The following is a 57,671-nucleotide window of genomic DNA, read 5'->3' on the forward strand; positions in this document are numbered from 1 at the left end:
AATTCCCCCGCTCCGTCCATTTTCGCCGACTCGTTAATCTCCTCGGGAATCGAATTCATGAAGTTGCGGATCAGAAACATATTAAACGCGTTGGCGAGCATCGGTAGAATCAGTGCCCAGAGCGTGTCTTTCAGATTCAGATAATGTACGCAGATGATATACCAAGGTACCAGACCGCCGTTGAACAGCATCGTAATGATGACGTAGACGGATAAAATATTCCGGTACTTGAAGGAACGTCTTGCCATAACGTAAGCGCCCATGCTGGTAACGAATACGGACAGGATCGTTCCGGCTACCGTAACGAGAATACTGATGCCGTAAGCATCGATAATCCGGTTGGAGCCGAGGAGCAGGATCCGGTAGGAGTCAAACGTAACGTGCTTCGGCCATATCGTGTAACCGTAATTGATAATGTCGTTTTCTGTGCTTAGCGAGCCCGATATAACCATGATGAACGGGAAGAGGCAGGACAAGCTGAACAAGGAAATGACGAGAACGATGAGTGATTGCGAGATTGAGAATCTTTTTGCGGGCATATCGTGTTTCCTCCTTTCTAGAAGATGGCCGAATCTTTATCGATTTTGCGTGCTGCATAGTTGCTCGCGATAACCAGGACAAACGCGATCATCGACTGCAGGAACCCTGCCGCGGAAGCCATGCCGATATCGCCGGATTTGCGCAAGCTGCGATACACGAACGTATCGATAACGTCTGTTGTCGGGAACAGCAGGGAAGCATCGCCAACCATCGCGTAAAACATCCCGAAGTCCGCATTCATAATTCTTCCCACGGCGAGCAGCGTTAATATTATGATCGTTGGACGCAGCATCGGAAGGCTGATGTAACGGATCTGCTGCCACCTTGTCGCTCCGTCGATCGAAGCCGCTTCATAATAAGAGTTATCGACGGAGGTCAGTGCCGCCAGGTAGATGATCGTGCCGTAACCCGTTGCCTTCCACCTGATTGCGATGGTGAGAATGATCGGCCATAAGCCCGCCTCGCTGTAAAAATCGATTGGCTTGAGGCCAATGGTCGTAAGGAAATGATTAATTGCGCCGCTCTCGAAGTCGAGCAGGTTGTAGGCGAATACGCCAACGACGATCCAGGAGATAAAGAACGGCAGGAACGTCAAGGACTGCGATACCCGTTTGAAATATTTGTTCCTGACCTCGTTCAGCAGAAGCGCGAATCCAACCTCGAAAATGAGGCCCACGGTGATAAACAGCGCATTCAGCAGAATCGTGTTTCTCACGGCCCGAAACGCGGTGTCCGAGGAGAACAGGTAATCAAAGTTATCGAGCAGCGGATGCATCCAGTTGCTGCCGAAGATGCCTTTGGTAAAATCGAAATCCTTGAAGGCGATTACAAGTCCGGCCAGCGGCAGGTAGTTGAACAAAAATAGGAGTACCGCTACAGGGAGGAACATAAGCAGTAAGGTGCGATTTTTAAACAATTCCCGAATGACTCCATTTTTCATAGCGTTTTCCCTTCTCTCTTGTGATAGTTTTATTGTAGATTTGAGGGAAATCGAAAACCATGAGTGGATCTTATCCTTTATAGTTTGGGATTAAACAAAGCCGAACCGGAGGTGGTTTTTTGCGCTGAAGGTGAAGGGGGATAGCCAATCTGCGCTTGCGCTCTTCAGTGACATACCCTACCTCCCTACCTCCTTATCTGGCTTATCACAGGCCCTTTCAGACAGCAAAAAGCCGCCCGAAAGGACGGCTTTGTTTGTGTGGGTGGGGCCGGGGATTGTACATTATTTTTTCAGCTCGCTTAAACGAATAAAAATGACCCCGGGATTACTCACCAGGGTCATTCTTAACAGCTTATGAAAATGAATTAACACATTAAGGAATAGTCAGATTATAAGTGTTAGCTGAACCCTCTGGTGCTATATTAAAATAGGAGTTATTGCTTGCTGCTCCCGGAAACTTAATGCCGTAGGTAATGCCTCCCACACCATCTTTGACGCCCACAATCTCGACCTTGCTTGGTATCGGGATTTCCAGCGGTACCGGAGTATTCATAATGCCGATATTGCTTGCAACAACAACACCATTCACTTTTACCGTTACGACATCGCCATCCTCGCTTGCGAAATCCCAAATGAGAACGCGGCTGGAAGTTTTTCCTTGTTTTATTTTGATATCAAAATCTCTAGCAGTTAAATCTACGCCTTCATCCTTAGAAATCAAAGTTGTACCGGCAGGCATCCCTTTGCCGATACCATTAGAGACTACGTCTTGCATACTGTAGTTTTTTGTTGAACCTAAGAATAATGCACCCACAAAAGTGATTAATGCCGTAATGCCAATCCAGAAATAATGTTTTTTGGCCCAGTGTGGTTTCCGTGGTTCTATGGTTTCGTATTCAAGATCGGAATTGGATCGTTGCGAATCGCGTTGCTCCGTATCGGGCTGTCGAATATTATTTAAATTATTGCTGTTCTCCTGCCTATTGCGTCTATTAATTTCCATAAGTTCCCCCTAATAAGGCTATGTCTCTTCCCTCTGAACAATCGGTACTTTCCAATACAACAAGGACATCAGTAATCGTAAGACAACAAAGGTAGTAAGAGCCAAGGCGATAGCCATTCCTTTAGAGTAAAGCCCCTCATCCGCCCATTTGTTTAAGAAGACGATACCTGCATTAATGGCTATCCCGGTGTAAATACACATATGAAGCAGGGGCAGCAGAATCGTAATTTTACGATACGGTTTTCCCAAGAAACGGCTTCGTGTTGCTATAAAGGCTAGTAAAGATACAAAACTGATTATCATAAAATTCACTTGTATATCTGGTATTTCATATTTTAATATGTTCATCGCATCTTCATATGACATAATGGGCATTAGAAGCATATATAAAATCATTATTATCATGATGGGATGGAATACTATCGCTATCAACCATTTCAAGTTATTTTCGCCCCCTACTCTACAAAGTCTTTAGCTGTAATTGTAGATAATTCCTCAGCTGTCGCATCAACCTTGGTGCTTAATCGCAATGCATGATTTCTTATTGACTTCTCAACTAAATTCCGTACCAAACGTCCATTTCCGGCGCTTTGATTCCCCTGATATTCCTCCAGGATGTCGCGCAGCTTACTCTCAGCTTCCTCTTGCATGACGTAGCCTTGTGATCTAACCATGTTTTGAGAAATTTGAACGAGTTCGTCTAATGAATAGTCCGGGAACGTAATAATATTAGGAAACCTTGATCGTAGTCCGGCATTCTGGTCGAGAAATCTCTCCATGTCCTGATCGTATCCGGCCAGAATGACTAAGAGTCTATCCCGATAATCATCCATCGCCTTTACAAGCGTATCAATGGCTTCCTTGCCGAACTGATCCCCTTCCGCCAACGCGTACGCTTCATCCACGAAGAGCACCCCGCCAAGAGCGCTTTCGATGACTTCTTTCGTCTTAAGGGCTGTTTGGCCAACATATCCGGCGACTAATCCCGAGCGATCAGTCTCTATAAGAGTATCCGATTTAATTACTCCAAGTTCCCTTAATCGGCGGGCCAGGATGCGGGCAATCGTCGTCTTGCCTGTACCCGGATTGCCTTTGAATATCATGTGAAGCGTTTGGGCGGCTGCCTTCTGAAGCCCGAGCTCTTGTCTTCGCTTGGCTACTTCAATTTGTGCGGACAGGCTGCGGACAAACTCTTTAACCGATGCTAATCCTACCACTTCATCCAACGTGCTTAGAGCATTCGTTGAATTGCCAGCAGGATTAGTTTCCACTAATATGCCAAAATCTTCTGCAAGAAGTTCATTAAGCTTATCCGATGCAATTTCCGGATGCTCCGCCAGCCGTTCTGCCTGTTGACGAATTGCCGCTTCCAATGTATTGCGGACAAGACGGCCGTTGCCTCCATCCTTCTTTCCGGGAATTTGCTTCCTATCGTAATAATGACGTAATAACTGGCTCACATTGGGATCCATTACAAAGCCTCGGGATTTTATCATTATTGAAGCGATGCGCTCCATCTCGTCGGCTGTATAATCGGGAAATTCTATTTGCAGCGGAAAACGAGAGGAAATCCCGGGATTAACCCGAACGAAATCTTGCATATCTTCTGTATAACCCGCTAATATTACGACAAGATTATCCTTATGCAGTTCAATCAGACGAACAAGAGTATCGATGGCTTCTTTCCCAAACCCCCCGCCTTGAACACCGTCTTGCGCTAGGGCATAAGCCTCATCAATAAACAAAACGCCGCCAAGCGCTGATTCTACCACAATCTTGGTTTTGTTTGCCGTTTGGCCCACATACTCCGCTACTAAATCTGAGCGATCGACCTCAACAAGATGGCCTTTCTTTAAATATCCCATTGATTGAAGCATGCGGGCGAGCAATCTGGCCATTGTTGTCTTGCCTGTACCCGGATTACCGGAAAAAATCATATTAATCGTTTGCCCCGTGTCGACATGAATGCCTGCTTCTTTGCGTCTCCGGTCAACAACCAGCTGTTTCTCCAACGCCCGGATGAACGCCTTGACCTTTTCCATGCCAACAATGGCCGCAAGTTCATTCTCAATATTAAATGATTCCTTCTCGCCGATTCCAAAATCATCCCCGATAAGAAGCTGCAGATTAGCTTCGCCTGTTTTGCTTATACGAGTAGACTGCTTGCGAACGGCCTCCTCGAAAAGATTGCGGACCAAGCGGCCATTGCCGCTGTCGTTGCGGCCGGGAATTTGTCTTTGCCCGAACAGCTCCAAGAGTCCCTCATTTGCGTTCTGATCAATCTCGAAGCCGTTCGACTTAGCTATGCGAAGGAGAATATCCAGCATATCATCCGGCTTATAATCCGGGAACTCAACGATAAACGGAAATCTTGAACGCAGCCCCGGGTTTGCTCGCAAGAAGGTTTCCATTTCTTGCGTATAGCCGGCAATGACAACAACGAGATTATCGCGGTGATCTTCCATCGCTTTAACTATCGTATCAATGGCTTCAAGGCCAAATGAATCACTGTCGTTACGTGCCAGAGTGTAGGCTTCGTCAATAAACAAAACGCCGCCTATTGCTTCGTTAATTTTGGCCATTGTCTTTGGAGCGGTTGAACCCAAATATTGACCCACAAGATCCTGTCTTGCAACCTCTACCAGCTGACCGTGGGACAATAAGCCCATTGCTTTCAGAATACGCGCAACCAAGCGGGCGACCGTCGTTTTGCCTGTTCCCGGATTACCGGTGAATACCATATGCAGCGCCATGGCTACAGCATGATGGCCTTCCCGCGACCTGAGCCGGTTGACTTGCACAGTCTCCAGCAATTCCTTCACGAATTGCTTTACCGACTCCAATCCGGTTAACTGTTGAAGCTCTTGCAGGACTTCATCAACGGATTCCGAGCGGTCAAATGACTGTAACTTGATCGGAACCTCAATTTGACGCGTTTCTACCGAAAATACACCATTCTCAAACTTGATTCTGACTTTGTCGTTCCTGCGGATCTCATTTCTTGCACGCAAGCTTGTCACCACTGGCATAAGCTCATTGTCTATCCAATATTGAACAGCCTCGCCAAACGTTTTGTTCATCGCGGCCATCTCTGCTAACGCATCAATTACAGAAGAAGAAACGGAAACCGATACTTCTGCTTGCTCCGATAATTTCTCTACGGCTTTATTAATTAGAGATTCCGTAATTCGCTCTAGAGACTGATGATCTAGAGGCAGAGAAATGACGGCAGTCCTGATGCTGTGCAAAACGGGTACAGGTATTTGTCCGGCTATATCAGACGGAATCTGATTGCCATTCTCGCGTTTAGTAATTGGATAATCCATATAAAAGACCAGAAAAAAATTGGCTGCGTTAATACGCACCCCTTCTTTAATGCGAAAGCTTCCCTCAGATGCAAGCTGTGCAACTAAGTTAATAATAGAAGCATTTGCCTCATTGAAACCACGGAATATAACCGTACCTTCCCCTTCCGCAAAAGCACTGGACATATCGGTAATGAAATTACCCGAGATTTCGTCCTCTTCATACCGGCTTAGATCGATTTCCACCGCTTGCTGCTTAGGACTCAGCCTGTGCGGATGCATGGCTCTAACCAACTGGTCGAGTATCGTCTTTTTGCCAGTGCCTGCATTTCCCGCCAACAGAATCACATTACGGGCTTGTCCTTTGCGTTCATTGATATATCCTTGCTTATAAGCGGCGATCAACTCCGTGATTAAGGATTCTTGTCCAAATACCCTGCTGTTGATCTCCGACTCTATGGATTGGAAAATTTTCTCGATTTGACGAGTGCTCACTTCGAATGTTTCAACATTTGAAGTAGCTGCAGAATAACTATTCGCTGTTACGGAGTTATTGCCAGCTCCAATCGAAGGATTAAAATTTGCCGCCGCTCCTCTGTGATTAGATCTGGAATTACTTTGCTGATATTCATGAGAAAACTGCTGTTGGGTTTCTTTTTTTCGCTTAGGAGATGAAGGCTCCTTAGGGGCAAAGAAACCTTTCTCTTTAACCAATTGAATGAGCTGCATTTCTGGCAGAAGAAACCGTAACGCAGCATAAACTCTTCTAGGTAGAATCTTCATAGGTATGCTATCCTCTCTAAAGCCGCAGAGAGCTCTATTTTTCTACAGTATATCACAATATATGTCAGAGGAATCTAGCTATTAAGGCTTAGGAACTAGACAAAGAGTTAATAGTTTCTAAAATAAAACCCTGTCAATTGCCACTAGAAGGTTCTTCGTAGTACAAAAACAAAGACGTCCGTAATGGACGTCTCAGAGTGGGGCTGGAATTGCTGCAACTAACTCAACAGTTGCTCAAAAAGACTATGCCAAAAACAGCCGGTTGCAATAACCGGCTGTTTGCTCATTTTTACATATGTCCCGCTGCTGATGTTACCGGTATTTTTCCCGTCGTGGCTTTCACTCGGGACCAGTCGAGCGTCAGATAGCGCCATCCGTTGGCAACCGCCGAAAGTACGATTAGCAAGCATAGCGCGGACCAAGCGCCGGTCTGCCCCCAATCGAGCACCCTGGTTAATAGAATCGTTAGCGGGATGAATAACAGCCAGTTCAAGACAAGTGCCGTCCGGGATAAAAACGTCGTGTCTCCTATGCCTCGAAGTCCGCCGCCGAAAATAATGTTTGCCCCCGTGAACAACTGAACGCAAGCGGTTAGATGAATAAGCGATATCGCCGTTTCATACACCGCCGTCTCCGAGGTATACAGCTTGGCGATTGGCAAGGCGAACAAGAAGAAGACAACCGAAATCAACGCCATAAAGATAAGGCCTAGATAAACCGTCACGATACCGAATCTTCGGGCATAAGCACCATTGCCCTTGCCTACTTCCTGGCCAATCCCGATCGTAGCCGCAGCGCCGAAGCCATTCGAAGGCATAAACCCGAAGGATAAGATGTTAAGCGCAATCTCATTGGCGGCTATAGCGGTTGTGCCAAGCCTCGTAATGCATGCGGTAAACACGAGCATCCCCACGCTGTTGGACAGCTCCGTTATGCCCAGCTTAATGCTCTCGAACAACAGCAGGCGAACCTGTTGTACCTCGATGCGTATCCAGCCCCGCGTTGCGTACGGAATGCTCATGAAACCGTAATAAACGATTATACTTAACAGAAAGGTTACTCCTTCGGCAGCTACCATGCTCCACGCCGCACCTTGAAGCCCAAGCTCCGGGAAACCGAACTTTCCATAGGCAAGGACATAGGTTAAGCTTACGACCAACCCGCTATTGACGATCGAGAGAGCCATTGGCGTACGCGTATCCCCAACGGCCCGCATATAAGCAAAAAATACGGTATTAAACATCGTAAAGATCAGTGCAAGCATTCTCACCAGCAGGTAAGGCGAGCCAAGAGTGAGAATGGTCTCGTTCGAGCCCATCAAGTAGAGAATGCCGTAAGGAAGCAGGAAGCTGCCTATGAGCAGGGCAATCCCCTGTACGGCCGTAATGATCAGCGCAATCTGCATCCGTTGGTTTCCCTGCCGGATATTGCCGGAGCCATAGTTCTGGGCGACAAGGAAGTTAATCGCTCCTTGCACGCCGGAGAATAAGGCCCATAGATTGTAAATGATAATGTTCGTGATGCCGACTACCGCAATGGACGCTGCACCTAGATTTCCGACGATCATTAGCACCAGCAATCCGGTAAAAGTCATGGAGGAGAAGGTGGCGATAGACGGAATCGCTAATGTTAAAATTCGTTTGACCAACAGCAAGACTGCACCTCTTCGCAGGGAATTCGATTCTGCCGGTCTTTACTATAGGCAAAACCTGTTTTCATTATAGGAGGGAGTCTTCCTGCTGAAAAGAAGTGATATGAAGATCAGTTACTATCCTTGGGTATAGCATGAATGACGATGGCAATGCCTGCCTCCCCGTCAATCGGCAGCAAACCGCTCGTCTTTTCCGAATTAAAGGCTAATCCTTCTCCCGACAAACGTACGGGATGATCGCAACGCACATGGTATGTCCCTTTACGATCGGGCGTTAGGATCGCCTGATGGATCATCCCTTCTCTCCAAGCGATATCCACCGTCACGCCGCCTCGGGCCCTTAATCCCCGGACTTCTCCGTCCGGCCAAGCCTTCGGAAGAGCGGGCAGCAGATGGATGCAATCCTCGTGGCTCTGCAGAAGCATTTCCGCAATGCCTGCCGTGCCGCCGAAATTGCCGTCGATCTGAAACGGCGGATGGTTGTCCAGTAAATTCGGCAGGGTAGAGTGGGACAATAAAGCGGTTACGTTGGCATACGCCTCTTCCGCGTCTCGTAGTCTCGCCCAGAAATTGACGATCCAGGCCCGGCTCCAGCCGGTATGCCCTCCCCCGTTCGCTAGGCGGCGCTCCAGCGTTCGGCGAGCGGCATCGCTAAGTTCCGGCGTATGATCCGGCGTAATTTGGGTGCCGGGATGCAGGGCGAACAGATGCGAGATGTGGCGGTGACCAAGCTCCACCTCTTCGTAGTCCTCGTACCATTCCTGCAGCTGGCCGTGACGTCCGATGCGGGATGGGGGAAGCTTGCCTAGCGCCTTCTTCAGCTCCTCCAGAAAATCTTCGTCTTCGGTTTCGAGCCTTTCACCCGCTGCTAGGCATGCTTGAAACAACTCACGGGCAATTTGGCTGTCCATGGACGGCCCGTAGCATAGCACACCGGTCTCCCCGTTCGGCAGCCGATAGGTATTCTCGGGAGAAACCGACGGGCAGGTGACCCATTCCCCTCCGGGAAGCTCGACCAGGTAATCAAGCAGGAAGACCGCTGCCTCCTTCATCATCGGGTAAGCGCGCCCGAGGAACGTTTTGTCTTCCCCGTATCGGTAATGCTCCCAAAGGTGAAGGGACAGCCATGCGAGACCAAGCGGCCAATAGGTCGACGAGGGCCACAAATCCTGAGGAGCCGTATCCGCCCAAATGTCCGTGTTGTGATGGGCGGCGCTTCCGCGGCAGCCATACATGGCTCGGGCGGTATGCCGGCCGTTGGGAATCATGCGCTCGATCAGGTCGAAGAGCGGCAAGTGGCATTCCGCCAAATGGCAGCTCTCAGCCGGCCAATAATTCATCTGCGTATTGATATTGATGGTGAATTTGCTGTCCCAGGCGGGAAGCATATCTTTGTTCCAAATTCCTTGCAAATTCGCGGGCAGCGACCCGGGCCTGCTCGAGGCGATCAGAAGGTACCGGCCATAATGAAAATATAAGGCAGTAAGACCGTGATCCTCGAGGCCGGCCTTAACGTTCCCGAGACGTTCCGAGGTATCCTGCTGCGTCCTGGTCTTCAGGCCGGATTCGGCGCCTAACGAAAGACTTGTTCGAGCGTACAGTCCGCGGTAATCCGAAATATGCGAAGCCCGCAATTCCTCATAAGAGGCTGCGGCAACGCGTCCGGCGTCGCCAAGCGCCGCAGCCTCGGGGTCGGCCTCGCGGAAATCTGTCGACGCGGTCACGACCAGAACAACGGAATCCGCATTCGAGACGACCAGGTGCTCGCCAATCGTACGCATGCTGCCCCCCTCGGGCTTGCATGCAAGGACTCCGCAATACCGAACGCCTCCGCCGCTGTTCCCGCTCATGATGATCTTACCGTCCTCCGCCCGAATCTCGTCCACATAGCGGAACCGTTCGCGTCCCATTCGGGCGGTAAACGAAATCTGACCGGGAACATCCGCCTTAAGCCTCATCACGATTGCTCTGCCTGGATAGCTCGCGAAAATTTCGCGGTCGAAATGGGTTTCTCCCGCCCTATAGGAAACGCGAACAATAGCCTCGGATAAATCAAGCCGTCTTTCGTAATTCTCAATCTCGCCGACATGTTCGAATTGGAGGAACAGATCGCCGAGCGGAACATAATGACGCTGGGTTTCGGGAATGGCGGTCAGGGCCATCGAAGCCAGACGCTCGGCTTCCCGAAGCTTTCCCTCGAATATAAGCTTGCGAATTTCGGCTAAATTCGGCAGGGCATCCGGATTATGCCGATCTCTAGGGCCCCCGTACCACAAGGAATCCTCGTTTAATTGCATGCGTTCCGCGCGCGGATCGCCAAATATCATGGCTCCCAGGCGCCCATTGCCGATCGGCAGGGCTTCATCCCATTGCCTGGCAGGAGTATGATATAGCAGCGTATCCTCGTATTCGCGTTTGCTCTCCAGCATTTGCTTTCAATCCCTTCCGTTAATTGATTGAATCGATTCGTTTTCTTCCTGAATTTCGCGATAAGCGCCGGGAGTCGTGCCCGCGTACTTTTTGAACACCTTCGCAAAGTAATGCTTGGTGTCGAAGCCGACCTGCTGACTAATTGCGCATACCGTCAGATGCGGCTGCGTTTTCAATAGTTTCTGCGCCTCCCGGATCCGCAGCGAATTCAAGTAATTCACAAAGGTATCCCCCGTCTCCTTCTTGAACAGGCTGCTGATATAATTCGGGTGCAGGCTCATTCGTTCCGCGAGGTGATCGAGAGACAAATCTTTCATGTAATTCGACTGCAAATAGGCTAGAATCCGCTCGGCATGCCGGCTGTACTCCGAATCGGATGCGGCGGGCAGCTCTTCCTTGACGCGGCTCAGCAGGATTGCGATTTCCTTCTTGTCCAAGGGCTTCAGCAAATAATCCACAACGCCCGAGCGAAGAGCCTGGCGGACATAGTCGAACTCGTCATAGCCGGTTAAGATAATGAACCGGTCGCATAATCCCTCAAGCCTGGCGTCTTGAATCAATTCGAAACCGTTCTTCTCGGGCATGTTAATATCGGTTACGGTCACATCGGGCATAAAGCGCTTCATGGCATCCAGCGCCTCCAATGCGTTAAAGGCCGAGCAAATGTCGGAGCCGGCCGGCGCGACCTCTTCTACGATTTTAACCAACCCTTTCAGAATCAAAGGTTCGTCGTCTACGATCAAGATCTTCATCGTCCACCGCCGTCCTTTTCTCAATGATAATGCGCATGCAGGTTCCCTTGCCGGGCTCGCTGATGATTTCCAATCGGGAATTTCCGCCGAAAAAACCTTTGACTCTTTCGTTGACATTTTTCAAGCCGACGCCGGACGGTTCATCCGATTTTTTGAATTCATCGTGCCTGGTCAGACGTTCGCGCAGCTCGAGAAGCCTCTCGGGCGGAATCCCGTTTCCGTTGTCGGAGACTTCGATCGCGACCTCGGATTCCGTTTCCGTTGCTTGCAGCCGGATATGGACGGGACGCAGAACGGCGGAAGCCCCATGCACGATGCTGTTCTCAATAAGAGGCTGCAGGAGAAAGCGCGGACAGGACAGCTTGTCGGCCTCCAGCTGAACGTCAATCTCGTAGGTCAGCCTGCTTTGAAGCCTCATTTTGTGGATGTTCATGTAAAAGGCAACCATCTCGATTTCCTTCTCGAGAACCGTTTCCTGCTGCGCGGACGACAAGCTGTACCGCATCAGCTTCCCGAACCAGAAGGATATATCGGCAACTTCCTTGTCGTTGTTGGCCTCTGCGACCATTCGGATCGTTTCCAGCGTGTTGTAAAGAAAATGAGGCTTAATCTGTGCTTGCAGTACCTGGTATGCCGCTTCTTTGTGGCGAAGCTCGGCCCGGTGGACATTATTAATAAGCTCGTCCATCCTCCCGACCATGGAGTTGTAGGTAACGATTAGAAACCCGATCTCGTCCTTTTCATACCTGCCGCTTGGGATCGTCAGCTGCCTTAGGTTATTGTCGCTCAGAGTGCGCATATGCCGGGCCAACCGGAGAATTCGTTTCGTAATCGTAGAAGCCAACAAATAATAGGCGATGGATAAGGCGATGAGCAGCAGTACGATGATCGTCACCAAGACGACCTCTTTCTGCTTCACGGAACGGAATACGTCTCCCACCCGACCGGTGATGATAACGCGAACGTCCAGGGGCTCAAGCTTTAGCTGATTGACAATCATATTCCGGTTGATAAAAAAATTCCGTTCCTCCGCTTGAAGAAGATTCAGCGTCTTCTTGTCCAATCCTGCCGCTTCGTCCGTAAGCCACTGACCTTGTCCGGAGAGCAGAGCGGCTTTCCAATTCCCCTCCACGCCGGCAGCGGCATAAAAGTTGCGGATTAAGCTATTGCTGACCCGAATTTCAAGGAGACCGATCCGTTCCGTAATTTGCGTATTATAGATATATTGGTAATAAATCAAGTCCGGCTCCGATACGTTTGGATCGGCGCGCAGCCATATCCCCTGACCCGCTTTCAGAGAGGCGACGGTGGCCTCGGTTTGCGGATCCAGCATGGACCATTCCCGAAACAAATTGGTTATGGGCAGCACCCGATCCTTCATTTTATAGATAACGATAGATTCAATCTCCGGATTGGAGAACATCGATTGGGTGTATAGCGGGAGAATATACCGGGTCAGCGCGTAGACGCTGTCCGCGTCGGAATCATATACGCCATCCAGATAATCGGTCAGGTAAGGATTGTATTGCATCACCCGGTGAACCGATTGAATCCTGGCGAAATCCGTCTTCATATTGGCGTAAGCCTGTTCCAGAATCTTCTGCCTGCTCTCTACGAATTGCTGGGTCAGATTTCCGTAGATTTGCGTGTAATAGTGATAACCGAAAGCAATAACCGGGATAAAGATCATAATGACGTAGCCAAGCACGATCTTGCGCATGATGCTCACAGATGCTTTTCCCTCCATTAAGGAATCCATATATCGTAAACGTATCACGTACTCCATAATTCCGCTAGAGTCGCATTTCCCCGGAGCCATCCGTCGCAAGCCGATCGTTAACTTCCTCCGTAGGCTGCTCTACCGTCCGCCGCAAAGGAAAAGCCGCGTTCCGGCGCCGCAAGTCCCGACCAATCGATATAAACGGAATACGATTCCTCCTCGACTCTAAATAAAGGGATGAATCTGGCCCGAGTACCCCTATCGTCTTCGACGATAAACTCCAGCTTGCCATCCTTTATGCTGCCGGCCAGCTTCTCCTCTAGATTTCGATCGGATATTCCTGTCAATGGCATGTCATCATCAACCCTGGCGAGGAGCACGTTGCCGTATAGCAGCGCTGCCGATGCTTCCGATCCCGGAAGCGGAATCAACCTCAATGAAGCTTCGATTTCAATGTCGATCCGATCCCCATTACGGTAGAGGCGTTCAACTACGATATACCCTTCTTCCTTTTGGAGATGGATGACTTCGTCATTGAATCTTATGTTCTTGACAGATTTTTCCTTGAATATCATCCGAAGCTCCACCGGCTCATCCACTTCGAAATGCAGCGCGGAAATCAGACTATCGGGAAAATCCGTCCGCTGATGGATAACGATTCCGCGATCCTTCCATGCTGCCTTCGAGGAAACAAAAGCATTAAGAAGAATGGCGTTGCCGTTTCTGAACCAGATGTTTTTTTGCAGTTCGCTCATGGCTTCGATCCCTGACCCGGTGCAGCACCAGAAGGAATGATACGGTTCGCTGAATTTTTTCATCGCATTCGTTCCAAGCGGCTGATGATATTGGGAAAGACCCGTTTTAGCGCTAGCGCTATTCAAGACCGCGTTATACTTCAGGGATTCCAGATGGTCCAAATACCCGGTCTCCGGTGACCATTCCAGCAAGCGCTCGACTATTTTTTCCGTATTATGCGCGCAGCAGCTTTCGCTTTCTCCGCCGGTCAGCGCATCCGCCAATTGACCGTAACCGCCCCAATGCTCTGCTTTCTCCGATACTCCGCCCCGGATAAAGGCTGTCGCCTTGGAGCTGTTGTTACCGTTCGCGAAGGTTCTCCCCTTCAAGAAATCGTAGAAATGGAGAGCCGATTTCTTATAGGAATCTTCTTTTCCTATCTTGTAGCGGTGCATGGCTGCAAGAATCATCGGAAGGTGAGTGTTGGCATGCAGGTCCTCCAATACGTCCCGGCCTTCCGCAAGCGGCCCGAGCAAGTAGTCCCTGTCAAAAATACGAGCCAATTCGAGGAGCTTGGCATCTCCGGTCAACTCGTATAACGTATAAAGGGAGTCCCCCAAACCGCCAAACTCGTTTACGGGATTTACTTTCGTGCAGCGCAGAATGCCATCGATCTTCCAATGGGAGAGATGTTCGAATCTTCCTCGAATATAATGCGCAAGATTGACCGCAAGCTCCAGTGCTTGCGCATCGTGCAAATACGTATAGCAATCGATCAAGCCCTGCATGATTTTGTGCAGGGTATAGTAGGGAGCCCATACGTTGCGGTTCTCTTCGAGCTCCAGAACGTCAAGCTTGTCCTCTTCGAAGGCGCTCAAATAGCCGCTGGGCTGTGCGCATGCCTGCATGACGCCGACAATTTCACCTGCCATAGTCTTCAATGTCTCATCGTGATCGCCATAAGCGAACTTGGCGCACGCGGACAGAAAATGTCCGACGAAGTGTCCTCTTAAACCGCAATCCGGCGCCTCCCAGCCGCCTAGCGGTTCCGCCGTGGATGAAATTCCCGCGTTAATCTTAAACGTGTGCATCAGACGATCAAGATCAAACTCTCGGATGTATGCTTTTGCACGTTCTCTTCTGGGAGCAAAAACATCGTCGGTTAATCGGACTTCGTCCAGTTGAAACGAGATGAACATATCGTTGAGCTTCCTCCTTTCGCAAACGCAAATTCCGGCGGGAGCGGATGATAGCATACAAAGTCCGGCGGCAACGCATCGCGCTGCTGCCGGACTTTGCTCTTATTTTTTAAACAAATCCTTCTTTTTCTGATACGTTTCGTTTGCCCAATCCACCAAGCGGTTCAAACCAATCTTCTCCGCGTTCTTCACCATGGTCTCGTAGTTTGCCACAGCCTCTTCTTCCGATTTAGCCAAGTAAATCTTGACCTTTTCGTTCTTGATCATCTCGTCAATCTTCGTCTTGATCGTCTTCTCTTCGGAATCCGGCTGCAATTGAATCAGACCAAGCTCCGGCTTGTATACCGTGAACGCTTTTTTCTCCATCAAGGCTTTCGTTTTCTGAGCCCCCGGCACGTAACTCAGCATTCCTTCGGTAACGCCGTCGTTGTACAAATACCACCATTTAATTCCGTTCGTGTTGACGAAATCGGCATCGGACGGATCGTATTTCAAATTCGGATAACCTGCTTCATTCCAAGTCCAATGCTCGCCCTCAACGCCAAACATGGTCAATTTCTTGCCTTCGTCGCTTGCCAGATACTGAAGAAATTTAATCGAAGCTTCGGGATCCTTGTTATTCTTCGTGATAAACGTGCCTGCGAACCCTAGTCCCGAGCTGACCGCTTTCGTATTCTTTGAAATGGCGCTAGGCAGCATCTGGAACGTATACGAGCCGCCCGCGTTTTTGACCTTGATATTGTCCATGTCCGCTACGCTGACCGTATGGCTATGCGCGAAAGCCTTCCCGCTGGTCGCATACTGATCGTCGATTTGATCGTTCGTATAGGCAAAGTTCTCGGCCAGAATATCGCCTTCGCGGTAAAGACGGTTCATAAATTTGAAAAATTCCAGCATTTCGGGTTGTCTAATCGCATAGTCCACTTTTCCGTCCCGCTCGTACCAGCCGTCCAGAAGGCCTTCGACGCCGAACTGCTGCAGGAAGTACTGCTCGATCCAATCCTTGTCCATAATGAGCGGCACCATGTCCGGATATTTCTGTTTAACCATGCCCAATACCTTTACAAAATTATCGATGGTGTCAATCGGAGGATTCCCAAGCTCCTTCAGAATATCCTCTCGCACTGCGATCCCCGGGTTACCGTCGCTTCCGAGCGAGTATTTGTTCTGCGCCATTTCCTCCTGAGTCGCAAAGGAGTTGCGCACCGTGTAGAAATTGCCGTCATCCATGGTGTGTATCGCGATTCTTGTCGGGTCGATTTTAAAGTCCGGCGCGTATTTCTCGATGAGTTCATTCCATGGATAGGAAAGCTTCGAATCGGACATCCGGTCGATATTGGCATAAGTGAACACCAGGTCCGGAAGGTCTCCGGAAGCGATCATCAGCGGAAGCTGCTTATCGTCTGTCGCGACCGTTACGTTCAGCTTAATTCCCGTCTTTTTCGTAATTTCCTCGGCAACGGGTCCCTTCCATTCCTTTACCGGATACCAGGAGGCATCGATAAACAAGGACAGCTCCTTCACCTCGTTGCTTTTTGCGGGCGAATCGGGGGTTGTCCCCGGAGAGTTGGCGGCGGCTGCGTTGTTCTTCTTACCGTCGTTGTTGTTGTTTCCGCCGCATGCGGACATTAACGTTATCGTCATCATGAGGATGAGCGATAGGAGCAGAGCCTTCTTCCCTTTATTTCTGTTCAATGTAACCCCTCCAACAAGTGATGTTTATATTAAAGCAAACGCTTTAATATCATGCCAATTAAAAATCAGCCCTTCACGGAACCTAGCATAATGCCTTGAATAAAAAATCTTTGAAGAAACGGATATACGCATACGATAGGCGCGATAGAGATCACCATGGCCGCTACCTGAAGCGAATAGCTGGTTACGCCCGCCGAGGCACTGTTCGCAACGGCAATGGCGTCCATCGGAGCGTTGCTCTTGTTGATGACCTCCATCATCCGGAAGGCAAGCGTCCGCAGGCCCTCCGATTGCACGAAGTAAGCGGAATCAAGCCAAGAGTTCCACTGTCCAACTCCCAAGAATAACGACATGGTTGCAATGAGCGGCATCGACACGGGAAGAATGATCCGATAGAAAATAACAAGCTCGCTGGCACCGTCCATATGGGCCGATTCTTTTAACTCGCCCGGAATCTCTTGAAAAAACGAAATGGCTATCAAGAGGAAGAACGTACTCAGCATGGACGGAATCACATAGACCCCAAACGTGTTCAACAGTCCAACGGAGCGCAGAACGACGTAATACGGGATAAGGCCGCCGGAAAAGTACATCGCGAATATAATGACCGTGAAATAGCCTTTACGAAGCAGCAGGTCCCGGTGCGACAAGCCGTAAGCAACCAAGCAGGTAAAAAGGACGCCCAGGGTCGTTCCTGCAAGCGTTCTCATAATCGTGACCAAAAAAGCGCGGTACCAGTGGGGATCATCCAAAAACCTGACGTAATTCTCAACGGTAAAGGTTCTAGGCCACAGATAAACGCCGCCTAGAAGCGAATCGGTTCCTTTATTAAAGGAAAGAATCAGAACGTAATAAAACGGATAAAGCATCGATAACGCAAGTATGGTTAATAACGCATAAATCAAGGCATCCATGATGCGGTCTTTTTGTTTCTGGCTAAGCTGCATGTCCGCTCCCCTTTCCTAGAATAGACTTGAGCCCGAAGAACGTTTGGCGATGAAATTGCTGGAGAAGATCAGAATGACGGAAATGACGGATTGAATCAAATCAATGGCTGCCGCATAAGAAAATCTTCCGTCCCTTAAACCGACCTTAAACGCATAAGTTTGCACGATCTCCGAGGTCGGATTGTTGATGCTGTTGCCGAACAGGAACGCCTGCTCGAAGTTGGAGCCGACTAACCCTCCGCCCAGAATGCTTCCGATGGTCAGAATAAGCACGACAACAATCGTTCCTTTCATTCCGGGGAACGTAATATGGCGAATTCGGGCCAAACGGCCAGCTCCGTCGATCTGCGCCGCCTCGTACAACGACGGATTGATTCCCGCGATCGCGGCCAGGAAGATGATCGTCCACCAGCCCATTTCCTTCCACACGGCGCTTCCCGTCGCAAATCCCCAGAAGTAGCTGGGATTCGTTAATACGTCAAGGGGTTTGTCTATCAAACCCAGCCCTAGCAGTGCTTTGTTGATCATCCCGACATCGGTCGAGAGGAAGGCGAAAGCGATCCCCGCAACAACAACCCACGAGATGAAATGGGGCAAATAGCTGATCGTCTGGACAAACCGCTTAAATTTCAAATTTTTCACTTCGCTTAATAGAATAGCCAGCAATATGGGAGCCGGAAAAGCGAAGAAGACTTTTAGAAGACTTAATGCCAGCGTATTGCGGACAATCGTTCCGAACTGGTAGTCGTTGACGAATTCCTTGAAATGCTTCAATCCTACCCACTCGCTCGTGAAAATCCCCTTGATCCCCGTAGAGATGGAATATTGCTTAAAAGCCATTAGAATGCCGAACATCGGCGTATAAGCGAAAACCAATAAAAAAACCATGCCAAGCCCGACGAACAGGTGAAGCGTTTTTTGTTTTTTGAACCGCTTCCAAAATTGCGGTCGCAGCTCTGTGTTTCCCGTGTTTCCCGTTACCCGAGTACCCAACTCCATATCCGTTCCTCCTTTGTTCTCAGTGTACGCTTCCGAACAAAGCCGTCGAAAGCCAACATTCTTAAGAAAGCGTTGTCATTTTTAAAGATTGCCCCAATAAACAAATAAAAGCCGCCCTAAGTGGACGGCTACTCTGTTATTTGCTTGTCTGCTGCTTCCACTGCTCGCGAAGCTGCAGTGTCCTTTTGTTCCAGACTTCGGTCTCCGGAATCAGATGCTCGATATCGTAACCGTTGAACACGATCTCGTTGACCATGTTAACCCAATTGTATTCGGAGAAGCCGGGGATCGTCGCGCCTGGAAGGACAAGGCCGTTGTCTTTGGTCATCTTGACCGCTTCGATATTCCGTCCCTGCCAGATCGGAGCTTTGTCGATATAATCGGTCAGCTCCGGATCAATAATTGATGCGTTGGCGCCTTCGTCGATCTTCCATTTCTGCGCTTCCAGCTCGAACTGGAAGCTGATCCATTTGTAAGCTTCGTCCTTATGCTCCGATCCGCTGAGCAGAGCCAGCGGTCCGTAGATGTGGAAGGAATACTGGTTCAGCTTCCCGCGGGGGAAGGGCATAATGTCCCAGTTAAATTTCGCATCCCGCTTCAGGCGCGGCAGCAGCCAGTCGCCTCCGACTTCGAAGGCCGTCTTGCCATTCATGAAATTGCGCGCGACGTCATGCTGCTCCTTGGCCTTGGACCACGAGAGCATGGAGCCGTCTTCCGTCACAAAGTCGGCCAGCCAGCGCACATCGCCCAGAACGGCCGGCGTATCAAGCAGGCTTTGGGTCATGCCTTCGTTCAAATAAGCCAGATTTGCCGCGTGGCCGTCGGCCGCCGCCTTAAGCGGGAGCAAGCGCATGACGAATTCATTGCTGGTTGTAAGTCCGTATTCGCCTTGCGCAGGATCGGTCACCTGCTTCGCAATGGAGCGGAAGTCATCAAAGGTCCAGCTGTTTGGCGGCATTTCCACTCCATGCTTGGCCAGTAAATCCTTGTTTACGACAATCCACATCGGCACATCGACGAACGGCACGGCTAGTCTGCGCCCGCGGAAATCCATCGTATCGAAGTAACCGTCCGGGAGCACTTTATCCTGGAAGGAGAGGTCCTTATCCATATAAGGCTTCAAATTTTCCAACAGCCCTTTTTCCTCATAGGCGAGCAGGTCACCGTCAATCCAGGCCAGATCGGCAGGTGTTCCGGCCTTCTGCAGCTCTTTGATTTTCGCCGTAATGTCCTTCTCGTTCGCTTCTACCTTAACCGGCTCAATCGTAATCCAGGGATACTGCTCATGGAACATATCGTATAGCTGCTTGTAACGGTCATCCGCCCAAGTGAGCAGCCTGAGCGTAACGGGAGTTGGCCCCGGAGACTTGGCGGGAGACTCTGGTGAATAGCCGGAGCATGCGGCAAGAGCCAGTACGAGCGTCAGGAGTAAACTTCCAATAACGTAACGTCTGTTATTCAATTGATACTCCTCCTTTTATAGCAGCATGACATGGAACCGTACTCCCCTTTTACTCAAAGGTCGAATCCAGCTCCTGGCCTTCCTTCAGCACCGGATGCCTTAACGTAATTTTGGTTCCGATCTCCGGTCCCGTCACAATCTTAAGCTTATAAGCCTCGCCAAAATACAGCTGCAGCCGGTCATTCACGTTACGCAGTCCCACGCCTCTGCGCGATGGCGAGAACTTGCCGCCTGACGGTTCCTCCGCCTGCTCAAGCTGGTCGAGGACATGCTGCGGGATACCTTTTCCATTATCGGCGATATCAATAACCATATCATCCTCTTCTTGCCTTGCGGCAATCATGATTTTCCCTTTGTCGAAGTTATCCCTCACGCTATGCTGGATCGCGTTCTCCACAAGGGGCTGCAAGAGCAGTCGAAGGAACGGAAGCTCCAGCGTTTCCTCATCGCAAGCGTACAGGATCCGGACGGTCTTGCCCATCCGTGCCTGCTCAATCGCCACATAGGCTTTCACCTGATCGAATTCCCGCTTCAGCGTGGTAATCTCTTTCCCTTGGTTAAGACTGAGGCGAAGCAGATTGCCAAGCGCCGATACCATCTCGCTAATATCGCTCCGGCCGTGATTTTCCGCCTTCCACCGGATGGACTCCAGCGTGTTGTACAGGAAATGCGGATTGATCTGATGGCTGAGCACCTGGAATTCCAGCGCCTTCTTGTTGCGCTCCGAACGCGCAGCCTCCTTCACAAGCCCGTCTATCCGGTGCACCATATTGCCTACGCTCCGGTACAGCCAGCCAACCTCATCCTTGCGGGAGGACCATGGCGATAAATAATGGAGATTATCCGCTTCCAGCTTGCGCGTCAGGCGGACAAGATGGGCAATCGGCTGCGTATAGGTTACGGTCAGATAGATAACCACACTGAAGCAGCACAACAAATACACGATCAGAAAAATAATAAGGACACGGTTAATCTCTTCCATGGCACCGGTCAGCTCTTTCAGCGGCGTTAAGCTGACAATCGTCCACGGATGATTGGCCATCGTCACATAGGTTGCCAGATAGGTTTGTCCGCCGATAGCGATGGACTGCGAGCCGGCGTCGCTTTTTTTCATATAACTGACGAACGACTCCGAAGGGAACGGCTGACCGGTCCATTCATTGACGGCCGAATCGTAATGCACAATGCCTTTATCGTTCACGAGAAGCAGCTTCTGATCCTTGAGCTGATCCGACGGGGAGAAATACCGCTCCAGGAAATCGTCGGACAGATCCGTTGCAATAAGCCCCCGCACTTTGGAATCATACAATCCGGAGAATCGTTTCACGTAAGTGAGCAGCGGCTTTGCGTATTTTCCCTGCTTCGGCATGGTCAGATACCAGGTCGGCTCTACCGTTGCTTTGGAGCGCTGGAACCAGTACTGATCGCCAATCCGCATGGATTCATCGATAGACCGCATATAGGATGGATACTTCGTTGGATTAATCGGATATACCTTCACCCGAAAGGCATCAATAACCGGCGTGGCATGGTATAAGGCCGTCAGCATATTAACCGCAAACGACTCCTCATCCTGCTCGTCAACGGGCTCCTTGTACAGTAAGTCCTGGACGCTTTTATTGCCAATAACCTCGTTGACCTGTTCATTCAAATTATTTAAATAGATTTCGAAGTTCTTCTTCGCCTGAAGCAGATAGCTCATCGTCATCTTTGTATTCGTCTCGGATATCCCCTCAATCGACTTGATGTGGGAATAGTAGGCGAAGAGCAGGAACGGGACAATGATAATAAGCAAAAAGATAAATATCATACGATTGCGGAAGGACGACGCCAGCCGAAACGAAACTTTTCTCATAACGATAACATTCCCCCTTAAAGTTTGCGTTTCCCTCATTGTGACGGCATACCCGATTCTTTACACTAGTTGCGTAATGACTAACCTTCTATGAAAAAGAGAAAAGAGGAACCATCATGCCGTCTTCCAAGCGCATTGTTCATGTCATCTCTCATACCCACTGGGACCGGGAATGGTATATGCCGTACGAAGCCCATCACGTCAAGCTGATTGAGACGATGGATACGCTGCTTCAAACCTTCGAATCCGATCCGGAATTCCGCAGCTTTTATCTCGACGGACAGACGATTGTTCTCGACGATTATTTGCAGGTGTACCCGGAGAAAAGGGAGCAAATCCAGAAGCTATGCGATGAGGGCAAGCTCTCTCTTGGCCCTTGGTATATTCTGCAGGACGAATTTCTGACGAGCAGCGAAGCGAATGTGCGCAACCTGCAAATCGGCCACCGCGACGCGGCAAAATTCGGGCCGATCTCGAAGCTTGGCTATTTCCCCGATTCCTTCGGCAATATGGGTCAGGCGGCGCAGCTTCTGAAGCAGGCCGGCATTGATACGGCTGTCTTTGGCCGTGGCGTCAAAGCTACCGGATTTAATAACCGGGTAGATGATTCGGGACTGGAATCGCCGTTCTCCGAGCTTGTCTGGCAGTCGCCTGACGGCTCCAGCGTGCTGGGTATCCTGTTTGCCAACTGGTATAACAACGGCATGGAAATTCCGGTTGACCCGGATCAAGCTAAGCCTTATTGGGAGCATCGCCTGGCTCGTGCCGAGCAGTTCGCGTCCACCCGGCATTTGCTTCTGATGAACGGCTGCGACCATCAGCCTGTACAGACCAATCTGTCCGAAGCGCTTCGCGTGGCGCGGGAGCTGTTCCCGGATTATGAGTTTGTTCATTCGGACTTCGACGATTACGTGCAGGCGGTTGAGACCGAGCGGCCGGATACGCTTAGCGTCACGCGCGGAGAGCTGCGCGGCCAGCAGACCGACGGCTGGTACTCCCTCGTGAATACCGCTTCCGCCCGCGTCTATATTAAGCAGCTGAATCAGCAAAATCAGACGCTGCTCGAAAAAGTAGCGGAACCGCTTGCCGCGGCCGCGCATCAGCTCGGCAAGCCTTACCCGCATGGCCTGATGCAGTATGCCTGGAAAACCTTGATGCAGAACCATCCGCATGACAGCATTTGCGGCTGCAGCGTGGATGAGGTCTACGACGAGATGAAGACACGCTTCGCCAAAAGCATGGAGGTTGGCAAACGGCTGACGGAAGATAGCGTCCGGTTCATCAGCTCCAAGCTCAATACCTCCTCCTTCGCGGCGTACAGTGCGGAAGCCGTACCTTTTGCCGTCTTTCATACAAGCGGCTACGAAGGCTCATCCGTTGTTACGCTGGAGCTGGAATTCTCCCACCGGTTCTTCGACCAAAGCGAGGATCCCGTTGCGATTGCTGCTGAAGTAAAAGCACGTACGCATGGCGATGGTTATCTAATCAACGCAAAAGGCAAGGCGATTTCGCATTCCGTGAAAGATCTGGGCGTACGCTTTGGTTACGAGCTGCCAGGCGATAAATTCCGCCAGCCTTATATGGCTCACGCCATTCGTTTAACCTTTGAAGCAGAAAATCTCCCTCAGCTGGGGTATCAGACGTTCGCCTGGATTCCAAGCCTTGGCGGCGCCGTAGCCGGCAAAGCGGACTCGGATGAAGAGAAGACTCTCCTTATCGGCAGCCGCGTTATCGAGAACCGCCACCTGAAGCTGACCGTAGAAGATGACGGGAGCTATGCCGTTTATCATAAGACCAGCGGCCAGGCCTTCAGCGGACTTGGCGTTTACGAGAACGTAGGCGATATCGGCAACGAATATATTTTCAAACAGCCTATTGGCGATAAAGCTATTACAACCAAAGGTCTCAAAGCCGCTATTCGCGTCGTAGAAGACACTCCGTACCGCGCGTCGATCGAAATCATCCATTCGCTCGCCATCCCGGCAAGCGCTGACGAACGGCTGGCCCAAGAGATCGGCACGATGGTTGAATTCCGCAGCCGGAAGGCCGGACGCTCCGCCGAGCTGGTCCCGCTCGTTATCGTCACCAAGCTTAGTCTGGAACGCAACGGCAAAGGCGTACGCGTCCATGCCGCAATCAACAACGGATCCAAGGATCACCGGCTGCGGGTGCTTATGCCTTCCGATGCTGAAGGCTCTACGCATTTTGCCGATTCGATCTTTGAAGTTGCCGAGCGCCAGACGGTGCCGTCCGCGGCATGGGAGAATCCGAGCAACTGCCAGCATTTGCAGACGTTTATCGACGTTCACGATAAAGAGAGAGGGCTGACCGCTGCGGGCAAGGGCTTGAACGAATACGAAGTCCTGCAGGATGGCCGGAATACGATTGCGCTGACGCTGCTCCGCTGCGTTGGAGAACTGGGTGACTGGGGCGTGTTCCATACTCCGGATGCGCAATGCCTTGGCGTCAATATCGCCGAATGGATGATCATCCCTTACGGCGGCGAGAACGAGCGTTTTGACGCCTACCGCGAAGCTTACCGGTTCCCGGTACCGCTAACGACGGTTGGCGCACGCTTGCAGGAAGGCGAGCTTCCTCTCTCGGAGCAATTCCTTGCCTGGAACGGAGACGGCCTTGCTTTCTCCAATCTGAAGATCAACGAAGAGCGTGGCGACCTGATGGCCCGCTGGTACAATCTGTCGGGCGAGCCAGCAACGCTTGCGGTCCAGCCGAATACGGCTGCGGAAACTTACTTAAGCAACATTATGGAAGATGCCGCGAGCGAGACGGAGGCCGGCAGCATTCCGGTAGAAGGCTATAAAATCGTAACGGTTGGCATTAAGTCTTAAGTTGATTCGAATATAACAAAAGGCAGTTCCAAAGGGAAAGCGTTATTCACCTTGGATACTGCCTTTATGCGTTACTCGTCTATAATGCCGCGCTGTCTGCGGTATTCTTTGGGCGTGCAGCCAACCTGCTTTTTGAACAGCTTCGAGAAATGAACCGGGTCTTTATAGCCGACCTGATAAGAGATTTGGTACACCTTGTACTGGATGTCGCCAAGCATCTCCTTCGCCTTCTCGATCCGGATATCGGTCAAATATTCCAGGAACGTCTGCCGCTTCTCTTTCTTGAACAGCTTGCTTAACCAAACGGGAGTAACGTGCACGGCGCTTGCCACGCTTTGCAGCGTTAAGCTCTCCGCGTAATCCCGCTGCAATATTTTTTCCGCTTCGCATATGATCTGGCTTGGCGTAGCGGAGAGACTCCGGAAATCGGCCGCGATTTCCTTCAGGCACCGTTCGGCCTGCTCCCTGAGCGACTGCAGCGTATCGTATTGCTCCAGCTGCTCCCAAAGCGCAATGGGATTGCTGCCCCATTTTTTATTCGGAATACCGGCGGCGGCGGCTTTCCTGAAAATCTCGAACAGCCACTCGAAAATATTTTGCTGAATATCCCTCAGCTGCGTAAGCTGCCACGCCTGCACCATTAATTCGAACCGTTCCATTGCTGCCGCTATATCCTCATCCGATCCGAATTTGACCAGATCCAGTACTTCTTCCGGCTCTGCCAGCTTCAGATCGGCATGCTCGCTTTCTTCAAAACCGCCTTGCAGCGTAAATACGCGGTTGCCGCCATAGACAGCCTTTTGCTCGAGAACGCTAAGCGCTTCCGTATACATCTCGTGCAGATGCTCGAAGGTGCAAGGGTTCGTCCGGAGTCCAACGCTGGCCTTCACCTTCACAAAATCATTGATTCGCTTAATGCACAGATGCGCGATTCCGCTAGTGAGTTCCGCCTGCTCCGAACGCAGGCAGCTTAACAGAACAAGCCATCTGTTACAGCTGTCCATGCAGATCGCGTACGGATAAGGATAATCTTCCTCCAGCGTCTGATTCACGACATTGCCGATCCCGAACAGAATCAGGTCCTTCTCCTGCCCGCGCCGGTTCTCAATGGCTTTCAGATCATCGGCGACAATGACCATTACCGTCATATGCTCGACTGTAATCCATTCCATATTTAACGTCGTGAGCCGGTGGCGCCGTCTTGTTTCCTTATACGGGTCATGCTCCTGCTCAACCATCTCCCGAAGCAGCTCTTCGCGCATTTTCGGAATGGCGAACTTCACCTGGTTGATCAGCTGCTGCTCATTATGCTGCTCGAGCCGCTTCCGCTGAATATTTTCGACCGCTTTGCGAACAATTTGCTCCAGCTCGCTTATATTGATTGGTTTAAGAATATAATCAATCGCTCCGGTCTTCATCGCCTGCTTCACCAGATCAAAATCGTCATAGCCGCTCACCACAATGGCTTCGGGATGATAATCCTTAATCGGCTGCACGGCGTTCAGAAATTCCAGCCCGGACATGCGGTTCATTTTTATATCCGTTACAATGAGGTCCGGACGTACATCCTTCGCCAGCATAAGCGCCGTATCGCCGTCATCGGCGACCAGCACCTCTTCGATGCCAAACATGCTCCACGGAAAGCGGTTACGTAAACCTTCGCGAATCTCGAACTCGTCATCTACGATTAACACACGCAGCATCCGCTCACCCTTCCCCATGATCTATGTTGCAATGCGATCATTATATCCTGTACGGCTATAGAAGCCTACCTCCATACTAAACGACCCGATTTTGGATTGCACGGGGGTAAAAGCAAACTTTATGGGGTTGTATTAAATTGTTGAGGGATGCTGCTGCATGTACCGGTCCTTCTACCCAATGACGAGAAACGGCTCCAGCTCTTTGAAAAGCTTCTTGTAGTTCACGTCATCCGGGATGACAAGCGTTAACGGCTCGTTCAGCTTTAGTACAAACAGGCCAAGAATCGACTTGGCGTCGGCCATTCCGCTTTTGCCGTGAATCCAGATATCGAAGTCGTAACGGGATACGATATGGTTGATTTGTTCAATGTCCTTCACGTCTCTTACTTTAATCGGCGTAATCATCGGGCAATCTCCTTCCTTCATCCAATTTTTTCTTATTAGTTGTTTGCCGGCAGACATTGCTTTATGCGTACAGGCATAACATGTATTGGACAGGTAAAATTTGAAGGGAGGGGGCTGGCATGGCTTGGCGTGAACTCGTACCAAACGATGCAAGGAAAACATTCGAAACACTCATCGACCGTAAAAAAAAGTGGGAGAATTGCAAATCAAGAGCCGTTTTTTGTGCACTGCTATGCTTGTTTTGTTTCTTAATGTTCGGCATTGTCTACTTCCGCAATATCGGCACCATTCACGGCAGCTTTGCAAGTTTGTATGAGAGCGTCATGAACAGTTCCTTCCTTGTCTTCCTGTTAGCCGTCTTTATCGTCAGCTTTGTTTACCTGTACTGGCTGGCCAAGGAAATCGATAAAGCGAAGAAAAAGTATGAGACTCTTAGGATCGAGACCGTAGATAAATTCGATACAACCTGGCTAAAGAGCATTAACTTCGATACAAGAAGCGAAATTTCCATCGAGATGAACAGCTATGATATTAATATCGATTACAAGGGTTAAATAAAAGACGTATGGGAATCCCCATACGTCTTTTGTCCATTATTTCCCCGGTACCCCGAAGTTAGGCGTCCCGTCTTCCTTCCAAGTAAACGCCTGGATGCGGGCATGGCGGTTAGGATCGGAAAGCGGACTTCCGATAAGCTCTTTATAAGGTCTCGCATGATAAACCATAAGGTCGGTCGAGCCGTCCTCGCTTACGGTGAAGCTGTTATGCCCCGGTCCGTAATTCTCCGTCTCTTCATTGGTCTCGAACACAGGCTTGGGATGCTTGGTCCAGCTGCGCGGATCAAGCAAATCCGCATCCAGAGAAGCTTCCAAAAGGCCCATGCAATACCGGTGATCGGTCGCGCTTGCGGAAAAAGCCACGAAAATCCGCCCGTTGCGCAGCAATACTGCCGGTCCCTCATTCACCCGGTAGCCTTGAATCTCCCAGTCGTATTCCGGCGTGGAGATCAACACTTGCTGGCCCTTAATCGTCCACGGATTAGCCAGCTTGGCTATGTACAGATTGCTGTCGGATTCTTTATATTGCGCCCAGATCAGATACCGTTCCCCGTTATGCTGGAACGTTGTCGCATCCAGGGAGAAGCTTTCGAAGTCGAGTACGATTTTGCCTTTTTCCACCCATGTCCCCGTAATGGGATCTTCATCGCTGCACTCCAGCACATACGGTCGAATCGCCCATTGATCCTCCGCCGTGCCTGCCGCGAAATAGACGTACCACTTGCCATCGATAAAATGAAGCTCGGGTGCCCAAATATGGTTGCCCATCTCGCCTGTTTCATGCTTCCGCCAAATGACCGTTTCCTGCGCGTTAACAAGCCCGTCCAGCGTAGCGGCTTTGCGCAGCACAAGCCGGTCATACTCCGGTACGGAAGCGGTAAAGTAATAGAGACCATCCGTATGCTTGAGTACATAGGGATCCGCCCGGTTTACAATCCAAGGTTTAAGATAATTGCTAGTATCCAACATGAATTCGTCACCTCGAGGAATGAGTTTTTACTCCGTTTGCCTGGAAACTATTATAACGGAAAAGCCCCCGTTGTCCCTACCTTATTCCACAACAGCCAATACCATCCACTCATCAATCGTAATGCAGTAACACCGTTCACTTGATCCTCGCTTTTCACATCAATGGTCGAAAACACGCAAAAAGCCGGTTCCCTGGAGAGCGTCCGGCTTTTTGCGTTATTTTGAATGTCCCCCTGCTATCCTTACCCCCAAGCAGCCAGCTCCAGCTCGAATTCGTTAGCGAAATCCGGACTGATTGGAGTAACCCGCACGTTGACGTCTGCCTCCCAGATGTTGTCTGTCGGGATATCTGTAGAAGCCCCTTCAAAGACGTATAGTCCCTTCTCCTGCTGCTGTACCGGCTCCAGCTTCACCTTCCAGATACCGCGATGGCCATCGGAGCCAACCGCTTCCACACGAACGTCCCCGCGCCATATGGTGCCAAGTTGTATTTCGGCGCGGAATTTTTTTATCCCGTTCCTGCTGCCATTGTCTTCTTGAATATTCACGTTCCTGACCTGAACCGCCGACCAATTGCTGCGGATGAATTGCTTGTAGGCCGCAACCCTAGACGCAACCTCATAATTATCCGCGGCGTACCGCTTCCCTCTCGCGCTTGTTGGCACGTACATCTTGTTCCAGTAATCGGTTACCATTCTGTGTGTGTTGTAGACCGGCGCAAGCGAGCAGATCGATTCCTTCATCAGGCTGACCCATTCCTCGGGGACATTCCGTTCCCCCCGCTTGTAGTACAGCGGAATAATGTCTTCCTCGAGCAGCCGGTAAAGCGATTCGGTATCCTGCTTCGCCTGCAGCCAAGGATCGCCATCAATCGAGCTCTCGATCGCCCAGCCGTTTCGCCCGTTGTAGCCTTCCACCCACCAGCCGTCCAATACGCTGCAGTTAAGCACGCCATTCAGGGCAGCCTTTTGCCCGCTTGTACCGCTGGCTTCCATTGGCTTAAGCGGCGTATTGAGCCATACGTCCACGCCTTGAACAAGCAGCTTAGCCTTATCCATCGCGTAGTTCTCAATCATGTAAACACGGTTTTTGAACCTTTCATCCTGGGACAGCTCTACGATTTTACGGATCAAGTCCTGCCCCGGTCCATCCGAGGGATGTGCCTTGCCGGCGAACACAAGAACCACCGGACGATCCGAATTTCCCAGAATGCGCGCGATCCGCTCCGGGTCGTTAAAGATAAGCAATGCACGCTTATACGTGGCAAACCGTCTCGCGAAACCTATGATTAACGGTACTCCGTCCGAAGGGGAGATCGGCAGTCCAAAAGCTTGCAGCATCTTGGCTTTCGCCCGCTGATGCTCCTCCCAAAGCTCGATGTTCGGAATCTCCCGAACAGCAGCCCATGCTTCCGGCTCCGCTGCTTTCAGGGACCAGTCGGACGGGAGATGCCGGTCGAACAGTTCTTTTAGGCTGGAGGCCAGCCATGTCCCCGTGTGGATGCCATTCGTGACCGAATCGACGGGAATATCCTTTGCCGGAATATAAGGCATCCACCGATGGAACATTTCCCGGGTAACTTCACCGTGCAGCTTGCTTACTCCATTCACTTTCGAAGACGCGCTGACGGCAAGGCGCGTCATGTTAAACACGCCGTTCATGCTGCCAAGCGATAATACCCGATCCCTGTCCGTTCCGAGCTGCCAGTAAAAATCGCCAAAATAACGGTCCATCATCTCGATGGAGAATACATCGTGCCCCGCCGGAACAGGCGTATGCGTCGTAAAGACGGTACTTGCCTTTACGACTTCAAGCGCCGTCTCGAAAGGTACGCCTTCCGCGGACAGCATGCGGATTCGCTCCAGGGTCAGGAATGCGCAATGCCCTTCGTTCATATGCCAGACCTCCGGCTGAATGCCAAGCGCGGTAAGCAATCTCGTACCGCCAATGCCGAGAAGAATCTCCTGGCTTATGCGAATATCCTGTGCTCCAGGATACAGCGTGTCAGTCAAGCGTCGGTCCGCATCGCTGTTCGATTCAACGTCGGTATTCAACAGATACAGGGAGACAGAGCCCACTTGCACGGAAAACGCTTTTGCATAGACCCTTCTGCCCTCCAGCGGAACCTCGATAATGACAGGATGGCCATTGTCGTCCCGCACAAGCTCAACCGGGTAAACACTCGCCTCTAGATCGACTTCGGGATACCAATGATGCTGCGACCCGCCTTCGTCAATATGCTGCTGAAAATAACCTTTACCGTAAAATATGCCTACGCCCGTAAGCGGAATATTCAAGTCTGCTGCGGCCTTGATATGATCGCCAGCCAATATGCCAAGACCACCCGAATAAATCGGTAAGGATTCATCAAGTCCAAACTCCGCCGAGAAATACGCAATCCTGCTGTTTTGCATGTTTCCACCTCGTTTTTCGCCAATTTGCGCCATGAAAGCGCCTTAAAAACTTGATGCCTTACTACTATATGCCGATTTATGGTACTCGTGCCTATACATTTTGTTGAGGGCAACGCAACAAAAAAGCAGCTAATCATTCTGATTAGCCGCTCTCGTGAATAGAGGTTACGTCAACGTCTTGCTCATTATATAATCAATCTGCTCCTCGTCGCCCATATAAAACGAGTGGGCTCCCGTCCGAACGAATCCCGCCTTCTCATAAAAGGCTATGGCGTTTTCGTTCTTCTCCCAAACCCCAAGCCAGATCTTCTTTTTGCCATGGCCAATTGCGATTTCCAATGCCTTGTCAAAAAGACGCTTGCCGAGCCCTTTTCGCTGGAAGCCGGAACGAATATAAATCCTTTCGATCTCAAGCGCTTCATCACCCATTGCTTCCGTTTGGGCATCATCTGCGTTTACCTTTAAATAGCCGGCAGCTTCTTCATCGCAAACAATGAAATAAAATTCCGTAGACGGATTGGACCATTCCTTTTCCAGCTTCTCCGCATCAAAGGCCCGTTCTATATAAGCCTTCATCTGTTCAGGCGAATTCTGATCTTTAAATGTATCGTTAAAGGTTTCAATGCTTATCCGTTGGAGTAACGGCAGATCCTCACGGCCGCATCTGTTGATGGTGACAGTCATTTCATTATGGCTCCTTTAGGAATAAGGCCAATTACGGCCCTGTTGTTATCCTAAATGTTATCGCAAATTTGTTGCATTTGCAACAAAAAAAATAAACCGTGAGATGATCCTCTACTCATCCATGGTTACCGACTTTTCGCCCTCCGATGAATGATTTTGCCCAGAAATACATGCCCATGCCGAATAAAGTAATCATGCCGCCTACAAGCTGAAATAAAGAAATGTTTTCTCCGAGCAGCAGATACGCAAGCATAATAGCAAGTACCGGTTCGCCAATAATGCCTACCGATACGGTAGTGGCTCCGATGGATTTCAACAGTACGTTAAATAAAAATTGCCCAAAAATAGTCGGGATAATCGAAAGCAGCAAGAAGTAAATCCAATCGGACGAGTTATAATCCGCGAGAGAGTAACTGTTCAACAAATTATGGATAAGCAGCAAGACGCCGCCGATGAAAAATACGATAATGCTGTAGATATTGGCATCGATTTTGCTGCTTACTTTCTGTCCCGCGAGCAAGTAACCGGACACGGCTAGCGTGCCGATTAACGATAAGCCGTCCCCAATCAATGCTTCTCTCGATACGCCAATATCTCCCCATGCGATGAGGATGGAACCAAAGAGAGCCGCAATCAAGCAAGAAACCGTAAGTACGTTAGCCTGCTCTTTAAACAATAAGTATGAACCGATCATAACAAATAACGGCTGCAAGGCCAGGATGACCATGGAGCTTGCGACCGACGTATGCACCAGGGATTCCATCCAGAACAAAAAGTGAAGGCCTAATAATATTCCGGCCAGGACCACGATACTCCAGTCTTTCCTATTCAGCTTTAAGGAACGAAGCTGCCTCCAAGGCACAAAAGGCAGCATGATGATAACGGTAATAAACAAGCGGTACATCCCCGCCACGGAAGTTGGCGTATCCGAAAATTTGATGAGGATCGACGAAACCGATACTGACAAAATACTGATAAATAACAAAACAAACGGATGAGAGGGCAAAGAAGCTTTCGTTAATTTAAGCATGGTTCCTCCAAGCAAATAGACAATCACCTGTGCACGGGAATTGTAAGGGTAAGCCTAAGCTGGATATAATAATATCATCGCGGATGTTTATTTTGTGCAATAATATCTTTCATTTATATCGAAATATCGTCAACAAAGGAGCATGAGTGTGGGGAAACAACTATACGAGGCCATACAATTTCCGGACGAGACCTTTCCGTACATCATGTACACGCATACAATCCATCGCTCGATTCCCGAAGGCAGAGGCTTTAACGATCTGCATTGGCATGAAGAATTGCAGATTACGTTAGCAACCAAAGGGAATTTAACGATCCAGATTAACGGAATCGACTATCATTTGCATACGGGACAGGCCATTTTCATCAACAAAAGCGTCCTTCACATCGTAACTCACCTGACCGCTGAGGGCGAGTATGTCAGCTTTAACTTCCCGGAAAAGCTGCTGGCTTTCTATTCCGACAGTGCCATGGAAAAAAACTATGTCCTTCCTTTTACCAACTCCTATCTGTTGTCCTTCGAGATTAAAGGCGATACGGAGTGGCAAAAACAGATTTTGCACATTCTCTGGTCCATGAAAAAGGAATTCGAGATCAAACAAAGCTGGGGATGGCAGTATGAGATTTCGATCAAAACCGTTCAGTTATGGTTGATTCTGATCTCGAATATTTCCCTGCCGTCGGAAGAATCCTCTAAGCATAACCGGCTGAAGCAAGAGAGGCTGCAATTGATGCTTAGCTTTATCCATCAGAACTATTCAAATCCGATCACATTGAAGGAGATTGCCGATGCCGCGCATGTAAGCGTGTCGGAGTGTACGCGCAGCTTCAAAACCAGCATTCATATGACTCCTTACTCCTACTTGGTTAAGTACCGGATTAACAAAAGCTGCCAGCTGCTGCAATCGACGGAATATACGATAACCGAAATAGCCAGCAGAGTAGGCTTCAATCATGTAAACCATTTTATCCAGGCTTTCAAGAAGGATCTCGGGCTTACGCCCAAGGAGTTTCGTAAAAATAGAACGGAATAGTCGGGCATAAAAAAACCGCCAAAGCTTGGCGGTTTTCTTGTCTCTATTCGTCCTGCAACGTCAGGTAGGCCAATTCGGCTTCGGTAAAGCGGATCTCATCGGCTTTTAAAGAATCCTCACTTTTTCGCCATCCTCTTCACGGCGTTCTGGGCTGCCTCCATAATCACTTCACCCAATGTAGGATGAGGATGGATGGTTAACGCCAGATCTTCAACCGTCGCTCCCATCTCGATGGCAAGGCTAAGCTCCGATACGAGGGTGGACGCCTCTGCTCCGACCACTTGGGCTCCCATAATCAATCCCGTTTCCGCATGGGCAATCACTTTTACGAACCCTTCCGGCACTCTGACTGCCAAGGCCCTTCCGTTTATGCCAAATGAAGACCTTCCGACAATCGTCGGAATCGCTTTTGCTTTGCACTCCGTTTCGCTTAATCCGACGCTTGCCAGCTCCGGCCCGGAGAAAACGACAAGCGGGATCACTTTGTAATCAATCATTGTTGGCAATCCGGCAATAGCCTCGGCTGCAACTATGGCTTCGTAAGAAGCTTTATGGGCAAGCGCCGGTCCTGCGGTAATATCCCCGATTGCAAAAACATGAGGAACTTCGGTTCTGCATTGCTTATCCGTCTTCATTAATCCTTTGCTTGTTATCCGCAATCCGATTCGGTCAAGCCCTAGGCTTCCATCCGTATTTGGTCTTCTTCCGACCGTTACCAGCGCATAATCGGCTCTAATGGAGTGGCGGACGTCATTTCTGACGTAATGAAGCGTGATCCCTTCCGAATCCTGCTCCGCGCTAACAGCTGTGGCTTCGGTTACGATGGTCATCCCATCGGCATTCATTTGCTTCATAACCGGAGCAACCAGATCTGCTTCGAACCCTGGCAAGACCTGTTTTCCCCCCTCCAAAATAGTGACCTTGCTGCCGAATCTCGCGTACATCTGTCCTAATTCAACCCCGATATAACCGCCTCCGATCACAATCAGGCTCTCAGGGATGCTGGCAAGCGACAAAGCTTCCGTCGAAGACAAGACACGGTTGCCAAAGGGAATGGCCTGAAGCTCAATCGGACGAGAGCCCGTCGCCAAGATTGCGTATTTGAAAGCTACTACCTGCTCCGTTTCCAATTGCGTGATCCTGACCGTATGTTCATCAATAAAGCTCGCCTCACCTTCCAGAACCGTTACGCCGGCACTCTTTAAGAGGTATTGAACGCCTCCGGATTGCTTGTTGACGATCGCTTCTTTAAAAGCCTGGGCCTCCTCAAAAGAATCCACGGAGCTGGAACGGCTCCACAACCTACGCGAATGATAACGATGCGCCTCCGCGATTAACGCTTTGGAAGGGATACAGCCCACATTCGTGCATATACCGCCTATTTGGCCGCGTTCAACCACGATTGTCTTCATTCCAAGCTGCGCTGACCGTACAGCTGCCGCATAACCTCCCGGCCCTGAGCCAATGACTAAAACATCTGCTTCTATCGGTCTGTCCATTTCCGATAACCTCCCACACCTTAAATATGATGACCATAATATATTATTATCATCATATTTAGATGGAGTCAATATTTCGTCTATATGGCCAATTAAAATTGCATAAACGTTAAAAATCCCTATAATAATATTAAGATCATCATATTTACAGGAGTGTTAATTGACATGCCTTATACCAAAGCCCATAAACTAATTATCCGCGAGAAAATAGTTCAAAATGCCGCCAATGAATTCCGCCAGAAGGGTATCAAGGAAGTTAGCGTTCCTCAAATCATGAAGGGGGCCGGCTTAACGCATGGCGGTTTCTATGCCCATTTCGCGAATAAAGATCAACTCGTGGCCGAAGCTTGCCGGAAAGCCATCGAAGAGACGATTAATCTGCTGCAAGGAGCTACGGTTCGGAAAGAAGAAGCTGCCAAATTACAAACCGTCATCGATTATTACCTCAGCACCACGCATCGGGATCAAGGGGAAATCAGCTGTATCCTCCCTACGCTGTCCAGCGAAATCTCCCGTTCTTCAGAAGAAATTAGAGAAGCGTTTACTTTGGAGGTCAGCCGATTTTTCAGCTTCATAGCGGGAATGATCGGAAGAAACAATGAAAAAAGCATGGCCATTGTAAGCTCTATGGTTGGCGCCTTGTTACTAGCCCGTTCGGTTAACAATCCCGAATTAAGCCAGAATATTCTGGATGCCAGCAAGCGATATGCCAAAGAAATTGCAGCCTTGCAATAAGTAATTCAAGCTGCTTGAGGGGTCATATTAATCTATTGTTAAGTATATAAAAAAATGTAAGTAGTGTTGCAACCTTTCTTGGGAAAGCCCGTCTATGAGGAAGGAACGTTCCAAAAACTTGATGAGGTGATTCCAGCATGACGAAAAAATACAAATTCATTACTTTAGCTGCTACAGCCGTACTTACCCTATCCATTGCCGGACAGAGTTTTGCGGCAACAAATCCGTTCTCGGATATTGCCAATGTTCCCGCTAAGGATAAAATTACGGCATTGCAAAATAAAGGTTTGGTGCAAGGCGTTGGCGAAGACCGCTATTTCCCTAACGCAACGCTAACAGCTGCACAAGGTATTCAGCTTATTGTTAATGCTCTTGATCTGAACATCGATACGCTTCGTTTCTTCAAAGAGCCTCATGCTACGGACTATTTCCCGAAAGCAGACGATAATGCTTGGTATGCGGATGCGCTTATCATTGCGGCTAACAATAATATTGGCCTGCCAAATGATCTGGATCCTAATAAAACATGGACCAAAGAAGAGTTCACCCACCAGCTTATCCTTGCTATTGAGCAACATAGCAATCTGCCGATGATTAAAATTGCTCCAGTGGAGTTTAATGACCAAGACGAGGTATCCATCTCGTACGATGGTTCCATCCAAATAGCGCTTGTTCTGAAAATCGCTGAGCTTGACCAGGATGGCAATTTCAATCCTACGGATGATATTACTCGCGCGGATGCGGCCGTGCTCATCTACAATGCACTCGCCTACATCGGTGAAGCTCCGGCTCCATCGGCTGAATAATAATTGTTAAAAAGAACAGCTGGCCACAATGGCCGGCTGTTTTTTCGTTGCAATATTTTATGAGAGATACCTCGTAAATAACGGCGCTCAAAATATCCATAATAATACAGGTTATATGATTTGAAACGCACAAGGAGCAGATAAACGTGAAAATCAAATGGATGCTGGCATTACTTTTAACCTTCGGGCTCGTTATTACCATGAATCCGGCAGGTGTATCCGCTCAGGTGGCAAAGGAACAAAAGGCGGAATGCATAACTCCACAGATGGTACAACTGAAAACGGATATGCAGAGGGTCTGGATCGACCATACCATATGGACAAGAAGCTATATTGTAAGCGCGATATCAAATCGTTACGATCAGCAGGACGTTTTGGACCGACTCTTGAGGAACCAGCAGGACATCGGCAATGTAATTAAACCTTACTATGGCGAAGCTGCCGGAAATAAGCTTGCTGATTTACTGAGAGAACATATTGTGATCGCAGGAAAAATTGTAGCGGCTGCCAAAGCAAACAAACAAGACGAAGTAAAAAAATTAGAGGCGGATTGGCATAAAAATGCGGACGATATCGCTACATTTTTAAGCGCTGCTAACCCAAACTGGTCATTTAAGGCCTTGCAAGACATGCTGTACACTCATCTTCAGTATATTACAGAGATCGTTCTGGATTGCCTTAAGGGGGATTGGAAGGCGGATATAGCGACGACGGATAAGAATGAGACGCACATGATCCATATGGCGGACATTCTAACGGAAGGAATTATGAAGCAATTCCCTAATAAGTTTTAGACTTAAGACTCATTTAATTTGCTAAAACAGCAGCCGGTCATGTTGACCGGCTGTTATTCAGCTGTCCGTATAATGTCTCCAAGCTTTCGGCCACCGTTTGATGAGCGGTGTCGATAACGATGCGATCTCGGTCCCAAGGTTCGTACTGCCGGTTCCTGACCTGCCCCCACGTAGGTAGAACAAAGTCCGGAATATCGGCTTTGCGCGTTTCGACTCGATGCCTGTGTTCGCGTTCATCAGAGCAGACCACTTCGATTTCCATAAACGGGATTTCAAGCGATTCCGCCACGTTGCGCCAAGCCTCGCGCGTTATTTGGATAGGATTAACCGTATCTGCTATCACGTCAAGACCTAACCTGAGGTTCTGCGATGCAATGGCGTAACATACCATGTAACCCTCAGGCCCATCGACCAACATTCCAGCTTCCTTCATTGCATGCTCCACCGCATCAACCCGGAGATACACACCCCGTAACTCCCTCGCCAAAGCTGAGGATAAAGTTGTCTTACCGGCGCCTGGCAACCCGCTAAATATATAGAGTATTTCATTCACCTCCTTTATTCGATAATCGGAAGAAGACACAAAAATCCCTCCGGTCGACAAGCCGGTATTCAGGCCATATAGAAACCTGACCGCGCTGTCTTCCGAGAGGGATTTTATTTTGCTAAGGAATTTTCATTTATTTGATAAAGCAGCTTCTGGATCGTTCCGTTCAATACGCCGATTTCCGTTTCGGTCATCCCGCTTGCTTCAAGGAGCGACCTCGGTACGCACATTGATTGATCTTTGAGCGCTATTCCTTTGTCGGTAATCCGGATATGCAGGACCCGCTCGTCTTCCTTCGAACGTTCCCGCCGGACAAGTCCCGCTGCTTCCATTCTCTTCAGCATCGGCGTCAACGTACCGGAATCCAAGACCAATTGTTCGCTAATATCTTTGACCGACATCGTCTCATGCTCCCATAGAGCAAGCAGGACCAGGTATTGAGGGTAGGTTAAGTCCAATTCGTCCAAGAGCGGCCGGTACATACGGAAAATAGCTCTCGAACACGCGTATAACGAAAAACACAAATGAGCATCCAACGGTATCTGAGGCCCCTGATTATCTTGATTCATCGATCATCCCTCCCTGACGTTTCTTCGTTGCCCTTCATATTACAATCCTTTTTCCAAAAAAACAATGCAGCTGAAGAAAGCCCTTTGAGCGAAAGCTGGTCGAATTAGTGCTGTTCAAACAAAAAGCCTTCGCAATCCAATGCCGCTTTGGCGCCGCTGCCCGCTGACGTGATCGCCTGACGGTATATCGGATCCATAACGTCTCCGCAGGCGAATATGCCGGGAACGTTCGTGCGGGAAGTTCCCGGAACAACTTCCACATAGCCTTGCTCGTCGGTTTGGATCTGGCCGCCTAAGAACGCTGTGTTTGGACGATGCCCGATCGCAAGGAAGATTCCGTCGGTTTCCAGCACTTCTTCCTCTCCCGTCGCGTTGCTGCGAACTTTGAGACCGGTCACTCCTTTGTCGCCGGACAATACTTCCAGCGGTGCCATGTCAAGGCTCCAAGAAATTTTGGCATTTCCACGCGCACGATCCTGCATGATCTGGGAAGCCCGAAGCTCTTCTCTGCGATGCACGACGCGAACCTCGGAAGCGAATCGAGTTAAGAATAACGCCTCCTCCATCGCGGTGTCGCCGCCGCCTATGATGATAATTTTTTTGTTACGGAAAAAGAATCCGTCGCAGGTTGCGCATGTGCTAACCCCTTGGCCGATATTTTCGACTTCGCCGGGTATACCGACCATTTTTGCGGAAGCACCGGTCGATAGGATCACCGCGTCCGCCGTTATTTCGGCGCCGCCTTCCAGGTATAACGTGAAAGGACGTTTCGATACATCTACGCGGGTTACGAAGCCGGATTGAAATCTCGTGCCGAATCGCTCGGCTTGCTTACGCATATTGTCCATAAGCTCCGGTCCCGTGATTCCATCGGGAAAACCAGGAAAGTTCTCGACCTCCGTCGTTGTCGTTAATTGTCCGCCCGGCTGCGATCCTTCAATAACAAGCGGAGACAGGTTCGCCCTAGCCAAGTAAATGGCTGCCGTTAGTCCCGCAGGCCCCGTTCCGATAATAACCGTTTGTTGATGCATGATGAATTCCTCCCCGTTTCGTTTGCAAACAATTCATTTGCACACAAATATTATAAACCGATCTTACCCATCGCGAATTAGTTTGTCAACAAATTAATTTTACACAAATTAAATGACTGCAGTTACTTAACGCTGTCGCTCGCCATTTCACTTATCGGTACGGGAACGGGAATCGGCACATCGTCATCGCTTAAACTAAAACACCCGCCGAACTCGGCAGGTGTTTTAGTTTATGAAGCCTGAATAGTTGACTATTTAACAAGCCGAATGATGTACCAGCCGCACAACACGGCTAACGCAATCCACACGGCAATAATAAATGTGCCTGTAATCCAATTTTTAGGTTTGCCTAATTTTCTTTGTTCCTCTGCCTTGGCTCGGTATTCCTCAAGCACTTCTTTGGGAAATAGCCGTAGGGCTATGTAAACGCCAAGCGGTACGAGAATAATATCATCCAGATATCCGAGAACAGGTATAAAATCCGGTATCAAATCCACAGGGCTAAAGGCATACGCAACAACGCAAATCGCAAATATTTTCGCAAACAACGGTACTCTCGGATCACGATAGGCTAAATACATGACCATTAGGTTTGCCTTAAGTTTCTTCGCCATCGTTTTTAATTTATTTAGCAATGATGGTTTGGTTTCACTCGCTTTGGCGTCCATTGTGTAATCATCCTTTTGATTATAGTCCCTCTAAACACATGAACATATTTTCATTTATTAATTCATGATAAGATAGATCGCAGTAGTCCAATCCTTACTTTGGAGTTGATTCTTTGTATATTTACTTTTTTGAAACTCTTCTTTACCTCTCGTTCGCCATCACCGCAGGCTATCTCGTACTCGAGTTTATCCCAAGCGGAATAAAACCGGAAGTCCTCATCCCCGTTCGCGTTATCCAATTAACCGCTATTGGAATTCCGTTATTTTCTTTTGCGTCAATTGTTAGAACGTCCATTATTTTAATGGATTTTGCCCCGCAAATGTCTTTTGCGGAAGTCCTCCTGATTGTTTTAAACGACTACTCCTTCGGAAGGGCATGGATCATGAGTTTTATTCTTGGCAGCGCTTTATTTATGGTTATTTCTTTTAATGGCTTAAAGCATAAATCTTCGAAATGGGTCGCAGCCGGTATTTGGTCTTGCTTGGTTTTGGTTCATGGGTATGCCAGTCATCCCGCCGCACTCTCCAAGACATGGGGACTTCTAGCTCAAACTATACATGTTGGCGCTGTTTCTGTCTGGCTTGGCATTCTTATTCTAGTCGCTTGGTTTCGAAAAGGAAACTGGAATTGGAAAGCTTTTACGCGCTGGTACACACCGTTGTCGATCTCATCTATGACGCTTATCGTAATCGCAGGTTTTGTGATGATGTCAATTATCATTGAGGTTGGGTATATCAACTCATGGGGAATTAATTATGGAGAGGCTCTGCTGTTAAAGCATCTATTGTTCATTCCGCTTATCCTGTTAGCATTCATGAATGGATTTCTAACCAAACTATATGCTAACGGCCAGAATGAACGTAGATTACAGTCCTGGCTTAGAGCGGAAAGTTTTGTTGCTTTTTTTATTCTAATAACAACCGCATTCATGGGGATCCAGGAACCCCCTCACGAGACAGAATCTGAGGAACCCGTACCTTCTCCTTTGTTCAAATTGCTACATAATGATCTAAATGATTTATCGCTTCAATGGCATTGGAATATGGTTGGCGCTCTTTGTGTGGCAATGGGCCTTATTTCGTTCCTTCTTTTATTTGCTGCCTACAGAAACAAAATGGGGTTATTCACTGCCTGCACGGCGGCTGCCGTAATCTTTCCTTTCTTAGGCTTGCTTCAATCCGTGAGTTAGAAAAAGTTCAATTCGAGAGACAGCTTTCCTTCTTTTGGGCAGAATAGGTTTGACATTTCCCGGTCCGCATCATAATATATGAGCAAGTATTCATATAATGAAAGAAGGAAGTTCCTATGAATGAATATCGCATTAAAGGACTGTCCTGCGCCGGTTGTGCGCAAAGAATCGAAGATGAAATAAAGCGGCTCGATCACGGTGAAGAAGCGAAACTTAGCTATAACTCGGGGAAATTAAAGGTCAGTCCCGATATCTCAATGCCCGAAGTCAATCGCATCCTCAAGTCGGATGGGGCATATATCTCCGAGCAGCTTAACAAGCAAGCGGAAAGTCACGATCACGTTAACGAAGATCACAAACACAATGGTCATAGTCATGGCGAACATGATCATGCTCATGAGCATGGCAATGGAAACAAAATGTTAAAGCTCCTTATCGCCTCCGGTATCATTTATGTTGCGGCTATCTTTTTGGATGGCGTTCTGCCGAATTGGTCCGTTATTATCCTTTATTTAATAGCCACCGTTATTAGCGGTTACACGACATTTTTCCGCGGATTAAAAAACCTGACCAAGCTCAAGTTTAATATTGATACGCTTATGACCATCGCATTAGTTGGGGCGGTTGCGATTGGCGAGTGGAAAGAAGCTACGTTAGTTGCGATCTTATTTGGCTTGAACGAACTTCTTGAAGGCTATGGCATGGAAAAGGCCCGCCGTTCGATGGAAACCTTGCTGCAAGTGGCCCCTAAGGAAGCGATAAGGCTGGAGAATGGTCAAGAAAGCATTGTCCCTATTTCCTCCCTGCAAGCTGGAGATCTCGTAAAAATCAAACCCGGCGAAAAAATCCCGTCTGACGGCGTTGTATTAGAAGGAAAAAGCTCCGTTAACGAAGCTGCCATAACAGGCGAGTCTCTCCCGATTGAGAAGGAAACCGGTGAACCTGTTTTTGGCGGCAGCATCAACAACGAAGGCTTGCTTATTGTTCAGATCGAAAAGGCCTATAACGATTCGTCTTTGGCCAAGATCCTTCATCTCGTTCAAGAAGCACAGGAAACGAAAACACCTACGGAGTTGTTCATCAATAAATTTGCCAAATACTATACACCGCTTATCATGATTGTTGCGGCGCTGGTAACCGTGGTCCCTCCTCTTCTCTTTCAAGGCAGCTGGATCGCATGGCTTTATCAGGGACTGTCGGTTCTAATCGTTGGTTGTCCATGCGCGCTAATCCTATCCTCGCCGATTGCCATCGTGTCCGGCATTACGCGTAACGCGAAAAACGGTATTCTCGTTAAAGGCGGCGTTTTTCTGGAGCAGCTCGGAAAAATCGATACCCTTGCTTTTGACAAAACCGGTACGTTAACGAAAGGTGAGCCGCATGTCGCACAATTAGAAATTTATGATGAAGAACGTTTCCTGATCGTAGCCGGCGCCATCGAGAAATCCTCTTCTCACCCGTTGGCAAAAGCAATCATGAAGGAATTGGCCGATAGAAACATCGCAGCGCCTGACCCGGATGAAATTGAAACCATTACAGGCCGCGGGATAAAAGCTAAAGTAAATGGTGAATCTTATTGGTTAGGGAACGAAAAAAGCATTGAGCATATTACAATTACTGAACCTGTTCAAAAGCAGATCAATCTCTTTAAAGAAGATGGCTTAACGCTTGTTTTGGTAGCTGATGAACTCCAAGTGCTTGGAATATTCGGAATTGCCGATGAGATCCGTCAAGAAAGCAAAACGGTCATTGCCTCCCTGCACAGATTAGGGATTAAGAATACGGTTATGTTAACCGGGGATCATCAAAAAACGGCAGAGAAGGTAGCTTCAGCGGTTGGCGTAACGAAGTTCTATGGAGGCTTGCTGCCGGAAGACAAAGTCAATCACATCAAGGAGCTCTCTTCAAAGGGAATTGTGGCCATGATCGGGGATGGCATTAACGATGCTCCCGCTCTTGCTTCCGCGCAGCTGGGTATTGCCATGGGGAAAGGCACGGACAGCGCAATCGAGACGGCCGACATTGTACTTATGCAGGATCACTTAGGCAAGCTGCCGGCTGCTGTTGCAGTCGCCAAGCGGGTTAATCGCATTATTCGTTTCAACATTGTCGTTGCCCTTGGTTTAAAAATCATTGCGTTATTGCTGACCATCCCGGGCTGGCTGACCTTATGGATCGCCATTCTTTCGGATATGGGCGCTACCATATTTGTTACGCTTGTCAGCTTGACCATCCTCATTGAAGGCAGAAAAGAAAAGATATAGCCAGCTCAGCCAGCACGGCAGCAATAAGCCTCTAAGATATCATCATCTTAGAGGCCTATTTGTTCTCCGCTAAACCCCACGTATTCGGGGGTCCGAAGCATATGATTTGAAGTCCAGTCACGGAACCTTACGATGACTTTAAGTATGGGTTTTACGTAGACAAAATGCTTGTCTTGTCCGGTAATAAGGGATTGAGCCCGTTTGTAAAAGGCTTTCCTGTCCTCCGTCGGAATCGTCCATTCGATACAGCCGACTGTTCTTCCCTCATGCTCGACAAGCCAACCGAACTCTTTACGCCTGTAGGCGCAGATGGAAACTTCAAGGTATTGATAGTTAATGATCTTGAGCCAATTCTCGGATCTCTTGCTCACGTACTTAGAGCTCTTTTTCTTTGCTACAATGCCTACCAGACCTTTATCTTCCACTACTTTAAAAAGCGCTTTTCCCTCTTGCTCAATGGACATGGTTACATGATAATATCCGCTTGGTTTAAGAATCTGGGCAAGAATCTCTTTCCGTTCGACAAGAGGCAGATGCGCCAAGCTTTTTCCGTTCAGATACAAGATATCGAAGACGTAATATTGCACGGGATGAGTTCGGGAAGCTTCCTTTATTTTTGTTGCTTTGCCAATCCGGTATCTTTGGATAAGTTCTTCGAAATCATTCGTTCCGTCTTCCCGTAACCTTACAACCTCCCCGTCAAAAACGACATCGACACCGCTATCAACGGGAACATTAAACAGCTCGGGGTACTGTCTTGCAACTTCATTGTTGTTCCTGGTGTACATATTCACTTGTCCGTTAATAAAAGAAACAATTAGACGATGACCATTCAATTTGGGTTCAAATAAATACTCCTCTGAGTTGAAGGGTTCCTCAGCTTTCATAGGCTGCATAGGCGAGATAAACATAAACATTCCCCTCTCATCTCACCATTATATCATCGTCATTACTGCTAGCCGATGGTAAGTCATGTGCGAGATGGAGGGGAATTACTGTTTTGCTTGCTATCTTCTTGTATTGGAGAATTGTGCTCCGCTTAAAGTTTGTTCTGCCATTTGAACAAGGCGTTTCGTAATGTTGCCGCCAATCGTACCCGCTTCGCGAGTCATCAGATTGCCGTTGTAACCTTCGGAGAGCGGAATGCCGTGCTCAGTAGCAATTTCGTATTTCATGCGGTTCAAAGCTTCTTTCGCTTGCGGTACAACTAAATTGTTGGATTGGTTAGCCATAATAGTCAACTCCTTCTTGGATGTGAGGTTATTTTGTGGAATGGATGGAAATTTATACGTTGTAAAATAAAATAATTTTTCAAATAAAGCAGCTGTTTGAGTTTATCATTTTCACAACATCTACTCGCCCATTTTATAGGGATAAGTGCCCTTTTTTCGTTCAAAGCATATTGTAGTGTATAATTAAAAGGAGGCGCACCATGATAAGCAATCAACCTTATACGCCACAATCGGCTGTTAAGCCCGATTATTACCAACAAATGAAATCAAGTCCGAATCAGGCCAACTGGGGACCACAAGTGATACAATCAAGCCCGAACCAGGCCAATTGGAGTCCTCAAATGCAATCAAGTCCAAACCAGGCCAATTGGGGAACTCAAGCCATTCATGAACAGCCTGTTCTCCCTTCTCATCATTACGACGCTGATTTTAGTCACATGCATCACTTTCCTTACATGTACGACGACTTCCACTACATGCATTACTACCATCCCATGATGCATGACTATTATCCGATGATGCATGACTATCATCCGATGATGCATGACTATCATCCGATGATGCATGAAATGTGGGATGACCACATGCTCTACGATCATCATCACGATGGATGGGAGCTCGAAACATTAGATTATCATCATGCTTGGTTCCATCCTATTATGCATGTGCATCATCATCTGCATCACCCAGTCGGTGAGTTCCAGAAGAAGACAGCAGTTCACCAGCCTTAAGGTTAAAAATAATAAAAGGCAGATTGAATGGTAATGACATTCAATCTGCCTTTTATTTTATTGCGATAAACTGCCCTCAAGCCGTGAACGACTCCGGCATGGGCCGACTGGGATTTGGATCAAACTCGTTTGGCCGAGCGGAGTTAATCCATAAAGTTCATTCATGGAACTAACGTCAAAGCCTAGCAGCGGACGTCCTTTCATTCCAGATGCGCAAGCAGCGAGCAGCAAGCGCTGAACCAACATTCCCGTTTCCATCTGTTGAATCCGATAACCGCGATAACCAAGCTCGGCGTGAAGATGTCCCCGATCACCCGCCACATGGAAACTCAGCGGCACCTGGAATAAGTTCAAGTTATCCAACGACATCCCATTCTGAAGCCATGGCCGTTGATCACCAGCCCTAAACAGCTGCAACGTATGCGCTATTTCATCATAACGATAGGCACCGTCACGAATTCCTTCAACGCCATAAAAGCACCCGAACAGTTGTACTCGAGACATTGGACTCTGGATCGAACCATCCAAATCATTTCGATAGCGATAGGAAATCATAACCTCTTGCAATAGTGCCGCTAAATCCGACAGACTCACTGCTTCCAATACAAATTCATGTTCTGGCGAGTAACGCTGCCTGCATACTTCAGCTAAATCATACGTTAGTCTATTGACTGGAGGCAAAACATGAGCATCGGTTTGAGTGGCTGCCTCTTGCTTCCTTCCAAACTGATTGAATGAAAGCGCGGAATCCATTACGGATGCTTCATTCATCTTGGTCAGCATTGGATAGTCCAATACTTTTTTTGAACGCACATAGTGATCGTGCTTAAGGCTTGGAAGCTCCCTGCATAACTCTGCTGACGTCATCCGATTATTATTGCTAATGTCATGCCGGAACCATTCCATGCTTGAATCTACCGCAAGAGGAATTACGGCATATACACTTTCCTCTGCTTCAGGCAATCCAAGCAAATGATTGATGGCACGGTCAAGAAACTGAAAGTACACCCCTGTCTCAAAGTCAAAGCGCTTCGCCACCTCATGCAACTGGCCCAATAACAAACCTGCGTCCAGCCCCTGTAAACGATACGAGAAATTATTGTATTTAAAAAAGTTTTTCCAAAATACAGTCGATACAAAAGCAACCGCGAAGCAGCTTGTTACGTCGCAGCGATTGCCTAAGGCCTTGCCCACATAGGAATCAAGTTGACCTTCACGCAATAAAATCAAACGATGATGAGCCGCATCATAATGATAAATACCGTAAGGCAATTCCTCCAGCTTCAAATACATATACATTTCGCTCGGATAAAGACCTCCGCCCGAAGGAACAAATCGTCGGCAAAGATGCAATGAGCTTTCCCATTTCTCCCCCGTATATTGCTCAATAACAGATTGACTAAGCTGTGCCAGACCGAAGGTGTGCCAAAGAAAATACCCGATATCCCGAAGGGTTGGTTTCCCTTTCTCTTGCTCTTGCCCTTGCTTACCCGTCAGATCTAACGGAGCATCGGAAGGGAGAGGAAATACAGGCAAATGACGATATAACTTATATGGCAGAGGCGCGTTCTCCCAATCCACCTCCACATCTTGCGGTTTCGTTTTGTCGGGCTCGTATTGCAAGTGGTACAAAAATTCCTTCAGACTCATTTCTCCTCCTCCTAAGTCCCAGCACAAGGAAAACGAACGCATATGAGAAGAAATTACTTATGGAAACGGATGCGGATGACTATTAAGTTCTTCTTGCTTAAGCTGCTCCTTCACGTAACCCAGCTCTGCCGGTATTCGCAGCACCCTCTCTAGGCCAGTCAAGCGGACAAGGTGTTGACCGAACGTCATGGGAAGCATGCCGGGAATGAGCACTTTCACACAATGAAGTCCGTTTCTCAGCGTCTCTGGCGTTGACTGATTCACAACAATGACCTCTAGATTAAGATTGCTGAAAGTCTTGATCAACAGGTTTAATTCATCGGTTAAATCCGCATGCTGTGCCCTTGGTTTAAAAGCTTCTTTAAACGAAAGGACCGGACGATCATTATCGAGCAGGAAATTCAGACGTTCTTCTGCTTCCTTCAAGCCGTACAGCATGGAGTGGTCTTCCATTTGCCGAACGAGATAAGGATCCTGCAGCATTTGTTGATAGTGCTCGCGGTTCGCCTCTAACTTTTCGTTGAATGCAAGCAGCATACCCGCTATCTCATGAATTGCGCCTTTTGCAGCCCTCACGGGATCAGGATGCGCTCCTGCGGCGCAAATCATATTTATGCCTTGATTTGTTCTGTTTTTGGCAAGCGCCCATACGCTTGGAATGCCGTGCTCCATCGTCGAATCGAACACATGCACATCGTAACCGACGACATCGCGCAGTCTCTCCAGCATTAAATTCATTTCAAGATCACCCGAGGAATAGGGATCTAAAGGAACGAGCGGCAGCTGCGCGTACCACGTCATTAGGAAAGAATCGCGTTCTACAACCTCCAATATGCCGTAAAATATAGCTTCCTCCAAGCTTCCTCCTAAAGCGCAGCCATTTGAGGTTTCATATACAAAGCCGTGACCGCAGCCGGAGCTGTAATAAGCGAGCAACTCTGGCACGAGAATCGGCTTCTCCCGCAAGAACGAATATCCCCACACCCAATCGATTTTCCTGCTTGGGTCAAATGGTTGAAACGGAAAATCGGGCCGCTCATACTGCGCCTTATCATGCGTTCCTACCCGAGTGGGGTCCAGCGCAAACTCTGTTAAATGATTGTAACTGTCATGAACCGCTGTCTTCTTTCCTCGCGGCGATATGCCGCAATAACGTTCCAATCCTTCCAATATCGCCGTCATTTCACTGACCGCAAAAGAATGCGTACGCCCTGCGCAGCCTTCATCCCCTGAGAACATCGGTAAAATGATGCTGGCGTCGGCAAATGGCGACATAAGGTCAATCATTTTTCCGTTCAAGAGGCCGCTGCGATTGTCCAGATAATCATTGGAAAGAACAGCCTTGAGCTCAACCATTGAACGGGTGCGGTAGCTGTTTTCGCTGATTTTCGGGCTGGACTGCAGCTTTATTCGCGAGGCTATGGCTGTGTCATCCGGTATTTCCCCGCATACGGTACATTGCGGATCCGGTAAAAAAAAATGAGACGAGCTGTTGAGCGTTTGCAAATGCACGAGCTTAATATGATTTTCAAGATGAGCCGTATGACGGTTAAGAAAATTGTGGGCTTCCGCCGCAATAAGATTAGCCATATGCAATAGTCCGTTGCGGGAAGACCAAATATCAGGGAAAACTTCCCCATGCATGAACTGACGCAGCTCCCACATGTCCCTCCGATCATTTCCAGCCATTAAATACCGCAAATCGGCGCATTGCGAGCAGCCTGCCTTACCTTGAACGACAAGCGGACCAATAACGCCTTCACCAAATGCTATAAACCCGCGCAGCCAAGGAATACCAGATTTCTTAAATACGTTCTCTGCGATAAGATGAGAGTATGCATCGTTGCCATCACTAAGCACGAGCGCAAGTTCAGTCGTTTCCGGCAACTCGGAAGCCAGATCGTTCACCACTACAAGCTGACAACTTGCAGATAAAATATCGTGTACATAGTCCGCAAGCTGACCTACGCCAACAATCGCCACAATAGCGCTCATTCTTCAACCACCTCTCGAAGCGAGACGCCGTATACGCCCGCCAGTCCCTCTCTCAAAAAAGGTTCCGGTGTTAAGTCAAATACGAGCAAACGCTTGTGGATGCGATTCAATTGCTGCACGGCCATCTGCAAGACCTCTCGATGCTCGAATGGATCGCAAGCCGGTATCGAAATAGAGTCCATATTAGATTCTTTTACGTTTATTGCAACATGATGCGCATTCCCCGCAATTTGATCTGCATTATTTTGAGCATCAAATAAGGCAATCATTAACACGCTCCGAAGGGCCCGAGTTACATTAAGATCAGCGGCATCATACCACCTGCCATTTGCTTGCAGCCATACAACAGGAAAACCTAATACGTCCTCACCCAGTCCGAACGTTGGTGCCCCTTGCATCGTTGTTAGGGCATTCATATAATAACGGCATCGTTCATCGCCTACATGACTCAGCTTCACCGGCGAGATCGACGGTGTATGACCTTCATACAACTTTATTCGTGCATTCATTAAATACTTTTGCAAAGCGCGGCAAACGCCTTCCTCCATCGTCTCGCCAGCACCTACATGAGCAATCTCATCAAAATTCGCCATTCGCGACACGTAAGCTTCGATTCCCCTAAGACCCGCTTCCCTTCGTGCCTCTTCATGCCTATAACCATTGCATATCATTTCAGGAAGAAGAAGCGCAGGGCCAATGGATAGCGGATCAACAGGCTGAACACGGCACTGCGAAAGCGGAAGCTGCCCTAGCTCCCCTTCCTCCCAAATATGGAAGATGCCTGTCTCGGTTGATGTCAGCTGGCTGAGAAAAGGCAGCAATTCACTTGAAGCTCGTTTCTCTGCATCCGTTCCCCCTTGCAGCCGGGCCTCCTCGATCCTCTCGATGAATCGGTGACCATTAACTAAAGGATGGGGAAGAAACGGATGCCAATTCCCTTCCAACGTCTCTAAATTAAGTAGAAACAGCTTATTATTTTTCTCAAGTTTCGTTACCCCTGCTGCTGTTTTCAACCATTCGAAGACGATTACGTTAGCGAGCAGCGCTTGCGCAACGGACGAAGCAGCATGAACATCCGTATCCTTATAAATCGCGGAATGATGGACTCTGCGCCATGCTGATTCCCAATCACCTTCCGAATTAGAATACGAAAATGGAGCCGCTATACCAGCTTGCTCAAAAATAACAGCCAGCAGAAGAACCTTGTTTTTTTGTCGGCAAATTTCATTAACCAATCTTAGCTCCGGTTCTCCATTTTGATCCGAGACGAATAATACAGCAGCATAAGGCTCTACGATAGAAGACCAATCCACAACCGCATTCTTCGGCAGTCTGATCTCGTCCACCTTGACCTCTGAGTCAAACTTACGAAAATGCTGTTCCAGCTCCCAAATCCGTGTTCGATTCGCCGTTTCCAAGTTCAAGCCCAAAAAGTCGAATTGAGGCAAGCCGGATTCAAATAAGGATTTGACAAGAGAAACCAAAAAAGTACCAGTTCCAACGACAAGCACGCTCGACTGACGATATAATTGAAATCGGTATGCACCTGACCCGTCAAAGCTATCCAGAAATTCAATCTGGGAGTTATATCTCTTAACAATACTCTCTTGCAGCTGATGCGGACGACTCTGACTTACATCTTGGACATAACCGTTAGCATACAATATTTGTGCAATCTCATAAACGTGATTACGGTGTTGTTCCGGTAATCCATCCGTTAAATCATGCATCGTATGCTCACCATTAAATACGGGTATTAATTTTTCAATCCATTGATCAATGGTGCTGCCTTCCATCCGAAATGAACCAATATTGTTGCGGAAAAAGACACTTCCGTCCGAGCTTGGGAGAAAAAAAGTATCTCCTCTTACTTTTAGGCGCGTAGAAGGATCCAAAATTCATTCCTCCTTATTATGAAATCTAACTATTCGCAGCATGACTTCCTTTATAAAGGTATGTAAGGTCACTTGTCCGTCATGCCCGCGCATGCATAAAAAGACACCTCGCAAACCAAAAGCGTTTGCAGAGGTGTCTTGAACCTTTATTTACATTCAATAGATAACTTTTAGCGACAACGGGCACAGCCGCCGCAACGGGCACAGCCACCGCAACGGGCGCAGCCACCGCAGGTAAAGCCGCCGCATCTAGCACAACCTCCGCAACCACCGCAACCGCCGCATGAACAAAATCCGATACAGAATCCGATGCAAAAGCCTATACATAGACGAGCATTATTAGGGTCCACTTGACCTTGACCCGCATTTGGCTTTATACTGCTCGCTTTAAACGCATCCGTATTCAGATTTTGAAGTTGGTTTTTAAATTCATTCATCTTTATGAGCCTCCGTTATATTCATGTAGTGATCATCAGCACCCCGCAAATTAGGAATTGCAAATGAGATCAGCCAAAACTGCTGGGCATATGCCGATAATCGTTCATGACATATACGTATGAAAAAAACTCCGCTGGTGTTACTACTCCAAACGCCTATCTGCCTGAAATACAAAGTAAAAACAAAAAGACTGGACGATTGATCGATATTAAAACCGAGCAATGCCAGTCTTTACATTTAATGATTATAGGACGTAACGACAACGTCCAAGGACTGGATAAATCAAGCGTTTCCCAATTGCCTTGTTTGTCGTACAAGCTTATGATTCTTCCCCGGACCGGATCAAAATCAAGCCTGTGGTAGGGAGATTCAAGCGGAAATGCTCATCTGCCCATTTCGCAGATAACGGCCAAGCCTTTCAATTTGCTTATGGTCTGCCTTCTCCAGCCATTGAAGGACAGGATAACTAGATTCACAGGTCCAGCGGAATTTATTCGACTCAATACCAAATATACTTGCTTGAGTTGTTCCCATGTAGATGCAATAAATCCATTGAAATTTAAACAGTACACCCTATCAACTGAAACTATCCCTTTTTCGTTAACTGAAAGCTCTGTATTATCATAAAAACAAATATCCATTAATCGTTCTCCGTTCAATTTTCTCAATTAATCGAACTATCGTTCTCCGTTTAGTTTAATGACGGTCTACATATTTTACTCTTGTTTCGAGCATGATCACTGAGTCCTTATCTTCAAATATTATTCTGTAATTCCATTATGCTTCTTAATTTTTGAAAATCACGACCATATGCTTGCTTCCCATATACTCAACGGAAGTATTTAGCTGCTCTGCCACAAAACGAACAGAAACGAACGCACTGCCGTTCTTCAGAAGTAAAGGAGCATCTTGCATTACCGTTTGCTGGTTTACTTTTACCTGCCTGTTCCCTACAGCCCAACGAATCGTTTTACCATCCTTCTGAATCGTTACCTCTTTGGTGCTCTGGTTCCAATTCACGGTTGCCCCAAGCTTCTCGGAGATGAAACGGATCGGCACATAGGTACGTCCCGTCTGAATAAATGGCGCTGCGGTAATACGATAAGTACTTTCTCCCACATAAGCTGTCGTGCTGCCGATTACCAAGCGCTGTGTCTTACGCTGACCGCCAGGCAACTCATTTCCTGCCAGTTTCACGAATAATTTATATGTTTTCGATCCCTTGCTTAAATCTAAATAGTTATTTTGCAGCGCAAGTGGTTCAATGAATGCACCCGTATCATAATACGGAAAAAAATTACGTTGTTGGATCGGCTCTAAATCCCACACTCTATTGTCTTTCAAATAGAGGTAACCCAAACTTCGAAGATTTCTCAACGGTTCCAAATCATAGATCAGGTTAGATGATAAATCCAGAGTAAGTAAGTTAGTTAATGTAGATAACGGAGCAAGGTCTTCTTTGATATTATTGTTCGCAGCATCGACTCTCCAAAGCTTAACCAATCTTGCTAGCGGGGAAAGATCACTGATTTGGTTGTTATATAAAGATAAATCTGTCATCTTCGTTAAATTCCCGAGAGGCTTAATATCCTCAATTTGATTGCCACTCAAAACCAACTTCGTCAAATTTACAGCATCGGATAGTCCTTGAATATTCGCAAATTTGATTTCCGAAGGCAGTTAGATCACGCAGGTGTGGTAATTGCTTCACCACGTCAAAGGATGAAATCTGATTATGATCGACACGAAGAGCTTCTAGCTCTTTCATCGCTGACAAGTCCTCGATCGAAGTGATCTGATTATCCATGAGATCAAGGCTTTGAATTTTCGTAAGCCCCTTTAGAGGTGAAATATCAGTAATTTGATTTCCACTTAAAGAGAGCTTCGTCACATTGACTGCATATTCCAAACCCTGCAAACACTTAATAAAATTCGGGATCTGAAAATTGTATTATAACGTGCTTTCCACTTCGTAATTCTTTTTCAACCTCTTCATGACTAAGTACGTCAGGATTGCTAATTCGCATTATATGGTTATTTCCGTTTACTGTCATATAAGAATCCTCCAATGGGCTCTTTGAATAAATGCGGTGCCCTTCCCATTTGAAGCACCTTATAAATCAAGTAAAAATACAACGCAACAACAAGTATAGCATTTTTATTCTAAAAGGAATCCATTAGCGTAATCTGCCCTTTAGTTTAATAAAAAAGGAGCAACTGCCGATATGGCAAGCTGCTCCTGGATGGCTGAACTAACGTTAGTTTAAGCAAGTAAAACGATTTTTGTTAGGTATGTGATGTTAGAACTGCTGATAATATGGTGAGAGTGAACCCTGATACGATAATGATTATGCCTAATGGTATAGACACATGAGTCCTTTCCATTTTAAGAAGCTCATTCGCATGGTGCTCAATTATAATCTCGTTAGAAGAGTATATTAGTCTTAGGCCTCGTTAAATGAGATGTCTCGTACGCTTTTTGCGTTATTTTGACTAACCTTCGCTTGAGTTGCGATCTATTCATTGAACCCGTTTCCCATAGTATTACCCCCATTGATAAAACTCCAGAACAAACACTCTACCATAAATAACAAAATATATTTGCTCCCAATCGAATTCATGTTTTTCTTCTACTTCAGTTTCCATCCTGTATACCTTAACTTCTTTTCCATCAATAAACTGATCTATTAGATCAATTAGTTTGTTACTGACTCTGTTTGTTCTTTTATCAAACTCTGCTGCTATCTCAGGAAGTTCTTGACCATTTTCATCGAAATAAGCAACTCGCACCTGAAAGTTTTGCATCCGATATAGAGAAAAGAACCAATATGCACTAACCTCAAAAAGGGTTTCCTTCCAGTCTTCGACCTGACGTAAGGGCAGGTAATTAATATCATCATGGTTTTTTAGATTGCTTCCCTTATTGTATTGTATAACTATTTGCTCTAGAGGCAGACCACCTTTGAACTCACAAAACTTGTATTCATGACCATGACAGGTACCAAAGTGAGTATTAATCGTACTAAGCCCTTCTAAATAGCCGCTAATTTTATTTAAATGTTTATTATCCATTCTTTTTTCTCCCAACTTCTACTTTTACGACCATTTCTTCAAAAGTATATCATTTTCCAAATGTTAGTTAAATCTTCCATTTAAACAACAAGCCGGTTGCGGATCTCTGATCCGCGACCGGCTTGTTGCAACTAACGTTATCCGTTTTAAAAAAACCGCCAATTTTTGCGACTTACAATGTTACAATGTTCTTGTCGCCCGGCATCACTCTATTTATGTCTACCCCAAGTATAGGAGGAAAATAAATTATGTAAGTTTCTGATAAATCCCCTTTCCGCTTTGCTGGCTTTGGCGCACTTATTACTTCAGTAATCATCGGCGTTTCCCTTCTTTTCGAAAATCCTGAACGAGCAGTCAAAATTGGCATATCGGCCATGTTCTTCACAATCGTCCTTTATTGCATCGTGAATATCATTAACTATAGACGGCAAGCTGTTCGCTACCGGTTTCAGCTATATAGAAACAACAAAAAAGACTGCCTATAGGCAGCCTTTTTCTTCTTTCAGGGGATGGTTTGATAATTTGTAAGGAAAACCAACACACCTAGGACGGTTGATGAAGCCGAACTAAGATCACATCACCTGAAGGAAATGGATGAATCAAGTATAACATGTTTACAGAAATTTGAAAATGCACATGGAAGCAATATTTTTAAGTTACAACAAGGGCGATCAAAAGACTGCCGTTTGTTGTTTAACTTTTACGCTCTGCAATAGGTGCCTTCATATATAAAGTTTCTGCATCTGGATAACCAATCTGTACTAAGCTTCCTACAGCTCTCATCCGTAATAAATCAAGACGTGGATCAGTCCCTTTATCGGCTGACTTCAAGGCATTCAAACAACTGGCACACCGTTTGATGTTTACATTCTCTGGTTTAAGGTGACTATTTCTCATCAGATACTCACTGATCTCTTCAGCAAACTTAACAAGACTCTTAATATCCGAACAATTTGCTGCTTCTTTGATACAGTTGACAGATTCGTTCCGGTCTAATAGTTTAATTGCCACAAAACTCAACTCCGTATGAAGAATAATGGTCTTTCTAGACGCATTTCGAATTTTATTCTACTAAAACTTACGTTCTCATTCAAACACAATATTGCTTTGCTGACACTTCACCCTTAGAATATTTATCAGTTTGAGGTACTTAACTCGTCATTAAACCCAAAAATTTAATTAATTGACTACAAATTCACCCTAATATAAACGGCTATTCCACGTTAAGTTAGTTGTACTACCCTGCCCTTTCAAGAAAAAAGCAACCGAACGTAAAAGCCGACTGCTGTCGCAATGCTGAACTATCGATTCCCGTTAATATTATGAGGTCATAGAACTTACTGGTCGACCTCATTTTTGTTGGGGCGTAAACTTACGGATAGGCTGGGCAGGACGTTCGTTTTCTTGGGAGACTGATCCCTTGAGCTATACAGTCCGCCCCTACTCGTAGAGATCATAGTAAAGGATAAGATGCATGAATCCAGTCATTGCCCTGGATGTTTCCCGTGTTTTCTATTAAAGTTCGGCCATCTTCGTCTTCCATTTCAAAGCATAACCCTGCAGCAATAAGGTTAATTAATGTATTATTTATGTTATCCCAATAAGGATTAGAGTCATCTGGTGACTCTTCTTCATGATCCCCAAAAGTTCCTCATAGATTCTACTAGTTTATTATTGAACCCTGCCCTATTTCTTGTTACTTTTTGTATCCTGTAATAATCTCGTGAGGTACAATGATCAAATAATGTAAATTTTAACTGGGGGTTTTGATCAGATATGAAAAAACTAGCCTTTGGATTTATGTCTCTTCTCTTGATAACTGCATTGGTTGGGTGCAGTAGTCAGAACAGCAATTCTGCAAGTGAGATCACTCAATTAAAAGCACAGGTTGCTGAACTCACAAAGGAGAATCAAAATTTAAAATTGCAGCTTGAAGAAGCTAAGAAAGAAGAAGTTGCTGCTGCTACTCCGGATCCAACACCATCACCGGTTTTAAGTGTGCTTGAATTAAACAAACCTCTTTCTATTGCAGATTTTGCAGAGGTCACGATTACGAAAGCTTCTTTTACGTCAAAAGTAGTTCCACCGAATCCAGATAGCTTCTATTCCTATTATGAGGTGAAAGATCCCGGGAATATTTATCTGGACACTGTAATTAAGATCAAAAGTCTTTTGACATCCGAGAAATCATCGGAGGAATTTGCTACACTCAAAGTGAAGTATGACAATAAGTATGAGTACGATAGCTTTTCAACTATCGAAGAAAGCGGCGGTTCTAATTTAACTTATACTTCTATTACAAGCATTGAGCCTCTAAAAACCGGGAGTTTGCATTTCATTGCAGAGCTTCCGAAGGAAGCATCTACGGATAAGAAACCAATTGCAATTATCGTAACTTTACAAGGTAAAGACTACACATACACATTGAGATAAATTGGTTACTCATATACCAAGAAAAAGGGATTACCGATTATTCGGTAATCCCTTTTTTGTTAATCGTTAGAACGTCCACTTGGTCCCATCTTTAAACCTTACCTCATTTAATCGGGTTTTTCTAAAATCCTCAGTCATTGGATGATCGTAGAGTGACCATCTCTGAGTTATGGTCTCCCCTGGTTTCCAGTTGTTGTTTTCTGATTTGCCTGCAAAATAAGGACTTGATAATGGAGTGAGCTTTCCATATCTATCAATACAATAAGCCTGAAAGTCATAATAAGTGATTGTTTTAGATGAAATGTTTTTAACTGTCCATTCGAAATATGGTGTATCTCCCTTAAAGGTGACATATACGCTTTCAATTTTTATGGGAGCGCTTTTCATCCGTTTGTCATAAATTTTGGAATAAACTTTATCAAGGTACCCATTGATCCCGTCATATTGATAAAACGATTTTAT

The 57,671-nt window shown here is 47.6% G+C and carries 46 protein-coding genes and 1 pseudogene (2 of these 47 only partly in view); 10 read left to right on the plus strand and 37 right to left on the minus strand.

Features of this window, described 5'->3' with window-relative positions; genetic code table 11:
- From WFJ73_RS19950 to WFJ73_RS20020, 15 genes are all read right to left on the minus strand, one after another.
- Positions 1-539 carry the 5' portion of a carbohydrate ABC transporter permease gene (locus WFJ73_RS19950; protein WP_336774713.1) on the minus strand. It extends 346 nt beyond the left edge of the window, so only the first 539 of its 885 coding nucleotides appear in the window; its start codon is at positions 537-539; its stop codon lies off the left edge, out of view.
- Between the two features lie 17 nt (positions 540-556).
- The gene (locus WFJ73_RS19955) at positions 557-1,480 is read right to left on the minus strand and encodes an ABC transporter permease (protein WP_336774714.1); all 924 of its coding nucleotides are present in this window, start codon (positions 1,478-1,480) and stop codon (positions 557-559) included.
- Positions 1,481-1,853: 373 nt separating this feature from the next.
- Positions 1,854-2,483 (minus strand): hypothetical protein, encoded by a 630-nt coding sequence (locus tag WFJ73_RS19960; protein ID WP_336774715.1) that lies wholly within the window; start codon positions 2,481-2,483, stop codon positions 1,854-1,856.
- Positions 2,484-2,501: 18 nt separating this feature from the next.
- The gene (locus WFJ73_RS19965) at positions 2,502-2,924 is read right to left on the minus strand and encodes a hypothetical protein (protein ID WP_336774716.1); all 423 of its coding nucleotides are present in this window, start codon (positions 2,922-2,924) and stop codon (positions 2,502-2,504) included.
- A gap of 14 nt (positions 2,925-2,938) precedes the next feature.
- Positions 2,939-6,283 (minus strand): AAA family ATPase, encoded by a 3,345-nt coding sequence (locus tag WFJ73_RS19970; protein WP_336774717.1) that lies wholly within the window; start codon positions 6,281-6,283, stop codon positions 2,939-2,941.
- 577 nt (positions 6,284-6,860) lie between these two features.
- The gene (locus WFJ73_RS19975) at positions 6,861-8,225 is read right to left on the minus strand and encodes an MATE family efflux transporter (protein ID WP_336774718.1); all 1,365 of its coding nucleotides are present in this window, start codon (positions 8,223-8,225) and stop codon (positions 6,861-6,863) included.
- A gap of 107 nt (positions 8,226-8,332) precedes the next feature.
- Positions 8,333-10,651 carry a glycoside hydrolase family 95 protein gene (locus tag WFJ73_RS19980; protein ID WP_336774719.1) on the minus strand — a complete coding sequence of 773 codons (2,319 nt, stop codon included), beginning with the start codon at positions 10,649-10,651 and terminating at the stop codon, positions 8,333-8,335.
- Between the two features lie 6 nt (positions 10,652-10,657).
- Complete coding sequence (locus WFJ73_RS19985) at positions 10,658-11,404, minus strand: response regulator transcription factor (protein WP_336774720.1); 747 nt, start codon at positions 11,402-11,404, stop codon at positions 10,658-10,660.
- Positions 11,352-13,124 carry a sensor histidine kinase gene (locus tag WFJ73_RS19990; RefSeq protein WP_336774776.1) on the minus strand — a complete coding sequence of 591 codons (1,773 nt, stop codon included), beginning with the start codon at positions 13,122-13,124 and terminating at the stop codon, positions 11,352-11,354. Before WFJ73_RS19990 ends, WFJ73_RS19985 begins: the two co-directional genes overlap by 53 nt.
- Positions 13,125-13,240: 116 nt before the next feature.
- Positions 13,241-15,058: a beta-L-arabinofuranosidase domain-containing protein gene (locus WFJ73_RS19995; protein ID WP_336774721.1), complete on the minus strand. Its 1,818-nt coding sequence runs from the start codon at positions 15,056-15,058 to the stop codon at positions 13,241-13,243.
- A gap of 102 nt (positions 15,059-15,160) precedes the next feature.
- Positions 15,161-16,753: an extracellular solute-binding protein gene (locus WFJ73_RS20000; RefSeq protein WP_336774722.1), complete on the minus strand. Its 1,593-nt coding sequence runs from the start codon at positions 16,751-16,753 to the stop codon at positions 15,161-15,163.
- Positions 16,754-16,818: 65 nt separating this feature from the next.
- On the minus strand, positions 16,819-17,700 hold the full coding sequence (locus WFJ73_RS20005) for a carbohydrate ABC transporter permease (RefSeq protein WP_336774723.1): 882 nt from the start codon (positions 17,698-17,700) through the stop codon (positions 16,819-16,821).
- Between the two features lie 15 nt (positions 17,701-17,715).
- Entirely contained in the window at positions 17,716-18,699 is a 984-nt protein-coding gene (locus WFJ73_RS20010) for an ABC transporter permease (RefSeq protein WP_336774724.1), read from the minus strand.
- A 136-nt stretch (positions 18,700-18,835) separates the two neighbouring features.
- Entirely contained in the window at positions 18,836-20,161 is a 1,326-nt protein-coding gene (locus WFJ73_RS20015) for an ABC transporter substrate-binding protein (RefSeq protein WP_336774725.1), read from the minus strand.
- 49 nt (positions 20,162-20,210) lie between these two features.
- Positions 20,211-22,016 (minus strand): sensor histidine kinase, encoded by a 1,806-nt coding sequence (locus WFJ73_RS20020; protein WP_336774726.1) that lies wholly within the window; start codon positions 22,014-22,016, stop codon positions 20,211-20,213.
- A gap of 116 nt (positions 22,017-22,132) precedes the next feature.
- On the opposite strand from WFJ73_RS20020, the gene WFJ73_RS20025 reads away from it, so the two are divergent.
- Positions 22,133-24,865, plus strand: a complete 2,733-nt coding sequence (locus WFJ73_RS20025) for an alpha-mannosidase (protein WP_336774727.1) — start codon at positions 22,133-22,135, stop codon at positions 24,863-24,865.
- Positions 24,866-24,936: 71 nt separating this feature from the next.
- On the opposite strand, the gene WFJ73_RS20030 is transcribed toward WFJ73_RS20025, so the two are convergent.
- Positions 24,937-26,568, minus strand: a complete 1,632-nt coding sequence (locus tag WFJ73_RS20030; RefSeq protein WP_336774728.1) for a response regulator transcription factor — start codon at positions 26,566-26,568, stop codon at positions 24,937-24,939.
- A gap of 171 nt (positions 26,569-26,739) precedes the next feature.
- Positions 26,740-26,973, minus strand: a complete 234-nt coding sequence (locus WFJ73_RS20035) for an HPr family phosphocarrier protein (RefSeq protein WP_015842777.1) — start codon at positions 26,971-26,973, stop codon at positions 26,740-26,742.
- A gap of 119 nt (positions 26,974-27,092) precedes the next feature.
- On the opposite strand from WFJ73_RS20035, the gene WFJ73_RS20040 reads away from it, so the two are divergent.
- Positions 27,093-27,527, plus strand: coding sequence for a DUF2663 family protein (locus WFJ73_RS20040; RefSeq protein WP_336774729.1), 435 nt, complete (start codon positions 27,093-27,095; stop codon positions 27,525-27,527).
- A gap of 39 nt (positions 27,528-27,566) precedes the next feature.
- Here WFJ73_RS20040 and WFJ73_RS20045 read toward each other — a convergent pair whose 3' ends face one another.
- The 4 genes from WFJ73_RS20045 to WFJ73_RS20060 all read right to left on the minus strand — a co-directional run bounded on the left by WFJ73_RS20045 (position 27,567) and on the right by WFJ73_RS20060 (position 32,627).
- Complete coding sequence (locus WFJ73_RS20045) at positions 27,567-28,499, minus strand: glycoside hydrolase family 43 protein (protein ID WP_336774730.1); 933 nt, start codon at positions 28,497-28,499, stop codon at positions 27,567-27,569.
- 242 nt (positions 28,500-28,741) lie between these two features.
- The gene (gene glgP, locus WFJ73_RS20050; protein WP_336774731.1) at positions 28,742-30,913 is read right to left on the minus strand and encodes an alpha-glucan family phosphorylase; all 2,172 of its coding nucleotides are present in this window, start codon (positions 30,911-30,913) and stop codon (positions 28,742-28,744) included.
- A 165-nt stretch (positions 30,914-31,078) separates the two neighbouring features.
- Entirely contained in the window at positions 31,079-31,597 is a 519-nt protein-coding gene (locus WFJ73_RS20055) for a GNAT family N-acetyltransferase (protein ID WP_336774732.1), read from the minus strand.
- 115 nt (positions 31,598-31,712) lie between these two features.
- Positions 31,713-32,627, minus strand: a complete 915-nt coding sequence (locus WFJ73_RS20060) for a DMT family transporter (protein WP_336774733.1) — start codon at positions 32,625-32,627, stop codon at positions 31,713-31,715.
- A gap of 148 nt (positions 32,628-32,775) precedes the next feature.
- Between WFJ73_RS20060 and WFJ73_RS20065 the strand changes: the two genes are divergently transcribed.
- Positions 32,776-33,660: an AraC family transcriptional regulator gene (locus tag WFJ73_RS20065; protein WP_336774734.1), complete on the plus strand. Its 885-nt coding sequence runs from the start codon at positions 32,776-32,778 to the stop codon at positions 33,658-33,660.
- A gap of 116 nt (positions 33,661-33,776) precedes the next feature.
- Here the strand turns inward: WFJ73_RS20065 and lpdA are convergent, their stop codons facing one another.
- Complete coding sequence (gene lpdA / locus WFJ73_RS20070) at positions 33,777-35,159, minus strand: dihydrolipoyl dehydrogenase (RefSeq protein WP_336774735.1); 1,383 nt, start codon at positions 35,157-35,159, stop codon at positions 33,777-33,779.
- Positions 35,160-35,324: 165 nt separating this feature from the next.
- Between lpdA and WFJ73_RS20075 the strand changes: the two genes are divergently transcribed.
- The 3 genes from WFJ73_RS20075 to WFJ73_RS20085 all read left to right on the plus strand — a co-directional run bounded on the left by WFJ73_RS20075 (position 35,325) and on the right by WFJ73_RS20085 (position 37,494).
- Positions 35,325-35,894 carry a TetR/AcrR family transcriptional regulator gene (locus WFJ73_RS20075; RefSeq protein WP_336774736.1) on the plus strand — a complete coding sequence of 190 codons (570 nt, stop codon included), beginning with the start codon at positions 35,325-35,327 and terminating at the stop codon, positions 35,892-35,894.
- Between the two features lie 137 nt (positions 35,895-36,031).
- Entirely contained in the window at positions 36,032-36,700 is a 669-nt protein-coding gene (locus WFJ73_RS20080; protein ID WP_336774737.1) for an S-layer homology domain-containing protein, read from the plus strand.
- Between the two features lie 146 nt (positions 36,701-36,846).
- The gene (locus WFJ73_RS20085) at positions 36,847-37,494 is read left to right on the plus strand and encodes a glycosyltransferase (protein WP_336774738.1); all 648 of its coding nucleotides are present in this window, start codon (positions 36,847-36,849) and stop codon (positions 37,492-37,494) included.
- A gap of 37 nt (positions 37,495-37,531) precedes the next feature.
- On the opposite strand, the gene WFJ73_RS20090 is transcribed toward WFJ73_RS20085, so the two are convergent.
- From WFJ73_RS20090 to WFJ73_RS20105, 4 genes are all read right to left on the minus strand, one after another.
- Positions 37,532-38,038 carry an AAA family ATPase gene (locus tag WFJ73_RS20090; protein WP_336774777.1) on the minus strand — a complete coding sequence of 169 codons (507 nt, stop codon included), beginning with the start codon at positions 38,036-38,038 and terminating at the stop codon, positions 37,532-37,534.
- 113 nt (positions 38,039-38,151) lie between these two features.
- Complete coding sequence (locus tag WFJ73_RS20095) at positions 38,152-38,610, minus strand: MarR family winged helix-turn-helix transcriptional regulator (RefSeq protein WP_336774739.1); 459 nt, start codon at positions 38,608-38,610, stop codon at positions 38,152-38,154.
- Positions 38,611-38,714: 104 nt separating this feature from the next.
- A complete protein-coding gene (gene trxB / locus WFJ73_RS20100; RefSeq protein WP_336774740.1) occupies positions 38,715-39,641 on the minus strand; it encodes a thioredoxin-disulfide reductase in 927 nt (308 codons plus the stop codon).
- A gap of 251 nt (positions 39,642-39,892) precedes the next feature.
- Complete coding sequence (locus tag WFJ73_RS20105) at positions 39,893-40,309, minus strand: YkvA family protein (protein ID WP_336774741.1); 417 nt, start codon at positions 40,307-40,309, stop codon at positions 39,893-39,895.
- Positions 40,310-40,422: 113 nt separating this feature from the next.
- Here WFJ73_RS20105 and WFJ73_RS20110 point away from each other — a divergent pair, with 113 nt between their 5' ends.
- Together WFJ73_RS20110 and WFJ73_RS20115 are read left to right on the plus strand one after the other, a co-directional pair.
- Positions 40,423-41,499 carry a copper resistance D family protein gene (locus WFJ73_RS20110; RefSeq protein ID WP_336774742.1) on the plus strand — a complete coding sequence of 359 codons (1,077 nt, stop codon included), beginning with the start codon at positions 40,423-40,425 and terminating at the stop codon, positions 41,497-41,499.
- Between the two features lie 116 nt (positions 41,500-41,615).
- Complete coding sequence (locus WFJ73_RS20115; RefSeq protein ID WP_336774743.1) at positions 41,616-43,763, plus strand: heavy metal translocating P-type ATPase; 2,148 nt, start codon at positions 41,616-41,618, stop codon at positions 43,761-43,763.
- Between the two features lie 47 nt (positions 43,764-43,810).
- Here WFJ73_RS20115 and WFJ73_RS20120 read toward each other — a convergent pair whose 3' ends face one another.
- Positions 43,811-44,674 (minus strand): ATP-dependent DNA ligase, encoded by an 864-nt coding sequence (locus WFJ73_RS20120; RefSeq protein ID WP_336774744.1) that lies wholly within the window; start codon positions 44,672-44,674, stop codon positions 43,811-43,813.
- Between the two features lie 96 nt (positions 44,675-44,770).
- Positions 44,771-44,995 carry an alpha/beta-type small acid-soluble spore protein gene (locus WFJ73_RS20125; RefSeq protein WP_336774745.1) on the minus strand — a complete coding sequence of 75 codons (225 nt, stop codon included), beginning with the start codon at positions 44,993-44,995 and terminating at the stop codon, positions 44,771-44,773.
- A 200-nt stretch (positions 44,996-45,195) separates the two neighbouring features.
- Here WFJ73_RS20125 and WFJ73_RS20130 point away from each other — a divergent pair, with 200 nt between their 5' ends.
- Positions 45,196-45,726: a hypothetical protein gene (locus WFJ73_RS20130; RefSeq protein ID WP_336774746.1), complete on the plus strand. Its 531-nt coding sequence runs from the start codon at positions 45,196-45,198 to the stop codon at positions 45,724-45,726.
- Positions 45,727-45,783: 57 nt separating this feature from the next.
- Here the strand turns inward: WFJ73_RS20130 and WFJ73_RS20135 are convergent, their stop codons facing one another.
- The 8 genes and pseudogenes from WFJ73_RS20135 to WFJ73_RS20170 form a co-directional block, all read right to left on the minus strand.
- Entirely contained in the window at positions 45,784-47,376 is a 1,593-nt protein-coding gene (locus WFJ73_RS20135) for a SagB family peptide dehydrogenase (RefSeq protein ID WP_336774747.1), read from the minus strand.
- Between the two features lie 57 nt (positions 47,377-47,433).
- Entirely contained in the window at positions 47,434-49,371 is a 1,938-nt protein-coding gene (locus WFJ73_RS20140) for a TOMM precursor leader peptide-binding protein (protein ID WP_336774748.1), read from the minus strand.
- Positions 49,368-51,266: a putative thiazole-containing bacteriocin maturation protein gene (locus WFJ73_RS20145; protein ID WP_336774749.1), complete on the minus strand. Its 1,899-nt coding sequence runs from the start codon at positions 51,264-51,266 to the stop codon at positions 49,368-49,370. The genes WFJ73_RS20140 and WFJ73_RS20145 overlap by 4 nt, the downstream gene beginning before the upstream one ends.
- A 1,224-nt stretch (positions 51,267-52,490) precedes the next feature.
- Positions 52,491-53,264, minus strand: coding sequence for a stalk domain-containing protein (locus WFJ73_RS20155; RefSeq protein ID WP_336774751.1), 774 nt, complete (start codon positions 53,262-53,264; stop codon positions 52,491-52,493).
- Between the two features lie 3 nt (positions 53,265-53,267).
- Positions 53,268-53,321 (minus strand): annotated as a pseudogene (locus WFJ73_RS33425) (hypothetical protein); the annotation flags it as partial.
- Positions 53,296-53,613, minus strand: coding sequence for a leucine-rich repeat domain-containing protein (locus WFJ73_RS20160; protein ID WP_336774752.1), 318 nt, complete (start codon positions 53,611-53,613; stop codon positions 53,296-53,298). The pseudogene WFJ73_RS33425 and the gene WFJ73_RS20160, both read right to left, overlap by 26 nt.
- A gap of 635 nt (positions 53,614-54,248) precedes the next feature.
- Positions 54,249-54,776, minus strand: a complete 528-nt coding sequence (locus WFJ73_RS20165) for a hypothetical protein (protein ID WP_336774753.1) — start codon at positions 54,774-54,776, stop codon at positions 54,249-54,251.
- A 693-nt stretch (positions 54,777-55,469) separates the two neighbouring features.
- Positions 55,470-55,787 (minus strand): hypothetical protein, encoded by a 318-nt coding sequence (locus WFJ73_RS20170; RefSeq protein ID WP_336774754.1) that lies wholly within the window; start codon positions 55,785-55,787, stop codon positions 55,470-55,472.
- 765 nt (positions 55,788-56,552) lie between these two features.
- Here WFJ73_RS20170 and WFJ73_RS20175 point away from each other — a divergent pair.
- Positions 56,553-57,209, plus strand: a complete 657-nt coding sequence (locus tag WFJ73_RS20175) for a hypothetical protein (RefSeq protein WP_336774755.1) — start codon at positions 56,553-56,555, stop codon at positions 57,207-57,209.
- A gap of 66 nt (positions 57,210-57,275) precedes the next feature.
- On the opposite strand, the gene WFJ73_RS20180 is transcribed toward WFJ73_RS20175, so the two are convergent.
- Positions 57,276-57,671, minus strand: the final stretch of a protein-coding gene (locus WFJ73_RS20180; protein WP_336774756.1) for a copper amine oxidase N-terminal domain-containing protein. 726 nt of this gene lie beyond the right edge of the window; only the last 396 of its 1,122 coding nucleotides appear in the window; its start codon lies off the right edge, out of view; the stop codon is at positions 57,276-57,278.

The organism is Paenibacillus sp. MMO-58, from assembly GCF_037146255.1.
GTDB lineage: Bacteria > Bacillota > Bacilli > Paenibacillales > Paenibacillaceae > Pristimantibacillus.

What these genes read in the sequence shown, in the direction of transcription:
- WFJ73_RS19955 (WP_336774714.1), bottom strand. Translation starts at nt 1,480, where the DNA reads ATGAAAAATGGAGTCATTCGGGAATTGTTTAAAAATCGCACCTTACTG.
- WFJ73_RS19960 (WP_336774715.1), bottom strand. Translation starts at nt 2,483, where the DNA reads ATGGAAATTAATAGACGCAATAGGCAGGAGAACAGCAATAATTTAAAT.
- WFJ73_RS19980 (WP_336774719.1), bottom strand. Translation starts at nt 10,651, where the DNA reads ATGCTGGAGAGCAAACGCGAATACGAGGATACGCTGCTATATCATACT.
- WFJ73_RS19985 (WP_336774720.1), bottom strand. Translation starts at nt 11,404, where the DNA reads ATGAAGATCTTGATCGTAGACGACGAACCTTTGATTCTGAAAGGGTTG.
- WFJ73_RS19990 (WP_336774776.1), bottom strand. Translation starts at nt 13,124, where the DNA reads ATGCGCAAGATCGTGCTTGGCTACGTCATTATGATCTTTATCCCGGTT.
- WFJ73_RS19995 (WP_336774721.1), bottom strand. Translation starts at nt 15,058, where the DNA reads ATGTTCATCTCGTTTCAACTGGACGAAGTCCGATTAACCGACGATGTT.
- WFJ73_RS20005 (WP_336774723.1), bottom strand. Translation starts at nt 17,700, where the DNA reads ATGCAGCTTAGCCAGAAACAAAAAGACCGCATCATGGATGCCTTGATT.
- WFJ73_RS20010 (WP_336774724.1), bottom strand. Translation starts at nt 18,699, where the DNA reads ATGGAGTTGGGTACTCGGGTAACGGGAAACACGGGAAACACAGAGCTG.
- WFJ73_RS20020 (WP_336774726.1), bottom strand. Translation starts at nt 22,016, where the DNA reads ATGAGAAAAGTTTCGTTTCGGCTGGCGTCGTCCTTCCGCAATCGTATG.
- WFJ73_RS20025 (WP_336774727.1), top strand. Translation starts at nt 22,133, where the DNA reads ATGCCGTCTTCCAAGCGCATTGTTCATGTCATCTCTCATACCCACTGG.
- WFJ73_RS20030 (WP_336774728.1), bottom strand. Translation starts at nt 26,568, where the DNA reads ATGCTGCGTGTGTTAATCGTAGATGACGAGTTCGAGATTCGCGAAGGT.
- WFJ73_RS20035 (WP_015842777.1), bottom strand. Translation starts at nt 26,973, where the DNA reads ATGATTACGCCGATTAAAGTAAGAGACGTGAAGGACATTGAACAAATC.
- WFJ73_RS20040 (WP_336774729.1), top strand. Translation starts at nt 27,093, where the DNA reads ATGGCTTGGCGTGAACTCGTACCAAACGATGCAAGGAAAACATTCGAA.
- WFJ73_RS20045 (WP_336774730.1), bottom strand. Translation starts at nt 28,499, where the DNA reads ATGTTGGATACTAGCAATTATCTTAAACCTTGGATTGTAAACCGGGCG.
- glgP (WP_336774731.1), bottom strand. Translation starts at nt 30,913, where the DNA reads ATGCAAAACAGCAGGATTGCGTATTTCTCGGCGGAGTTTGGACTTGAT.
- WFJ73_RS20055 (WP_336774732.1), bottom strand. Translation starts at nt 31,597, where the DNA reads ATGACTGTCACCATCAACAGATGCGGCCGTGAGGATCTGCCGTTACTC.
- WFJ73_RS20060 (WP_336774733.1), bottom strand. Translation starts at nt 32,627, where the DNA reads ATGCTTAAATTAACGAAAGCTTCTTTGCCCTCTCATCCGTTTGTTTTG.
- lpdA (WP_336774735.1), bottom strand. Translation starts at nt 35,159, where the DNA reads ATGGACAGACCGATAGAAGCAGATGTTTTAGTCATTGGCTCAGGGCCG.
- WFJ73_RS20075 (WP_336774736.1), top strand. Translation starts at nt 35,325, where the DNA reads ATGCCTTATACCAAAGCCCATAAACTAATTATCCGCGAGAAAATAGTT.
- WFJ73_RS20080 (WP_336774737.1), top strand. Translation starts at nt 36,032, where the DNA reads ATGACGAAAAAATACAAATTCATTACTTTAGCTGCTACAGCCGTACTT.
- WFJ73_RS20095 (WP_336774739.1), bottom strand. Translation starts at nt 38,610, where the DNA reads ATGAATCAAGATAATCAGGGGCCTCAGATACCGTTGGATGCTCATTTG.
- trxB (WP_336774740.1), bottom strand. Translation starts at nt 39,641, where the DNA reads ATGCATCAACAAACGGTTATTATCGGAACGGGGCCTGCGGGACTAACG.
- WFJ73_RS20105 (WP_336774741.1), bottom strand. Translation starts at nt 40,309, where the DNA reads ATGGACGCCAAAGCGAGTGAAACCAAACCATCATTGCTAAATAAATTA.
- WFJ73_RS20115 (WP_336774743.1), top strand. Translation starts at nt 41,616, where the DNA reads ATGAATGAATATCGCATTAAAGGACTGTCCTGCGCCGGTTGTGCGCAA.
- WFJ73_RS20120 (WP_336774744.1), bottom strand. Translation starts at nt 44,674, where the DNA reads ATGTTTATCTCGCCTATGCAGCCTATGAAAGCTGAGGAACCCTTCAAC.
- WFJ73_RS20125 (WP_336774745.1), bottom strand. Translation starts at nt 44,995, where the DNA reads ATGGCTAACCAATCCAACAATTTAGTTGTACCGCAAGCGAAAGAAGCT.
- WFJ73_RS20130 (WP_336774746.1), top strand. Translation starts at nt 45,196, where the DNA reads ATGATAAGCAATCAACCTTATACGCCACAATCGGCTGTTAAGCCCGAT.
- WFJ73_RS20135 (WP_336774747.1), bottom strand. Translation starts at nt 47,376, where the DNA reads ATGAGTCTGAAGGAATTTTTGTACCACTTGCAATACGAGCCCGACAAA.
- WFJ73_RS20140 (WP_336774748.1), bottom strand. Translation starts at nt 49,371, where the DNA reads ATGAGCGCTATTGTGGCGATTGTTGGCGTAGGTCAGCTTGCGGACTAT.
- WFJ73_RS20155 (WP_336774751.1), bottom strand. Translation starts at nt 53,264, where the DNA reads ATGACAGATTTATCTTTATATAACAACCAAATCAGTGATCTTTCCCCG.
- WFJ73_RS20165 (WP_336774753.1), bottom strand. Translation starts at nt 54,776, where the DNA reads ATGGATAATAAACATTTAAATAAAATTAGCGGCTATTTAGAAGGGCTT.
- WFJ73_RS20175 (WP_336774755.1), top strand. Translation starts at nt 56,553, where the DNA reads ATGAAAAAACTAGCCTTTGGATTTATGTCTCTTCTCTTGATAACTGCA.